This window comes from Variovorax sp. GW460-12-1-14-LB1 (assembly GCF_059423605.1).
The window spans coordinates 1-56,687 of the sequence record NZ_JBWKYF010000038.1; the positions used below are offsets into that span (position 1 = coordinate 1).

At 68.7% G+C, this 56,687-nt stretch carries 50 protein-coding genes; 28 read left to right on the forward strand and 22 right to left on the reverse strand.

The window, feature by feature from the left end; translation table 11 throughout:
- The coding region (locus tag AC07Y4_RS19320; RefSeq protein WP_495274923.1) for a lipocalin family protein at positions 1 to 658 on the forward strand (658 nt) is incomplete at its 5' end.
- On the opposite strand, the gene AC07Y4_RS19325 is transcribed toward AC07Y4_RS19320, so the two are convergent.
- From AC07Y4_RS19325 to AC07Y4_RS19340, 4 genes are read right to left on the reverse strand one after another with little or no spacing between them, the layout of a single operon-like run.
- Positions 604 to 1,266, reverse strand: coding sequence for an HAD family hydrolase (locus AC07Y4_RS19325; protein WP_354345492.1), 663 nt, complete (start codon positions 1,264 to 1,266; stop codon positions 604 to 606). The genes AC07Y4_RS19320 and AC07Y4_RS19325 overlap by 55 nt on opposite strands.
- 12 nt (positions 1,267 to 1,278) lie before the next feature.
- A complete protein-coding gene (locus tag AC07Y4_RS19330; protein WP_095743724.1) occupies positions 1,279 to 2,319 on the reverse strand; it encodes an ABC transporter ATP-binding protein in 1,041 nt (346 codons plus the stop codon).
- Positions 2,316 to 4,589, reverse strand: coding sequence for an ABC transporter permease (locus tag AC07Y4_RS19335; RefSeq protein WP_487848001.1), 2,274 nt, complete (start codon positions 4,587 to 4,589; stop codon positions 2,316 to 2,318). Before AC07Y4_RS19335 ends, AC07Y4_RS19330 begins: the two co-directional genes overlap by 4 nt.
- The gene (locus AC07Y4_RS19340; RefSeq protein WP_062472650.1) at positions 4,590 to 5,600 is read right to left on the reverse strand and encodes an ABC transporter substrate-binding protein; all 1,011 of its coding nucleotides are present in this window, start codon (positions 5,598 to 5,600) and stop codon (positions 4,590 to 4,592) included.
- Between the two features lie 143 nt (positions 5,601 to 5,743).
- On the opposite strand from AC07Y4_RS19340, the gene zwf reads away from it, so the two are divergent.
- On the forward strand, positions 5,744 to 7,216 hold the full coding sequence (gene zwf / locus AC07Y4_RS19345) for a glucose-6-phosphate dehydrogenase (RefSeq protein WP_062472648.1): 1,473 nt from the start codon (positions 5,744 to 5,746) through the stop codon (positions 7,214 to 7,216).
- Positions 7,217 to 7,241: 25 nt separating this feature from the next.
- On the opposite strand, the gene ygiD is transcribed toward zwf, so the two are convergent.
- From ygiD to AC07Y4_RS19390, 9 genes are all read right to left on the reverse strand, one after another.
- On the reverse strand, positions 7,242 to 8,147 hold the full coding sequence (ygiD, locus tag AC07Y4_RS19350) for a 4,5-DOPA-extradiol-dioxygenase (RefSeq protein ID WP_487848002.1): 906 nt from the start codon (positions 8,145 to 8,147) through the stop codon (positions 7,242 to 7,244).
- Positions 8,148 to 8,248: 101 nt separating this feature from the next.
- A complete protein-coding gene (locus tag AC07Y4_RS19355; protein WP_487848003.1) occupies positions 8,249 to 10,213 on the reverse strand; it encodes a glycosyltransferase family 2 protein in 1,965 nt (654 codons plus the stop codon).
- Positions 10,210 to 11,250 carry an ABC transporter ATP-binding protein gene (locus AC07Y4_RS19360; protein WP_487848004.1) on the reverse strand — a complete coding sequence of 347 codons (1,041 nt, stop codon included), beginning with the start codon at positions 11,248 to 11,250 and terminating at the stop codon, positions 10,210 to 10,212. The genes AC07Y4_RS19355 and AC07Y4_RS19360 overlap by 4 nt, the downstream gene beginning before the upstream one ends.
- A complete protein-coding gene (locus AC07Y4_RS19365; protein WP_487848005.1) occupies positions 11,247 to 12,317 on the reverse strand; it encodes an ABC transporter ATP-binding protein in 1,071 nt (356 codons plus the stop codon). The genes AC07Y4_RS19360 and AC07Y4_RS19365 overlap by 4 nt, the downstream gene beginning before the upstream one ends.
- A 20-nt stretch (positions 12,318 to 12,337) precedes the next feature.
- On the reverse strand, positions 12,338 to 13,249 hold the full coding sequence (locus AC07Y4_RS19370) for an ABC transporter permease (RefSeq protein ID WP_095948286.1): 912 nt from the start codon (positions 13,247 to 13,249) through the stop codon (positions 12,338 to 12,340).
- Positions 13,250 to 13,353: 104 nt separating this feature from the next.
- On the reverse strand, positions 13,354 to 14,934 hold the full coding sequence (locus tag AC07Y4_RS19375) for an ABC transporter substrate-binding protein (RefSeq protein WP_070060000.1): 1,581 nt from the start codon (positions 14,932 to 14,934) through the stop codon (positions 13,354 to 13,356).
- A gap of 31 nt (positions 14,935 to 14,965) precedes the next feature.
- A complete protein-coding gene (locus AC07Y4_RS19380) occupies positions 14,966 to 16,240 on the reverse strand; it encodes a M20 aminoacylase family protein (RefSeq protein ID WP_070060001.1) in 1,275 nt (424 codons plus the stop codon).
- Position 16,241: 1 nt separating this feature from the next.
- Positions 16,242 to 17,222, reverse strand: a complete 981-nt coding sequence (locus AC07Y4_RS19385; protein WP_056573001.1) for an ABC transporter permease — start codon at positions 17,220 to 17,222, stop codon at positions 16,242 to 16,244.
- Between the two features lie 184 nt (positions 17,223 to 17,406).
- Positions 17,407 to 18,630 carry a porin gene (locus AC07Y4_RS19390; RefSeq protein WP_070094987.1) on the reverse strand — a complete coding sequence of 408 codons (1,224 nt, stop codon included), beginning with the start codon at positions 18,628 to 18,630 and terminating at the stop codon, positions 17,407 to 17,409.
- 282 nt (positions 18,631 to 18,912) lie between these two features.
- Between AC07Y4_RS19390 and coq7 the strand changes: the two genes are divergently transcribed.
- Entirely contained in the window at positions 18,913 to 19,542 is a 630-nt protein-coding gene (gene coq7 / locus AC07Y4_RS19395) for a 2-polyprenyl-3-methyl-6-methoxy-1,4-benzoquinone monooxygenase (protein WP_139700940.1), read from the forward strand.
- Positions 19,543 to 19,570: 28 nt separating this feature from the next.
- On the opposite strand, the gene AC07Y4_RS19400 is transcribed toward coq7, so the two are convergent.
- Positions 19,571 to 20,020, reverse strand: a complete 450-nt coding sequence (locus AC07Y4_RS19400) for an OsmC family protein (protein ID WP_487848136.1) — start codon at positions 20,018 to 20,020, stop codon at positions 19,571 to 19,573.
- Positions 20,021 to 20,292: 272 nt separating this feature from the next.
- On the opposite strand from AC07Y4_RS19400, the gene AC07Y4_RS19405 reads away from it, so the two are divergent.
- A complete protein-coding gene (locus AC07Y4_RS19405) occupies positions 20,293 to 21,573 on the forward strand; it encodes a porin (protein WP_487848137.1) in 1,281 nt (426 codons plus the stop codon).
- Between the two features lie 110 nt (positions 21,574 to 21,683).
- Here AC07Y4_RS19405 and AC07Y4_RS19410 read toward each other — a convergent pair whose 3' ends face one another.
- Positions 21,684 to 22,814, reverse strand: a complete 1,131-nt coding sequence (locus AC07Y4_RS19410) for a site-specific integrase (RefSeq protein ID WP_487848006.1) — start codon at positions 22,812 to 22,814, stop codon at positions 21,684 to 21,686.
- A 73-nt stretch (positions 22,815 to 22,887) separates the two neighbouring features.
- On the opposite strand from AC07Y4_RS19410, the gene ilvA reads away from it, so the two are divergent.
- On the forward strand, positions 22,888 to 24,453 hold the full coding sequence (ilvA, locus tag AC07Y4_RS19415) for a threonine ammonia-lyase, biosynthetic (protein WP_240531311.1): 1,566 nt from the start codon (positions 22,888 to 22,890) through the stop codon (positions 24,451 to 24,453).
- Between the two features lie 33 nt (positions 24,454 to 24,486).
- Here ilvA and AC07Y4_RS19420 read toward each other — a convergent pair whose 3' ends face one another.
- Entirely contained in the window at positions 24,487 to 25,119 is a 633-nt protein-coding gene (locus AC07Y4_RS19420; protein WP_369644670.1) for a type II secretion system protein N, read from the reverse strand.
- Positions 25,120 to 25,169: 50 nt separating this feature from the next.
- Between AC07Y4_RS19420 and gspG the strand changes: the two genes are divergently transcribed.
- The 19 genes from gspG to AC07Y4_RS19515 all read left to right on the forward strand — a co-directional run bounded on the left by gspG (position 25,170) and on the right by AC07Y4_RS19515 (position 48,057).
- Entirely contained in the window at positions 25,170 to 25,610 is a 441-nt protein-coding gene (gene gspG, locus AC07Y4_RS19425) for a type II secretion system major pseudopilin GspG (RefSeq protein WP_056573020.1), read from the forward strand.
- Positions 25,585 to 26,091, forward strand: coding sequence for a prepilin-type N-terminal cleavage/methylation domain-containing protein (locus AC07Y4_RS19430; protein WP_070060010.1), 507 nt, complete (start codon positions 25,585 to 25,587; stop codon positions 26,089 to 26,091). Before gspG ends, AC07Y4_RS19430 begins: the two co-directional genes overlap by 26 nt.
- On the forward strand, positions 26,088 to 26,468 hold the full coding sequence (gspI, locus tag AC07Y4_RS19435) for a type II secretion system minor pseudopilin GspI (RefSeq protein WP_070060011.1): 381 nt from the start codon (positions 26,088 to 26,090) through the stop codon (positions 26,466 to 26,468). Before AC07Y4_RS19430 ends, gspI begins: the two co-directional genes overlap by 4 nt.
- Positions 26,468 to 27,148 carry a PulJ/GspJ family protein gene (locus AC07Y4_RS19440; protein WP_159273966.1) on the forward strand — a complete coding sequence of 227 codons (681 nt, stop codon included), beginning with the start codon at positions 26,468 to 26,470 and terminating at the stop codon, positions 27,146 to 27,148. The genes gspI and AC07Y4_RS19440 overlap by 1 nt, the downstream gene beginning before the upstream one ends.
- Entirely contained in the window at positions 27,145 to 28,191 is a 1,047-nt protein-coding gene (gene gspK, locus AC07Y4_RS19445; protein ID WP_487848007.1) for a type II secretion system minor pseudopilin GspK, read from the forward strand. Before AC07Y4_RS19440 ends, gspK begins: the two co-directional genes overlap by 4 nt.
- A gap of 131 nt (positions 28,192 to 28,322) precedes the next feature.
- Positions 28,323 to 29,534 (forward strand): type II secretion system protein GspL, encoded by a 1,212-nt coding sequence (gene gspL / locus AC07Y4_RS19450; RefSeq protein WP_159278469.1) that lies wholly within the window; start codon positions 28,323 to 28,325, stop codon positions 29,532 to 29,534.
- Positions 29,531 to 30,082, forward strand: a complete 552-nt coding sequence (locus AC07Y4_RS19455) for a type II secretion system protein M (protein WP_062472615.1) — start codon at positions 29,531 to 29,533, stop codon at positions 30,080 to 30,082. Before gspL ends, AC07Y4_RS19455 begins: the two co-directional genes overlap by 4 nt.
- Positions 30,083 to 30,104: 22 nt before the next feature.
- The gene (gene gspN, locus AC07Y4_RS19460) at positions 30,105 to 30,908 is read left to right on the forward strand and encodes a type II secretion system protein N (RefSeq protein ID WP_095948276.1); all 804 of its coding nucleotides are present in this window, start codon (positions 30,105 to 30,107) and stop codon (positions 30,906 to 30,908) included.
- Positions 30,909 to 30,915: 7 nt separating this feature from the next.
- A complete protein-coding gene (gene gspD / locus AC07Y4_RS19465) occupies positions 30,916 to 33,249 on the forward strand; it encodes a type II secretion system secretin GspD (RefSeq protein WP_495274924.1) in 2,334 nt (777 codons plus the stop codon).
- A 27-nt stretch (positions 33,250 to 33,276) separates the two neighbouring features.
- Entirely contained in the window at positions 33,277 to 34,668 is a 1,392-nt protein-coding gene (locus AC07Y4_RS19470; RefSeq protein WP_095948274.1) for a GspE/PulE family protein, read from the forward strand.
- Between the two features lie 9 nt (positions 34,669 to 34,677).
- Positions 34,678 to 35,916: a type II secretion system inner membrane protein GspF gene (gene gspF, locus AC07Y4_RS19475; protein ID WP_487848009.1), complete on the forward strand. Its 1,239-nt coding sequence runs from the start codon at positions 34,678 to 34,680 to the stop codon at positions 35,914 to 35,916.
- Between the two features lie 21 nt (positions 35,917 to 35,937).
- Positions 35,938 to 36,837 (forward strand): 5'-nucleotidase, encoded by a 900-nt coding sequence (locus AC07Y4_RS19480; RefSeq protein WP_070060017.1) that lies wholly within the window; start codon positions 35,938 to 35,940, stop codon positions 36,835 to 36,837.
- A gap of 503 nt (positions 36,838 to 37,340) precedes the next feature.
- Positions 37,341 to 39,398, forward strand: a complete 2,058-nt coding sequence (locus tag AC07Y4_RS19485) for a LamG-like jellyroll fold domain-containing protein (RefSeq protein ID WP_487848010.1) — start codon at positions 37,341 to 37,343, stop codon at positions 39,396 to 39,398.
- Positions 39,399 to 39,448: 50 nt separating this feature from the next.
- Entirely contained in the window at positions 39,449 to 39,625 is a 177-nt protein-coding gene (locus AC07Y4_RS19490; RefSeq protein WP_185993741.1) for a hypothetical protein, read from the forward strand.
- A gap of 32 nt (positions 39,626 to 39,657) precedes the next feature.
- Positions 39,658 to 41,877 (forward strand): phosphocholine-specific phospholipase C, encoded by a 2,220-nt coding sequence (locus tag AC07Y4_RS19495; RefSeq protein ID WP_369644678.1) that lies wholly within the window; start codon positions 39,658 to 39,660, stop codon positions 41,875 to 41,877.
- Positions 41,878 to 41,892: 15 nt separating this feature from the next.
- A complete protein-coding gene (locus AC07Y4_RS19500) occupies positions 41,893 to 44,136 on the forward strand; it encodes a phosphocholine-specific phospholipase C (RefSeq protein WP_495274925.1) in 2,244 nt (747 codons plus the stop codon).
- 48 nt (positions 44,137 to 44,184) lie between these two features.
- The gene (locus tag AC07Y4_RS19505; protein WP_447772652.1) at positions 44,185 to 45,087 is read left to right on the forward strand and encodes a LysR substrate-binding domain-containing protein; all 903 of its coding nucleotides are present in this window, start codon (positions 44,185 to 44,187) and stop codon (positions 45,085 to 45,087) included.
- Between the two features lie 118 nt (positions 45,088 to 45,205).
- The gene (locus AC07Y4_RS19510) at positions 45,206 to 46,621 is read left to right on the forward strand and encodes a nucleobase:cation symporter-2 family protein (protein WP_487848012.1); all 1,416 of its coding nucleotides are present in this window, start codon (positions 45,206 to 45,208) and stop codon (positions 46,619 to 46,621) included.
- Positions 46,618 to 48,057 carry an 8-oxoguanine deaminase gene (locus tag AC07Y4_RS19515; RefSeq protein ID WP_487848013.1) on the forward strand — a complete coding sequence of 480 codons (1,440 nt, stop codon included), beginning with the start codon at positions 46,618 to 46,620 and terminating at the stop codon, positions 48,055 to 48,057. Before AC07Y4_RS19510 ends, AC07Y4_RS19515 begins: the two co-directional genes overlap by 4 nt.
- A 21-nt stretch (positions 48,058 to 48,078) precedes the next feature.
- Here the strand turns inward: AC07Y4_RS19515 and AC07Y4_RS19520 are convergent, their stop codons facing one another.
- Genes AC07Y4_RS19520 through AC07Y4_RS19530 form a run of 3 tightly spaced genes read right to left on the reverse strand, consistent with a single transcriptional unit; the run spans position 48,079 to position 50,298 of the window.
- Positions 48,079 to 49,377, reverse strand: a complete 1,299-nt coding sequence (locus AC07Y4_RS19520) for a c-type cytochrome (protein ID WP_487848014.1) — start codon at positions 49,375 to 49,377, stop codon at positions 48,079 to 48,081.
- Between the two features lie 7 nt (positions 49,378 to 49,384).
- Positions 49,385 to 50,110, reverse strand: a complete 726-nt coding sequence (locus AC07Y4_RS19525; protein WP_307638396.1) for a c-type cytochrome — start codon at positions 50,108 to 50,110, stop codon at positions 49,385 to 49,387.
- Positions 50,110 to 50,298, reverse strand: a complete 189-nt coding sequence (locus AC07Y4_RS19530; protein ID WP_056573062.1) for a DUF2970 domain-containing protein — start codon at positions 50,296 to 50,298, stop codon at positions 50,110 to 50,112. Before AC07Y4_RS19530 ends, AC07Y4_RS19525 begins: the two co-directional genes overlap by 1 nt.
- A gap of 99 nt (positions 50,299 to 50,397) precedes the next feature.
- Here AC07Y4_RS19530 and AC07Y4_RS19535 point away from each other — a divergent pair, with 99 nt between their 5' ends.
- Positions 50,398 to 51,816, forward strand: a complete 1,419-nt coding sequence (locus AC07Y4_RS19535; RefSeq protein ID WP_487848015.1) for an aminotransferase-like domain-containing protein — start codon at positions 50,398 to 50,400, stop codon at positions 51,814 to 51,816.
- Between the two features lie 47 nt (positions 51,817 to 51,863).
- Here AC07Y4_RS19535 and AC07Y4_RS19540 read toward each other — a convergent pair whose 3' ends face one another.
- Both AC07Y4_RS19540 and AC07Y4_RS19545 read right to left on the reverse strand, forming a co-directional pair.
- A complete protein-coding gene (locus AC07Y4_RS19540; RefSeq protein WP_487848016.1) occupies positions 51,864 to 53,387 on the reverse strand; it encodes a tripartite tricarboxylate transporter permease in 1,524 nt (507 codons plus the stop codon).
- Between the two features lie 10 nt (positions 53,388 to 53,397).
- On the reverse strand, positions 53,398 to 53,820 hold the full coding sequence (locus AC07Y4_RS19545; protein WP_354345540.1) for a tripartite tricarboxylate transporter TctB family protein: 423 nt from the start codon (positions 53,818 to 53,820) through the stop codon (positions 53,398 to 53,400).
- Positions 53,821 to 54,044: 224 nt separating this feature from the next.
- Here AC07Y4_RS19545 and AC07Y4_RS19550 point away from each other — a divergent pair, with 224 nt between their 5' ends.
- The gene (locus AC07Y4_RS19550) at positions 54,045 to 54,431 is read left to right on the forward strand and encodes an energy transducer TonB (protein WP_487848017.1); all 387 of its coding nucleotides are present in this window, start codon (positions 54,045 to 54,047) and stop codon (positions 54,429 to 54,431) included.
- Positions 54,432 to 54,477: 46 nt separating this feature from the next.
- Positions 54,478 to 54,843 (forward strand): Imm1 family immunity protein, encoded by a 366-nt coding sequence (locus tag AC07Y4_RS19555; RefSeq protein ID WP_487848018.1) that lies wholly within the window; start codon positions 54,478 to 54,480, stop codon positions 54,841 to 54,843.
- Positions 54,844 to 54,864: 21 nt separating this feature from the next.
- Here AC07Y4_RS19555 and AC07Y4_RS19560 read toward each other — a convergent pair whose 3' ends face one another.
- A complete protein-coding gene (locus tag AC07Y4_RS19560) occupies positions 54,865 to 56,133 on the reverse strand; it encodes an MFS transporter (RefSeq protein WP_095948262.1) in 1,269 nt (422 codons plus the stop codon).
- Between the two features lie 98 nt (positions 56,134 to 56,231).
- On the opposite strand from AC07Y4_RS19560, the gene AC07Y4_RS19565 reads away from it, so the two are divergent.
- Positions 56,232 to 56,684, forward strand: a complete 453-nt coding sequence (locus tag AC07Y4_RS19565) for a GNAT family N-acetyltransferase (RefSeq protein ID WP_487848019.1) — start codon at positions 56,232 to 56,234, stop codon at positions 56,682 to 56,684.
- Positions 56,685 to 56,687 lie beyond the last annotated feature (3 nt).

Consider the following 56,687-nt stretch of genomic DNA (forward strand, 5'->3'; position numbering starts at 1 on the left):
CCCACGCCCCGCGACCGCCGCCGGTCGCGGCTTCGACGACCGCCGCACCAGCCACGCGATCGGCACCATGGCCACCGCCTTCGTCGTGGGCGGCGTGGCCACCTGGTACGCACTGGGCGCCGCACGCACGGCCCGTGCCCGGCCCGCCGGTCCGGCCGACGGCGCCCCGCTGATGCGCGCGCCGCTGCAGGTGGTGGCGCCGGTCGACCTGCACCGCTACGCCGGCGTCTGGCACGAACAGGCGCGGCTGCCCAACCGGTTCCAGAAACAGTGTGCCGGCCCGGTGAGCGCCGAGTACACGCCGCAGCCCGACGGCACCGTGCAGGTGCGCAACCGCTGCGTGCGCGACGACGGCAACTTCGACGAGGCCATCGGCAGTGCGCGCGTGGTGCCCGTGGCCGGCCAGCCCGGCGCAGGACGGCTGCAGGTGCGTTTCGCCCCCGCCTGGATGGGCTGGCTGCCGCTGGTGTGGGGCGACTACTGGATCCTGAAGCTCGACCGCGACTACCAGGTGGCGCTGGTCGGCACGCCCGACCGTGAGTACCTTTGGGTGCTGTCGCGCGCGCCGCGCCTGGAGGACGAGGCGCTGCAGGCCGAGCTGGACTACGCCCGCAGCCTGGGGTTCGACACCGACAAGGTGGTGCTCACCGGCAGGTAGCGCTGCAGTTGCGCCGGCAGCTTGTCGGGCGCGGTGCAATGGATGGCGTGCCAGCCGAAGGCGCGGGCCATTTCGACGTTGGCGGCCGAGTCGTCGATGAACACCGTCTGCTCGGGGTCGAGGCCGTGGCGCATGGCCAGCAGCTCGTAGATCTCGCGCTCGGGCTTGAGGAACTTCACGTCGCCCGAGAACACGCCGCCGTCGAAGCGCCGCATGAAGGCGTGCCGGCGCTCGAGGGCGCGGGCGAACGGCACGGGCATGTTCGACAGGTAGTACAGCCGCAGCGGCTCGCCGGCATCGCGCTGGGCGAGCAGCTCTTCGAGCATCGCGACCGTGACGTCGATCGGCGCCAGCCGCTCCCCCAGGCCGTCGAGCATGGCGTGCAGCGACTCGGCGGGCAGCGCCAGCCGCGCCGACATGCGGGCGATGGCATCGTCCAGCGTGCGGGTGCCGCAGTCGAAGCCGGTCCAGTCGTCGTGATGGAAAAGGGCCCGGCCCAAGGCCGCGGCGGCGGCGTCAGTGGGGGCGTGAGAGGGGAGATGGGCCTGGACCAGCCGTGCCGGCTCCCAGGCGAACAGCACGGCGCCAAGATCGAAAACCACGTTCATGGCGCCATTGTTTCATGCGCCGGGCACCACGCTCACGCCATGGGTTCCGAGCGACAGGGTGGTCTGCGTGCCGGCCGCCAGCGGGCGCGACAGATCGGTCGAGACCACGAAGACCGGCCCCAGCGGGGTGTCGAAGCCGTATTCGTAGAAGCTGCCCAGGTACGCCGACTTGCGCAGCGTGGCCGGCAGGCCGTCGAGCGCGCCGATGTCCCAGGCCTCGGGCCGCACCGCCACCTTCACCGTGCCGGGCGCCACTGCGTAGCGCGGCTGCAGGCGCAGCGGGCCGAGCGTGACGCTGCCGTCGGCCTGCGCCACGGCCGGGAACACCATCGCCTCGCCCATGAAGCCGGCGACGAACTCGCTCTCGGGCCGGCCGTACAGCTGCTCGGGCGTGCCGCGCTGGGCGATCACGCCGTGGTCCATCACGATGATCTGGTCGCTCACGGCCAGCGCCTCGCTCTGGTCGTGCGTCACGTAGGCCACCGTGAGCTTCAAGCGCTGCTGCAGCGACCGGATTTCCTCGCGCATCTCGCGCCGCAGGCGGGCGTCGAGGTTGGACAGCGGCTCGTCGAACAGCAGCACCGCCGGTTCGAGCACCAGCGCGCGCGCCAGGGCCACGCGCTGCTGCTGGCCGCCCGACAGCTCGCTGGGCAGGCGCTCGTCGAAGCCGACCAGGCCCACGCCCCGGAGCGCCTCGCGCGCCCGCGCCGTGGCTTCGTCCTTCTTCACGCCGCTCATGCGCAGGCCGTAGCCCACGTTCTCGATCACGTTCATGTGCGGGAACAGCGCGTAGCTCTGGAACATCATGCTCACGTTGCGCTCGCCCGGCCCGAGCGTGGTGACGTCGCGCCCGCCCATGAAGATCGAGCCCGAGGTGGGCGATTCGAGCCCCGCGATCATGCGCAGCGTGGTCGTCTTGCCGCAGCCCGAGGGGCCGAGGATGGTGGTGAGCGTGCCCACGGGCACCTCGAAGCTGATGCCCTTGACGGCCATCGGGCCGTTCTTGTCCGTGCCGTAGCGCTTGGTGACGTTGCGGAATTCGATACCGTTCATGCGGAGAGGCTTTCCATTTTGTGATGCCCTTGGTGGTTGGGCGTGGCCCCGCGTCTTCCCAGCTTGCGCTCTCCGACCACGAACTGCACCAGCGCAATGGCCAGCGACATCAGCACCATGAGCACCGTGCAGTAGGCGAGCGCGATGCCGTAGTCGCCGTTGCCGACGCGGCCGATGATGTAGGTGGTGGCCAGTTCGTTCTCGGCCGTGACCAGGAAGATCACCGCGCTCACCGTCGTCATGGCGCGCACGAAGCTGTAGACCAGCGCGGCCACCAGCGCCGGCTTGAGCAGCGGCAGCACCACCTTGAACAGCGTCTGCGACGTGGATGCGCGCAGCATCAGCGAGGCCTCGTCGAGCGAGCGGTCGAGTTGCTTGAAGGCCGCCGTGCCGGCCCGCACGCCCACCGGCAGATTGCGGAACATGAAGCACAGCACGATGATGAGCCCCGTGCCCGTGAGCTCGAACGGCGGCACGTTGAAGGCCAGGATGTAGCTCACGCCCAGCACCGTGCCCGGGATCGCAAAGGCCAACAGCGCGCCGAACTCGAAGGCGCCCTGCCCCTTGAACTCGTTGCGCGCCAGCAGCCAGGCAATGAGCAGGCCCAGCGCCGCGGTGATCGGCGCCGAGATGCCGGCCAGTTTCAGCGTGGTGATCAGCGAGTTCCACGCCGTGCCGGCCCACACCAGCCCGAACTGGCCCCACTCCAGCGCGAAGGCGCTCTTGAAGTGGTTGAGCGTGAAGCTGTAGTCGCGCCCCCAGGTCTGCACGAAGCCGCCCGCGAAGGCGAACAGGTAGACCACGGCGGTGAAGGCGATCCACGGCAGCGCGATGCACTGGATGGTGCGGCGCACGCCGTCGGGCAGCGCCATCGCGATGCCGGCATCGCCCTTGCCGCTCACGGTCGTGTAGTTCTGCTTGCCCAAGAGGCCGCGCTGCAGCGCGAACACGCCGAGCGCGAACAGCGTGAGCACCCAGGCCAGCGACGCGGCACGGCCCTGGTCGTACTGCGCGCCGACGATGGCGAAGAAGATGTCGGTCGACAGCACCGAGAACTGGCCGCCCACCACCACCGGGTTGCCGAAGTCGGCAATGCTCTCGATGAAGCCGACCAGGAAGGCGTTGGCCAGCCCGGGCTTGAGCAGCGGCAGCGTCACGGTGAAGAAGGCGCGGCGGCGGTCGGCGCGCAGCATCTGCGCGGCTTCTTCCAGGCTGGGCGCGATGCCCTGCACCACGCCGCGCATGATCATGAAGGCGATGGGCGTGAAGGCGAACAGCTGCGCCACCAGCACGCCCGGCATGCCGTAGAACCAGCGCGTGGGCTCGATGCCGAACACGTTTTCGAGCACCTGGTTGACGATGCCCGCGCGGCCGAACAGCAAGATGAGGCCCAGGCCGACCACGAACGGCGGCGTGATGATCGGCAGCAGCGCCAGCACCCGCAGTGCGCCCTGCCCGCGCTGGCTGCCGCGCTCGGCCATCAGCGCCATCAGCGTGCCCAGGAAGGTGGTGCCGGCCGCGGTGAGCAGCGCCAGCACCAGCGTGTTCCAGGCCACGCCGCAGCGCACGCCACCCGCCAGGCAACCCAGGCCCCAGATGCGCTCGGTGAACACGCGCGCCGCGAAGGCCGCGATCGACCACTGCCCGTCTTCGTTGAAGAAGGCGCCCGACAGTGCACGGCTCACCGGGTAGGCGATGAACAGCGCCATCAGCACGCCGCAGCCGACCACCGAGGCAGACACGAACAGGTCGCCCTTGAACAGGCCGAGCCGCGCCATGCCGAAGGCCGCCAGCAGCACCAGCGCCGTGAGCGCCACGAAGCCGCCCGCGCCGATGCCGAACTGGTTGACGGCCAGTTCGCCGAACTGGGTGTTGAGCGCCGCGACGCTCCAGCCGCGCGCGCCGATGGTGAAGCCCGCCACGGCCAGGCCGATGGCGCCGATCGCGCCACCCACCAGCAGCCAGCGCCCCTGCGCCTTGCCGGCCGGCAGGGCCGCACCGACGGCGCACAGCAGCAACCCGGCCAGCCCGATGAAGAGCCAGCTGCGGCCCTGCGTGGCCGCCTGCATCAGGCCGTTGGCGCCTTCCGCCTGCCCGAAGACCTGCGGAACGGCTTCGTACCAGGTCGCATCCTGGATCGCATACCAGGGCAGCACGAGATAAGCCGCCAGGCCCAGCGCGACCCAGGCCCAGATCCATCGCCGCGCGCGCCGGGCGGCGGCCAGGGACGCCGGGTTGGCCGGCGCGCCTTCGTTGGAACGCGCCTGCACTTAGCGCGGCAGCGAGTTGACGTCTTTTTCCCAGCGCGCGATCAGGCGGCGGCGCTCGGCGCTGGCGCCGTACTTGGCGTAGTCGTAGTTGATGAACTTGATCTTCTTGAAGTCAGGAATGCGCGGGTCGAGCTTGGCGCTCGCGTTGCTGGGCAGCTGGAACTGCTTGTTGGCGGCGCCCAGTTCCTGCGCGGCGGGCGTGAGCGCCCATTCGTAGAACTTCTTGGCGGCGTCGAGGTTGCGCGCGCCCTTGATGACGCTCATGGAGCCGATCTCGGCGCCGGTGCCGTCGCTGGGCGTGATGGTTTCGACCGGGAAGCCCTGCATCTTCTCGCCCGGGCCGTCGTGCACAAAGCTGATGGAGATCGCGGTTTCGCCGCGCGCCACCGCCTTGATCGGGCCGGTGCCCGAGCGGGTGTACTGGCCGACGTTCTTGTGCAGCGCCTTGAGGTAGTCGAAGGCCTTGTCCTCGCCCATGAGCTGCACCAGCGTGGCGATCATGGTGTAGGCCGTGCCGCTCGATGCGGGGTTGGCCACCTGGATGTCGCCCTTGTACTCGGGCTTGAGCAGGTCGGCCCAGGTCTTGGGCACGGGCAGCTTCTTCTTGGCCAGCAACTCGGGGTTGTAGCCGAAGCCCAGCGGGCCCGAGTAGATGCCCACGGTCTTGTAGCCCGACTGCTTGGCCTGCTGCTGGGCCCAGGGATGCAGCTGCGTGAGCGTGGGCGACTTGTACTCGAGCGTGAGCCCCTGCTCGGCCGCCTGCAGGTGCGGGTCGCCCGTGCCGCCGAACCAGACGTCGGTCTTGGGGTTGTCCTTCTCGGCGATGAGCTGGGCCAGCGCCTCGCCCGAGCCCTTGAGCGCCATGTTGATGCGCACGCCCGTGGTGCGGGCGTAGACGGTGGAGATCACGTTGCACCACTCGGCCTGCACCGAGCAGATGACGTTGACGGTCTGCGCCGACGCGGCGGCCGACAGACCCAGCAGCGCGGCTGCCGTGAAAAGCTTCTTCATTGGTATTCCCCTGCCTCGGCAATAAAAAAAGGCCTCGCGGCCATGGGACAGCGTAGCTTTAGTACAGGTGTGCCGAATCGGTACAAGTACCATCGCGACTGGCACGTTGCCTGCTCGGCATTCAGACAAAGGAAAGTTTTCTCATGAGCTTCGATCTCGTTCTGTTCGGCGGTACTGGCGACCTTGCGTGGCGCAAGCTGATGCCCGCGCTGTTCCAGGCCTTCAGGCACGGCAGCCTGCCGCAGGACGGGCGCATCGTCGGCGTGGCGCGCGACGACCTGTCGGACGACCAGTACCGCGAGCTGATCCAGTCGCGCTTCAGCGCCGTCGAAGGCGCCAAGCGCCCCTCCCCCGAGGAGTTCAAGAAGTTCGCCTCCATGCTGCACTACCTGCGCATGGACCTGTCCAAGCCCGCCGACTACGCCAGCCTGGCCGACCTGCTCAAGCAGCGCGACGCCAAGACGGTCGTGATGTACGTGGCCACGGCGCCCGCGCTCTTCACGCAGGTGGTCGAGCAGATCGCCGCCGCCGGGCTCAACGGCCCGCGCACCCGCGTCGTGCTCGAAAAGCCGCTGGGCCACGACCTGGCCTCCAACCGCGCGATCAACGCCGCGGTGGGCAAGGTGCTCGAGGAGAAGCAGGTCTTTCGCATCGACCACTACCTGGGCAAGCCCTCGGTGCAGAACCTGTTCGCGATGCGCTTCGGCAATGCCCTCTTCGAGCCCATCTGGCGCCGCGAGCACATCGCCAACATCCAGATCACCATGGCCGAGGACCTGGGCGTGGAAAAGCGCGGCGCCTTCTACGACCAGACCGGCGCGCTGCGCGACATGGTGCAGAACCACGCGCTGCAGCTGCTGTGCGCCGTGGCCATGGAGCCGCCCATCAACGCGCACGCCGACGCCATCCGCGACGAGAAGCTCAAGGTGCTGCGCGCCCTCAAGCCCTGGACGCCCGAGAGCCTGGGCCTGCACGCGGTGCGCGGCCAGTACACGGCCGGCACGGCCTACGGCGAGCGGGTGCAAGGCTACCGCGACGAGCCGGGCGTGAACCCCGACAGCCGCACCGAGACCTTCGTGGCGCTGCGCACCGAGATCGCCAACTGGCGCTGGGCCGGCGTGCCCTTCTACATCCGCACCGGCAAGCGGCTGGCCTCGCGCGACGCGCGCATCGAGGTCAACTTCCGCCCCACGCCGCACGCCATCTACCGCGCACCCGCAGGCAACGTGAACAAGCTGGTGATCAACCTGCAACCGAAAGACGGCCTGGAACTGCACATGCTCGCGCAGGCGCAGGACAACCGCCAGCGCGGCGGCAACGGCCACGCCAGCGCCGCGCAACTGGCGCCGGTGCAGCTCGACCTGGACTTCGACAAGCGCTTCGGCGCCGAGCGCGTGGGTGCCTACGAGCGCCTGCTGCTGGACGTGATCGACGGGCGCCTCAACCTGTTCGTGCGCAGCGACGAGCAGGAAGAAGCCTGGCGCTGGGTCGAGCCGCTCATCGATTCGTGGGAATCCGACGGCGGCCCGCGCCCCTATGCGGCCGGCACCTGGGGCCCCAGCGCGTCGAGCGCCATGATCGCGCGCGACGGCTTCGCCTGGGGTGAGGAGCAGTAACGCAGCAAGGCTGCGCGGCCTTCGTTCAGCCGAACTGAAGGCAGCGCATGCTGAGCGTGCCCGACTGGAAGCCTTCGTAGACCGTCTTCGCACGCTCGCCCGGCGCCGCAGCGCCCAGGGCGTACAGGAAGGGAAAGTAGTGGTCCGGCGTGGCCACGGCGGTCGACGCCCCCTCGAGCTTCTCGTAGCCGATCAGCGCGCGGTCGTCCCGGCCGGCCAGCGCGGCCTTCACCGCCTCGTCGAACGACTGCGCCCACGGGCGGCTCGCCTTGAGCCCGTCGGGCGTGCCGCGGTCGGTGGCGCGCAGGTTATGCACCACGTTGCCGCTGCCCATCACGAGCACGCCCTGGTCGCGCAAGGCCGCCAGGTCGCGCCCCACCGCATGGTGGAACGCCGCCGGCTTGTCGTAGTCGATGCTGAGCTGGAAGACCGGCACGTCGGCCTTCGGGCACAGGTGCTTCAGCACGGTCCAGGTGCCGTGGTCCAGTCCCCACTGCTCAGTCGCGATCACCGGCGCCTGTTTGACGGCGCCGATCGCCTCGCGTGCCAGTGCAGGATGGCCCGGTGCCGGGTACTCGATGTCGAACAGCGCCTGCGGAAAGCCGCCGAAGTCGTGGATCGTCTTGGGCCGCGTCTGCACCGTGACCCCGGTCGCGCCCTGGCTGAGCCAGTGCGCCGACACGCTGAGGATCGCCGTGGGGCGCGGCAGCTCGCGGCCCCAGGCGGCGAGGCGGCGCGTGAAGGCGTTGTCCGCCAGCGCGTTCATCGGCGACCCGTGGCCGATGAAGATGACGGGCATGCGGCGCGCCGGTGCTGCGCCAGCCGCGTGCGCGATCTCGGTCATCGACGCCAGCGCGGCGGTGGCGCCCAGCGCCGAGCCCATGAGAAAGCCGCGGCGGCTGAGCAGGCGGGTCATCGGGGTGGAGGTCATCGTGTCAGGGGGTGTGGATTCGGGGCCAACCCGGGACTGTGCAACAGAGTGACGGCAGGGAAAGTGCGTTTACGCACACTGCCCGGCGCAAGGGCCATGGTTCACGGCACGAATGCACGCAGGCGCTCGCCCAGCGGCGCCAGGAAATCGCGCAGCAAGGGCTCGCGCATCAGCGTGTCGAGGTAGCCTGGCGCCAGTCGCCCGTTCTCCGCATACACCGCCAGCACGCGCAGGCTCTCGCCGCGCAGCACGGTGGTCGCGTGGACGTCGCCCTGCTGCGCGCAGGCGCCCGCCATGTCGCGCAGCAGCGCCGTGGCATCGTCGGCATCGGGCGCCCATTGCTGGCCGTAGAGCCGGGCCAGCCGCTGCGTCTCGGCGGACGGCACGTCGGGGAAGACCTGGGGCAGCAGACGCTCTCGCACACGGGTCAACGCCGTCACATCGGTTTCCACGAGTCCCGCAGCGTGGCGGGTCGTCAGTTGGCTGAGACTGATGCCGAGATTGGCCAGCCGCGCACCGCCGCGCACCAGTTCCAGCAGCAGGCCGAGCCATGCGAACCGGCCGAGCGTGGCATCGAAGCCCAGCCCGCGTTGCTGGATGCGCGGCAACGACAGCATCAGGCCGCCCATCAACAGCGGTTGTTCGTGCGGCAGATGCGCCAACAGCGCGGCCAGGATCTGGTCGTGCATCTCCGGCAGACGCTGCATCGGCGGCGGCTCCGCTTCGCCATCGCGGGTGTACCAGGCACCGACCGCGCCGATCTCCGGCGACGCGCGCAGGAACGCGGACTGCACCTGCAGGCGCTCGGGCGCACAGCGCACAGTCGGCGCCCACAGCGCCAGCGCGTCGCCGCGCGCCTGCATCAACCCCCATTGCGCGGCCGCCGCCCAGCCCATCGGGACGGGCGCCTGCAACAGCAGCAGCCCGGCCAGCCGCGGATCGGCGGCCATGCGCGCGCGAATCACGTCGACGGTGGCATCGGTGGAGCCGTCGTCCACCACGATGATCTGGTGCGGTGCGAGGCTCTGCTCGGCGATCGATGCCAAGGCCTCCGCGACGTTCGCCTCTTCGTCCCGCGTCACCATCAGGACGGACACCTGCGAGGCAGGCTCAGCCGTATTCCGTGCCTGCTGTCCCACCCATCGCTGCCGGGCCGCCGAAAGATAACGCTGCATCGCCCCCGCCAGCACCTCATGCTGCGGCGGCAAGGACTGCAGCGCCCGCGGCCCGGCGATCTCCAGTGCGCGCCGACGCGGCGCATCGGCCACCAGCGCACGCACACGCTCGATCAGCTCGTCCTTCGTGCACCCGTCGACCGCGTCGCGCAGCACCTGCGGAATCTCGGAATGCGGATACAGCTCCGACACCACGGCCTTGCGATGCCGCAGCAGGATCGACAGGCGCGGCAGCTCCACCGTGCTGGAGTGGTCGGCCTTGCGCATGTTCAGCCCGACCTTGGCGCGCGGCAGCAAGGCGTCGCGCTGCGCTGGCGTCCAGGCCTTTCCAAAAGGGTAGGCCACCCGCAGTCCAGCGGCAGTCAACGCCTCCAGCACCTGCAGCCGCCGGGGCGTCGTCTCACCGAAGAAGATGACGTCGATGTCCTGCTGTGCGTCGTCCAGCACTTCGGACGCCGGCACCAGCGGCGTGGCCAGTGGCTCGAAGCCCGGGCCCACGTAGTCGGATCGATGGATGCCCAGCGCCGGGTGGTGCACCATGTTCTCGAGGCTGTACTCCCACACGTGAGCGCGCTGCAGCAACCGTCGATAACCGGGCATCTCCGCGAGCAACGTGGGCAGGGCCGGCTCGAAGTTGACGACGATCGCGTTCGGCGGCAGCTCGTCGTCCGAGGGCAGGCTCAGGCCCATCGCGAAGAAGAAGAGGTTGATGTCGTCGTTGTCGACACCCGGCCCCGGCGCGATGCTTGTGGTGTAGCCGAGGCGTTCGCAGGCGAGGCGAAAGCCCTCCATCACCTCCCGCACGTTCTCGTTGCCCAGCGAGCAGAAGCGCAGGTGCGGCCGGTACGGAAAGTCCGCCGGCCAGCCCTGCGGGCTGCCGCCTTCACTCACACACGGCCTTCCTCCACCGCATGACAGGCCACCTGCACGCCCTTCAGGCTCAACAGCGACGGTCGCTCCGTCGAGCAGCGCGCATTCGCATGCGGGCAGCGCGGATGAAAGGCGCAACCGGTCGGCGGGTTCAGCGGGTTCGGCACTTCGCCCTGCACCGGCGTGCGTGCGCGGCCGGTGTGCTTCATTTGCGGGATCGCGTCGAGCAGCATGCGGGTGTACGGATGCTGCGGCTCGGCGAAGAGCTTCTGCTTGTCCGCCACCTCGACCAGCCGGCCCAGGTACATCACGCCGACCTGGTCGGCCACGTGGCGCACCACGGCGAGGTTGTGCGAGATGAACAGGTACGTCAGGCCCTGCTCGCGCTGCAGGTCCTTCATGATGTTGAGCACCTGCGCCTGCACGCTCACGTCGAGCGCCGAGGTGGGCTCGTCGCACACCAGGAACTCGGGCTGCGTGGCGAGCGCGCGCGCGATGGAGATGCGCTGGCGCTGGCCGCCCGAGAACTGGTGCGGGTACTTGCTCATGTCCAGCGGCGAAAGGCCGACCGACTGCAGCAGCTCGCCCACGCGCTGGCGAAGCGCGTCCTTGTCGCTCAGGATGCCGTGCTCGCGCAGCGGCTCGCCGATGATGTCCTCGACGATCCAGCGCGGGTTGAGGCTCGCGTAGGGGTCCTGGAAGATCATCTGGATGCGGCGGCGCAGCTGCCGGCCTTCGGGCGTCTTGAACGCGGCGTGCGCGTCCTGCCCGTCGAACTGCAGGCCGCCGCGCGTGGGCGCATACAGGCCCACCAGCAGGCGCGCCACGGTGCTTTTGCCGCAGCCCGATTCGCCGACCAGCGCGAGCGTCTTGCCGCGCTCGATGGAAAAGCTCACGCCGTCCACTGCATGCAGCAGCACGCGCGGCTTGCGTTCGAGCACGCGGTTGAGCCAGGGCGGCGACACGTCGAAGGTGCGCGCGAGGTCATGCGCGACCACGAGCGGCTCGCTGGTCTTTGTCGCCACAGCGTCCTTGCGGGGTTCGATCACGGCGCTCATCGGGTCACCTCCGCCAGGGGTTCGGCCGCCTCGGGCGCGGCGCGCTCGCCGGCCGCCAGGGCGTCGTGGTGCTGCGCGGCGATCTCGGCCTGGCCCGCATGCGGGTCGGCGGCGTCGTGCAGCCAGCAGGAGGCGCGCGTGGCGCCCGCATGCATCAGCTCGGGCCGCTCGGTCAGGCAGCGCGCGAAGGTGCGCGGGCAGCGCGGGTTGTAGGCGCAACCGGTCGGAATGGCATTGAGCCGCGGCATGGCGCCGTCGATCTGGTTGAGCCGCTCGCGGTCGCTCGTCATGTCGGGGATCGACGCCATCAGGCCCGAGGTGTAGGGGTGCGCGGGCTGGTGGATCACCTCGTGCACCGGGCCGATCTCGGCGATGCGGCCCGCATACATCACGGCCACGCGGTCGCAGGTCTCGGCGATCACGCCCATGTCGTGCGTGATGAGCATCACCGCCGCGCCGCGTTCCTTGCAGACCTGCTTGAGCAGCTGGATGATCTGCGCCTGGATCGACACGTCGAGCGCGGTGGTCGGCTCGTCGGCCACGATGAGCTTGGGTTCGGCCGCGAGCGCCAGGGCGATCACGACGCGCTGGCGCATGCCACCCGAGAACTGGTGCGGGAAGTGGTCGATGCGCTGTTCGGCGGCGGGAATGCCGGTGTCCTGCAGCAGGCCGATGGCGCGCTTGCGCGCTTCCGATTCGGTCACGGGCAAGTGGGTGCGGATGGTCTCGATGAGCTGGCGGCCCACGGTGTACAGCGGGTTCAGCGAGGTCAGCGGATCTTGAAAGATCGCGCCGATCTTGCGGCCGCGGATGGGGCGCATCGCATCGAAACCGAGGTTGTCGATGCGCTGGCCCTCGAGCAGGATCTCGCCGCCGGCCACGCGGCCCGGCGGTTCGAGCAGGCCGATGATGGCCGCGCCGGTGAGCGACTTGCCCGCACCCGATTCACCCACCACGCCGAGGATTTCACCGGGCGCGATGTCGAAGGAAATGCGGTCGAGCGCGCGCAGCGTGCCGCGGCGGTTCGGAAATTCGACGATGAGGTCTTTGACCTGGAGCAGCGTCATGAGGCGTTCTCCTTTTCTGTTCAGCGCAAGCGCGGATTGAGCGCGTCGCGCAGCCAGTCGCCGAGCAGGTTCACGCTGAGTGCGATCAGCACCAGCATCAGGCCCGGGAACACCGTGATCCACCATTCACCTGAGAACAGGTACTGGTTGCCGATGCTGATGAGCGTGCCCAGCGAAGGCGAGGTCGGCGGCACGCCGACGCCCAGGAACGAGAGCGTGGCCTCGGTGATGATCGCGGTCGCGACCTGGATGGTGGCCAGCACCATCACCGGCCCCATCACGTTGGGCAGCACGTGGCGCAGCATGATGCGCAGCGGCGCCACACCGGTGACGCGCGCGGCCTGCACGTATTCCTTGTTGCGCTCCACCAGCGTGGAGCCGCGCACGGTGCGCGCGTACTGCACCCAGCCCGTGAGCGAGATCGAAATGATCAGCACGCCGAAGGCCAGCGACTCGTGCGCGCCCGGAAAGAGCGCGCGGCCGACGCCGGCGATGAGCAGCGCCACGAGGATGGGCGGGAACGACAGCATCACGTCGCACACGCGCATGAGGAAGGAGTCGAGCCAGCCGCCGAAGAAGCCGGCCAGCAGGCCGAGCACCACGCCGACGACGACCGACAGCACCACCGACACCACGCCGACGATCAGCGAGATGCGGGCGCCGTAGATCACGGCCGAAAGAATGTCGCGGCCCTGGTCGTCGGTGCCGAGGATGTATTTGGTGGAGCCTTCGGCGCTCCACGCCGGCGGCAGGCGGGCGTCGCCGAGTTCGAGGGTGGCGAGGTCGAAGGGGTTGTGCGGCGACACCCATCCGGCGAACACCGAACAGAAGACGCACACCAGCGCAATGACGGCGGCGGCGATCGCCACCGGCGAGGTGCGGAAGCTGTAGCCGACATCGCTGTCGAGCCAGCGAGCAAGGGTTTTTTTCATCGCCGGGCCGCGTGGGGGTTATTTTTCATCGTGAGGCAAAAAAGAATGGGCCCGCAAGAAGCGGGCCCATGGTCGGGCCGCTCAGGCAGCGGCCCACGGTCGACTTACTTGATGCTCATCCACTTGAAGTACATGAAGTTGTCGGCCAGTTGCACCAGCTCGACCTTCTTGCTCACGCCCCAGGCCAGCGACTGCTGATGCAGCGGCAGGTGGCCGATGTCGTCGGTGTGGACCTTGAAGGCTTCCTTGATCATCTCGTTGCGCTTGGCCTTGTCCGACTCGGACTGGATCTTCTTGGTCAGCTCGTCCAGCTTCGGGTTGCAGTAGGCGCCCAGGTTGAACTGGCCCGTGCCCTTGTCGTCGGGACACGAGGTGAGCGAGCTCAGCGCGTTGTGCGAGTCGTAGGTGGTCGGGGTCCAGCCCAGCATGTAGAAGCTGGTGTCGCGGCGCAGGATCTTCGGGAAGTAGGTGCCCTTGGTCTCGGCCACGAGGTTGATCTTGACGCCGATCTTCGCGAGGTTGGCGGCCACGCTCTGGCAGATCTGGCCGTCGTTCACGTAGCGGTCGTTCGGGCAGTTCATCGAGACTTCGAAGCCGTTGGGGTAGCCGGCTTCGGTCAGCAGCTTCTTGGCGGCATCGACGTCGAAAGGCAAGCGCTTGTCCTGGTCGGCGGTCCAGCCGTTGATGCCCGGGCCGACGAGCAGCGCGGTGGGCTTGGAGGCGCCGCGCATCACGGTGCGCTGGATGCCGGCGATGTCGATGGCCTGGTAGAAGGCCTGTCGCACGCGCTTGTCCTTGAACGGGTTCTTGCCCTTCACGTTCGAGTACTGCAGTTCGTCGCGTTTCTGGTCCATGCCCAGGAAGATGGTGCGCATCTCGGGGCCGGTGATGACGCGGGCGTTGGGCGCGGCGTTGATGCGCGCGATGTCCTGCACGGGCACGGGCTCCATCACGTCGACTTCGCCGGAGACCAGCGCGGCCACGCGGGTCGCGGGGTTGGCGATGGGCGTGAACACGATCTCCTGCGCGTTGCCGTCGATCTTGCCCCAGTAGGTGCCGTTGCGCGTGAACACGGTGCGCACGTTGGGCTGGCGTTCGCGCACGCGGAACGGGCCGGTGCCGTTGGCCTTGAACGAAGCGGTGTTCTCGATGCCCTTGCGGCGGTCGACCGGCTTGGTGGCCTGGTTTTCCTCGCACCACTTCTTGCTCATGATCATGGTGAGCGAGATCACGTCGGGCAGGATCGGGAAGGGGCCGTTGGTTTCGATTTCGACGGCGAGGTCGCCGACCTTGCGCACGGCCTTGATCTCGCTGAGCGTGGCCTTCATGTCAGAGCCGTCGCCCTGCGCACGCGCGAAGCTGAACACCACGTCGTCGGCGCTGAACGGCGTGCCGTCATGGAACACCACGCCCTTGCGCAGCTCGAAGCGCCACACGTTCGGCGAGGTCTGCTTCCAGCTCGTGGCCAGCAGCGGTGCCAGGCTCAGGTCCTTGTTGCGGCCCACGAGAGTTTCATAGACGTTGGCGGTGACGCTCAGTTGCAGCGACTCGTTGAGCGAGTGCGGGTCGAGCGACAGGGCGTCGCCCTGGTTCGCGATGCGGATGGTCTGCGCGCTGGCGACCATGCTGACGGCGCCCAGGGCGCACAGGACAGCGACCGCAGCCGCTTGCTTCTTGAAACTCATGGGAACACTCCTCGGGTTGAAATCGAACACATCACGGCGCCGCGGTGGCGGCGGCTTTCCCTGGCTGCAGGCTGCGGGTAGCAGCCAGCGGCATGCCCTGCTCGATCAGGCCCGCATGCAATGCGGCGCCTAGCGGCAGGATCTCGTCGTTGAAGTCGTAGCGGCTGTTGTGCAGGAAGGCGCCGCTGCGGGCGTCCTGGCCGATGCGCAGATAGGCACCGGCCTTCTTCTGCAGCATGAAGGAAAAATCTTCGGCGCCCATGCTGGGCTCCAGGTTGCGGTCGACGTTCTTCGCGCCGACCAACGCCTGCGCCACGTCGGCCGCGAACATCGCTTCGGGCGCGGTGTTGATCGTGGCCGGGTAGATGCGTTCGTACTTGATCGTCGCGGTCGCGCCAAAGCCGGTGGCAATGGCCGTGCACAGCTCGCTCAGTCGCTGCTCGACCTGCGCCTGCACGCGCGCGCTGAAGGTGCGCACGGTGCCGACCAGCGTGGCCTCGCCCGGGATCACGCTCATCGCGCCGAGGTCGCCGGCCTGCACGGCGCAGATGCTGACGACGGCCGCGTCGATGGGGCGCACGCTGCGCGACACGATGGTCTGCGCGGCGGTGATGATGTGCGCGGCCACCACGACGGGGTCGATGGTCTGGTAGGCATGCGCGCCGTGGCCGCCCTTGCCCTTGATCTCGATCGTCACGCGATCGGCCGCGGCCATCATCGCGCCGCGGTTGATGCCGACGGTGCCCGCCGGCATCGCGGGCCAGTTGTGCATCGCATAGACAGCGTTCACCGGGAAGCGGTCGAACAGGCCGTCTTCAATCATCACGCGCGCACCGGCCAAGCCTTCTTCGCCGGGCTGGAAGATCAGCACGGCGGTGCCGTCGAAGTCGCGCGTCTCGGCCAGGTAGCGCGCGGCGCCGACCAGCATGGCGGTGTGGCCGTCGTGGCCGCAGCCGTGCATCAGGCCGTCGTTGGCGGAGCGCCAGCCGAAGTCGTTGTCCTCGCGCATGGGCAGCGCGTCCATGTCGGCGCGCAGGCCGATCATGCGGCCGCTGGCCGTCGACTTGCCGCGGATGACGCCGACGACACCGGTCTTGCCGATGCCCTCGTGGATCTCGTCTACGCCGCAGGCGCGCAGCGCTTCGCGCACGCGGCCCGCCGTGTAGACCTCTTCGAAGCCGAGCTCGGGGTGGGCATGCAGGTCGCGGCGAAAGGCCGTGATCTCGGGATAGAAGCTGGCGATGTGCGCGAAGGCCCGGCCGGAGGCCTGCAGGCGCGGCGTTGCGGCAGCGGTTGCGACACTCACCTCAATGGCCTCCCGCCTTGCCCACGCGCAGCCGGGGATCGACCACGAAGTACAACAGGTCGACCACGAGGTTGATCACCACGAAGATCAGTGCGATCAGGCACAGGTAGGCGGCCATCACCGGAATGTCCGCGAAGGTCACGGCTTGGATGAAGAGCAGCCCCATGCCGGGCCACTGGAACACCGACTCCGTGATGATGGCAAAGGCGATCAGGCCACCGAGCTGCAGGCCGGTGATGGTCATGACCGGTACCAGCGTGTTCTTGAGCGCGTGGCCGAAATGGATCGCGCGGTTCGACAGGCCCCGTGCGCGCGCGAACTTGATGTAGTCGGTGCGCAGCACCTCGAGCATCTCGGCGCGCACCAGCCGCATGATCAGCGTGAGCTGGAAGATCGCCAGCGTCACCGCCGGCAGGATGATGTGGTGCCAGCCGTCGGCCTTGAACAGGCCGCTGGTCCACCAGCCGAACTGCACCGTGTCGCCACGCCCGAAGCTCGGGAACCAGCCCAGCGTCACCGCGAAGACGAGGATCAGCAGGATGCCGATCAGGAAGGTGGGCAGCGACACGCCGAGCAGCGACACGGTCATGAACACCTGGCTCATGAAGGTGCCACGGCGCAGGGCGGTGTAGACGCCCATCGGGATGCCGACGAACAGGGCCAACGCCGCGGCCACGAGTGCGAGTTCGAGCGTGGCCGGGAAGCGCTCGCCGATCAGGCGCGACACCTTGGCGCCCTGGCGCAGGCTCAGCCCGAATTCGCCCTGTGCGGCGTTGACGAGGAAATGCCAGAACTGCACGAAGAAGGGTCGGTCGAGCCCCAATGCGGCGCGCATTTCACGGATCTGGTCGGGCTTGGCATCCTGCCCCAGCAGGAACACGACCGGGTCGCCGACATATTGAAAGAGGAGGAAGGCAATGAACGCAACCGCGATCATCACGATCACGGCCTGGATCAGGCGGCGCAGTACAAAGGCAGTCATTCAGCAACAAGAGTGATCGCGGCATGCTAGCAGTGCAAGCAGCGTGCCCGCACGGGGGTTCCCCGGGGGTGGAGGCGCAATTTTTACGAGTGAGAACAGGCGCGCGCCAAAAGAAAAAGCCACCCGGCTTGCGCCGGGTGGCTTTCAGTCTTTCGATTCGAAGCTGGCTTGCGCCAGCATCAAATTAGAAAGCGTGACGGATACCGAAGTCGTAGCCGGTCGAGTTCTTCGGGGTGAAGACACCGCTGTTGATGAAGGCCGGGCCGCCAACGGTCAGGGCTGCACCGTTCTTGTTGCTCACGCGAGCAACGGTAGCGTACAGAGCCGTGCGCTTCGACAGGTTGTGCACGTAGCCGATAGCCAGCTTGTTAGCCTTCGGGTCAGCGATACGCGGCTGGAACAGCACTTGCGGCTGGTTCAGGTCGTACTTGACGCTCGAGTACGAAGCGCGGATCAGGCCAGCACCGACGGGCACGGTCACGCCGAGCAGGTAGCCGGTCAGGTCGGTGTCAGGCGTAGCGCCGACGAAGGGGGTGACTTCGTAGTCGACCTTGTTCTTGACGCGCGACACTTCACCGAACAGCTTCACGGGACCGAAGTCGTACGAAGCGCCCAGGTTCAGCGTGTTGACCTTGTTGGTCACGCCAGCGTAGAACTGGTCACCCGAGGTGCTGCTGCCATAGGCCAGCGCAACGTCCAGAGGACCGTTGGCGTAGCCGAAGCGGCCACCGACGTAACGACCGGTGCGCGAGTTGTTCGCGACGTTAGGCGTAGCGGTACCAGGGCTGAACTTGTCCTTCTCGTGGAAGCCGTACTGCACTTGGCCGTAGAAGCCGCCCAGGTTCGGGGGCAGGAAGTAGCCGATGGTGTTGCTGGCGCGAACGTAGTTCGGGTTGCCACCAAAGCCACCCGAACCGCCGGTGGTGTTGAAACCGCTGGCCGTCGAGATCAGGTTGGTGCCAACGCCGTTGGTGCCGAACGGATCGAACACGGTGTCGTTCCAGAACGTCGGGGTGTAATCACGGCCCAGACGAACTTCACCGAAACCACCCGACAGGCTCACGGTCGAGCGACGAGCGAACGTCGAAACGCCAGTTGCGCCGTCGTCGTTGGTGATCGGGGCTTCGAGCCAGAAGCTGGCTGCCAGGCCACCACCCAGGTCTTCCGTACCACGGAAGCCCAGACGGCTGGAGTTGTAACCCGAGTTAGCCAGAGCCGTGCGGCTGACCTTGACGCTGCCACGGTTCAGGTAGAACGGGTTCAGGAAGGTGGCGCCGTTCAGGTCACGCGAGGTGGACGAGTAGCCGCTGATCGACGCGTCGACCACACCAAACAGCGTGACGGACGACTGAGCCGAGGCAACACCGGCAACAGCCAGGGCAGCCAGAGCAACTAGAGATTTTTTCATTGCAAGTTTCTCCAAGGTTAAACATAGGGCTCCGGTGCGAAGGGCTCACCGTGACTGGCACTTTTGTGCTCCCACCGGACCCCGGGCCAACCTCCTTTTGGGAAGTTGATGCTATTGCACCAGAGCCGCTGCGGCAGGGCAAAACAAATCGCCCTAAATCTTGGAAGCCCCGCGTGTTTCGTTGCAGTCGTGCAACAAAGGACTTAGACGGGTGGTTTTGCCACGATATGAAACGAAATGTGCTGTCCTTGCATCGCCGGACAGGTGCGTTCAAATAGACCCATGACCGCCCTGCTCGACCCCGCCCTCACAGCCGCCGATGCGGCTTTGCGCACGCTTTTTGCCCGATCTCACGCCACCCGGGCGCTTCCGCCCGCGATCCAGCCGCAAGGTGAATTGAGCGAATCGGAGCGCCGCGAGGCCGGTGCGCTGATGCGCGTGAACCATGTCGGCGAAGTCTGTGCCCAGGCGCTGTACACCGCCCAGGCCGCCGTGGCGCGGGACCCGGCGTTGCGCGCGCACTTCCTGGAAGCCGCGCATGAAGAAACCGATCACCTGGCCTGGACCCGGCAGCGGTTGGACGACCTGGGCGCCCGCCCGTCCCTCCTGAATCCACTCTGGTATGCAGGCGCCTTCGGTCTTGGCCTGATTGCCGGACGCCTGGGCGATCCCCTGAGCCTCGGCTTTGTCGCCGAAACCGAACGGCAGGTGGAAGCACACCTTGAAAGCCACCTGGACCGGCTGCCGCCGACCGATCACGCGTCCCGCGCCGTGGTCGAGCAGATGAAGGTTGACGAAGCCCGCCATGCCACGCAGGCCGTCGACGCGGGCGCAGCGGAACTGCCGGCCCCGGCCAAGGCCCTGATGCGCCTGGCATCGCGGGTCATGACGACCGTCGCCCACCGAATCTAGGGCCTTCGGTCGCCATCCAACGGGGTTTTCAGGTCTCGATCAGATCGAAGCTGGTCGTGATTTCCGCCGTCTTCGCCAACATGATGCTGGCGGAGCAGTAGGTTTCGTGGCTGAGAGCGATCGCCCGCTCCACGGCGATGGCCGGAATGCCCTTGCCCGCCACGGTGAAGTGCATGTGGATCTTGGTGAAGACCTTGGGGTCCTTTTCAGCGCGCTCGCTGGTCAGCTTGACACTGCAGCGCTCGACACGATGGCGCCCCCTCTTCAATATGAGCACCACGTCGTAGGCCGTGCAACCACCCGTGCCAGCGAGCACGGTTTCCATCGGCCGCGCGGCCAGGTTCTGGCCGCCGTTCTCGGGCTTGGCCGCATCCGGGGCGCCGTCCATCATCAGGACATGGCCGCTGCCGGTCTCGGCCACGAAGCCCATGGCCGATCGGGTGCCTGCGTCACCGGTCCAACTTACTGTGCATTCCATGGTGTTCAGCTCCAATTGGGATGAATTCGTGCGGAAAAATGCGCACCAAACATCAACTTGTGTGTGGGAAAAGCATCGCCTGCTTGTTGCATCGCAACAAAGGGTGGGTATACTCTATTTCATTGCTGCGCACTTCATGGTGTGCACCCAGTTGTCTCCTCCACCCTTCCAATTGGTGGATTTAGCCCCGAGTCGCAAGACTCGGGGCTTTTTTCTTTGTGCGTCCCGACGGCGGCGCCACTCTAGCCGTCCGCCCCGGAAGGGCAGCTGCTCTGGCTGCCCTGGCTGTTGCCGGTGTTGCCTCGGCTCAGTCGTCCGTCACGCTGTTTGGTGTGGTCGACGCGTCGATCAGCGGCTACTCGTCCACCTCGCGGGACCTGGGCAATGGCGTCACGTACGACAGGCTGGGCTTCCCCGTCTACAACCCGTTCTACCTGAACCGCGGCAGCATCAAGGCAAGCCGCCGCGAACTGGCCCACTCGGGCTACAACTCCAGCCGCCTGGGCTTCCGTGGCACGGAAGACCTCGGTGGTGGCCTGGCCGCCAGCTTCTGGCTCGAGGCCCCGATCAGCAACGACGACGGCCAGACAGGCGTCTCGACATTCACACGCCGTTCGACCGTGAGCCTGTCGGGCGGGTTCGGTGAAGTCCGCCTCGGCCGCGACTACACCCCGACGTTCTGGAACGACACCGTGTTCGACCCGTTCGGCACCAATGGCGTCGGCTCCAACCTGGTCAACACAGCCAATGGCGCATTCGGCGGCTTCACCGGCTATGCCGACGGCAAGAAGCTTCCCGATGCCCTCAAGAACGTTCCGCAGCTCCCCGATGCTGGTGGCAGCAACTACGTTCGCGCCGGCAACAGCATCGGCTACTTCCTGCCGCCGAACCTGGGTGGTTTCTACGGCCAGGTGATGTACGGCTTCCACGAGAAGACCAAGTACAGCCCCGGCACCGCAACGCCCCTCACGGAAAACGCATCGCGCACCGGTCGCTATGTCGGTGGCCGCTTCGGCTACGCCAACGGCCCGCTGGACGTTGCGCTGGCTTATGGCAGCAGCACCGTTGGTGACCAGTTCTACGTCGGCACGACCACCAAGGTCAACACGCTGAACCTGGGCGCTTCGTACGACTTCGGTCCCGTGAAGCTGTTCGGTGAACTGTCGCGCGCCAAGAACAAGGTTGACTACGAAGTCGAACCGTACCTCGGCGGCCGTCCGGACATCGACCTGACCGGCTACCTGCTCGGCGTGACCGTGCCGGTCGGCGCTGGCCTGATCCGCGCTTCGTACTCGAGCGTCAAGTACGACGAGAACCTGGTTGCCCGCAACCCGTGGGAAGTGCTGCCCGCCGACAAGAAGGCCAACAAACTGGCCATCGGCTACGTGCACAACCTGTCGAAGCGCACTGCCCTGTACGCCACCGTTGCTCGCGTGAGCAACAAGAACGGCGCATCGCTGACCGTCGGCGGCCCGAGCTTCCAAGGCACCGGCAACGGTTTCACGCCGAAGACCTCGACGGGCTACGACTTCGGCATCCGTCACGCCTTCTGATCGTTCACTGTCGATTCCGTTCACTGTCGATTCACATGCTGGCCCACGCCAGTTTGAATCTGCAAACGCTCAAGCCGCCCGGTTCAAGCCGGGCGGCTTTTTGTCCCTCCTCAATTCACCCGGCCACGCCTGCTCTGCAGCAGCCCCACATTCATTTCTCCGCTCAACACCGATGCGTAGAAACGCTCGACCATGTTGACACTCGTTCGTGCATTGCGTGCCAGCGTCAGCATGTCGATCCCCTGCCCATACAGGAGCCGCAACGTGATGGCCGTATGGCGCAAGCAATACAGCGTCCTCGACTGACCCAGCGGTCCTTTCTCGAGACCGGTCTTTTCGAGCACCCAGTGAAAGAAGAAATTGAGAACCGCCAGCGCGTGCTCGCGGTTCTTCAGGTGCGGCATGAAGATGTAGTCTTCCGCCCCGCCGAAGCCATGCGTCTCGCGGTACGCGAGCAGACACTCATAGACACGAACGGCAGGTCGCAGGCTCACGATGGGCTGGCTGTGCCGCTTGGTCTCCGGCAGGTTCATCCGCAGGTAGACATGCTTGCCTCGCACCACCTCGATGTGCTTGTGTTTCATGAGCTTGATGTCGCTGGGGCGCACGAAGGTGTTGACCATCCAGCGGATCAGCCACGGCAGCTCGTCGGGCATGACGAGCAATTCGCGTGCGATCCAGAAACGTTCGCCGGCCGTCAACCGGTCCAGCACCGGATGCGAATGGCCGCGCAAGCTGCGCGCCGCTGCGATCAGTGCACGGTACTCCGCCACGCTGAAACTGCCGCGCGGCTGGCTGCGCACCTTGACCTTCGGGAACACGGGGGCCTCGCGCAATGCACCGACGTGCACGCCATGCATGACCACCTTGCGCAACAACACGAGGTACTGCGCGATCGTCGTGCTCGTAAAGCCTTGTTCGCCGAGGTGATCGATCAGGCGCTGCACGTCTGCGGTCGCGAACACAGCCACCGGCACATCGCCCAGCAACGGAACGATGTGCGCACGCAATCTGTTGCCCATGACCTGCCATGTGGGCCGTCCGATTTCGCCGCGTTGCACGCGCGCGGCCTCGGCCTGCATCAGTCCCTTCGAAAGGTCACTGACAGAAACTGATAACAAATTCTGCCCAACTGTTAGCGAATTAGCGGGCGTATGAATCGCGGGATAGGTGCGCGCAAAAAAACCGGAATCATTTGCAGCAGGAGCCTTGCGGAATAGGTTTATGACATTTGTGTCCATGCCATTCCCCGCATGCAATACCGATGCCTCTTATGATTGATGGTTAGCAAATGAAAACTCCCTGGAAAAGATCTTGCGCAATGCACCCGTTACTGCGGCGTTAACGCCCGCCGACTATCTCAGAAAAATCCTCAATGCGCGGGTCTACGACGTGGCTGTCGAGTCCGCTCTGGAGAAGGCGCGCGCGCTCAGCGAGCGGCTCGGCAATACCGTGTTGCTCAAGCGCGAGGACCAGCAGCCCGTATTCAGTTTCAAACTGCGCGGCGCCTATAACAAGATGGCGCACCTCAGCAAAGCGCAATTGGCGAGCGGTGTGATTTGCGCATCGGCCGGCAATCACGCGCAAGGCGTTGCGCTCGGCGCGCGCAAGCTCGGCACGCGCGCCGTGATCGTGATGCCCGTGACCACACCGCAATTGAAGATCGATGCAGTGCGTGGTTTCGGCGGCGAGATCGTGCTGCACGGTGACAGCTATTCCGACGCCTACCTGCATGCGCTCGAATTGCAGACGCAGCAGAACCTCACCTTCGTCCACCCCTTCGACGACCCCGACGTCATCGCGGGCCAGGGCACCATCGCGATGGAAATCCTGCGCCAGCACCAGGGCCCGCTCGACGCGGTGTTCGTGGCGATCGGCGGCGGTGGCCTCATCTCCGGCGTGGCCAACTACATCAAGGCCGTTCGGCCCGAGATCAAGGTGATCGGCGTCCAGATGAACGACTCGGACGCGATGATGCAATCGGTCGCCGCGCACCAGCGCGTGAACCTGCCCGACGTCGGCCTGTTCTCCGATGGCACGGCCGTCAAGCTGGTCGGCGAGGAAACCTTCCGCATCGCGCAGAACCTGGTCGACGGCTACATCTCGGTCGACACCGACGCCGTGTGCGCCGCCATCAAGGACGTGTTCGTCGACACGCGCAGCATCGTCGAGCCGGCCGGCGCGCTGGCCGTGGCGGCAATCAAGCAGTACGCGGCCGAGCATGGCCGGCAAGGCGAGACTTACGCGGCGATTCTGTGCGGCGCCAACATGAACTTCGACCGGCTGCGCTTCGTGGCCGAGCGGGCCGAGGTCGGCGAGGAACGCGAGGCGCTGTTCGCCGTGACCATCCCCGAAGAGCGTGGCAGCTTCCGTCGCTTTTGCGAACTCATCAGCCAGCTGCCGGCCGGCGGCGCGCCGCGCAACGTGACCGAGTTCAACTACCGCATCAGCGATGCCGCCAAGGCCCACGTGTTCGTCGGCCTCACGACCTCGGCGCGTGGCGAGTCGGCCACCATCGCGAAGGTCTTCATCGAACACGGTTTCGACGCGCTCGACCTCACGCACGACGAGCTCGCCAAGGAGCACCTGCGCCATCTGGTGGGCGGCCGCACGGGGCTGGCGCACGACGAGCGCCTGCTGCGCTTCGTGTTCCCCGAACGTCCGGGTGCGCTGCTCAAGTTCCTGAGCCTGATGCGGCCGAACTGGAACATCAGCCTGTTCCACTACCGCAACCAGGGCGCCGACTACGGACGCATCCTCGTGGGCCTGCAGGTGCCGGCCGAAGAGTCGGCGGCCTTCGACAGCTTCCTCGAAACGCTGGGCTATCCCTGCGTCGAGGAAACGGCCAACCCGGCCTACCGCCTGTTCCTCCAGGCCTGAAGAAAAGAAGAGAAGAGAAAGAGACCGCCGCGCTTACTGCGCGGGGGTCTGCGCCTGCGGCGGTGGCTCCATCGCGGCGCCCGCCGTGGCGGGAAGTTGCTGCTGCTGCGGCGGCGGCATCACCATCGTCGGCATCGTGGCCGGCAACGGCCCGGCTGGCGCAGCTGACTGCACCGACGACAGACCGGCAGGCGGCGTCGGAAGCCCCATGCTCAGCGGCGCACGCACCGGCAGCTGCAGCGTGAACGCCGCGGGCCCGTCGCGCTGGGCACCGAGAGTCGCCGCGCGCACGCCCACCGACTGCAGCACATAGCTCTCGCCGACCTTCGAGCCGACGCGGAACGGCCGCGGCGGCTTGCCGTCGATCGAGATCAGCGCCGCCCCCTGGTTCGACGGGTCCGCCACCACGCCCGACAGCGCGAAGCGGCTCGCGGCCTCCGGCGCCACGGGGGCGTTTGACGTCACCGTGACCACGCCCAGCAACCGGGCCACCGCCTCGGCATCGGCCGCGACCGGTGCGCGCGGCATCGTGGCCGCAGCGGCCACGGCGTCGGCCGGCGAGGCCAGCCGCAGCGCCCAGAACACCGCGGCGCCCGCGGCCAACGCCCAAAGCCCCGTCGTTGCAAGTGGGGCATGCCAGCGGGCTGCGGAGTAAGGACTTGTCATGGCCGCGGATTATCATGCAGCGCGCTTACCGCCTCATGTCCCCGCAAGCTATGAACAAACTCCTTCGTTCCGTCTCCCGCACCGCACAACGCGGCTTCACGCTGATCGAACTCATGGTGGTGCTTGTCATCATCGGCGTGCTCGCTGCGCTGATCGTGCCGAACGTGATCGAGCGCGCCGACGACGCCCGCGTCACCGCCGCCCGCACCGACATCAACAACCTGATGCAGGCGCTCAAGCTTTACCGCCTCGACAACCAGCGCTACCCGACCGCCGAGCAGGGCCTGCAGTCGCTGCTGACCCGCCCCACCGCGGGCCCGGCCGCGCCCAACTGGAAGCCCTACGTCGAGAAGCTGCCCAACGACCCCTGGGGCCATCCGTACCAGTACATGAACCCCGGCATCAAGGGCGAAATCGACGTGCTCTCCTTCGGCGCCGACGGACAGAGCGGCGGCGAGGGCAAGAATGCCGACATCGGCAGCTGGCAGTAAGCGCATCGCCCCCGGCCGCGTGGTGCTGCCACCGCCTCGCGCAGCGCGCGGCTTCACGCTGCTGGAGCTGATCGTGGTGATCGCGATCATCGCCATTGCGACCGCCAGCGTGAGCTTCGCGATGCGCGACACCAACGCCGCCGCGCTCGACCGCGAGGCCGACCGCCTCGCCGCCCTGCTCGAATCGGCCCGCGCCCAGTCGCGCGCCAGCGGCGTCATGGTGCGCTGGCGCCTCGTCGAAGGCGGCGGCTTCGTGTTCGACGGCCTGCCCGCCGACGCACTGCCCACCGGCTGGACCCACGCAGGCATCACGGCCCAGCCCATGCTGGGCGGCGACACGCCGGTGGCGGCGCTGCAGCTCGGGCCCGACCCCATCATTCCGGCGCAACAGGTCATGTTGCACAGCGACGGCCCGCCCGCGCGCGTGCTGCGCGTCGCGACCGACGGGCTGCGGCCCTTCACCGTGTTCGCCGTGCCATGACGCAACGGCTGCGGCGCGCCGGCTCCAGCCACGGCTTCACGCTGGTCGAGGTGCTGATCGCGCTGGGCATCGTCGCGCTCGCGCTGGCGGCCGGCTCGCAGGCCACGATGTCGCTCACGCGCAATGCGCAGCGCCAGTCCGACCTCGTCCTGGCCGGCCTGTGTGCCGAAAACGAACTCGCCAAGGCGCGCCTGTCGCGGCAGATGCCGGCCGTCGGCGACTCGGGCTCCATCTGCCTGCAGGCCGGCCTCACCTTCCTGGTGACGACCACGACGGTGCCCACGCTCAACCCAAATTTCCGGCGCGTCGACGTGCAGGTGCGCGACGAAGGCAGCGCACCGCTGCTGCGCGTGTCGACCGTGGTGGGGCGCGTCTGATGACGAAGCCTTCACGCGCACGCGGCTTCACGTTGATCGAGCTGCTGGTCGCCATCGCCGTGATGGCGCTGCTCGCGCTCGTGAGCTGGCGCGGCCTGGACAGCATGTCGCGCGCCACCACGCAGAACCAGCAGCGCGCCGACGCGGTGCTCACGCTGCAGGCCACGCTCGCGCAGTGGAGCGCCGACCTCGACGCCATCACCCTGCTCGCGCAGACCCGCCCGATCGACTGGGACGGCCGCGTGCTGCGCATGACGCGCCGCGGCAGCGACACCAGCACGCCGACCGTGCAGGTCGTCGCCTGGACGCTGCGCCCCGGCGCCGACGGCACGCGCTGGCGGCGCTGGCAGTCGGCGCCTTTCGCCACGCGTGGCGAATGGGTGCAGGCCTGGAACCTCGCGGCGGCGTGGGCCCAAGATGGCGCCGCGCCCACCGGCGGTGCCACCGATGTGGCGTTGATGCCGGTCAACAGCTGGCAACTCGCGTATTTCCGCAACAACGCCTGGGTGCCGGCGGAACCGCTGCCCGTCGCGGCGGCGAATCCGTCCAACCCGGCCGGCGCGCTCATCGCCATGCCCGACGGCGTGCGGCTGGTGCTGACCCTGCCGCCCGGCGACGGGCTCTCGGGCACGCTCACGCGCGACTGGGTGCGCCCGACGCTCGGGGGGCCGCGCTCATGACCTCGCCGCAACGCCATCGCGTGGCCAGCACGCGCCGCCAGCGCGGCGCCGCGCTGCTCGCCGCGATGCTGACCGTGATGCTGGTCGCCACCTTTTCCGCCGCCGCGCTCTGGCAGCAATGGCGCTCGGCCGAGGTCGAAGGCGCCGAGCGCGCGCGCGTGCAGGCGGCCTGGGTGCTGATCGGCGCGCTCGACTGGTCGCGCCTGATCCTCGGCGAAGACGGCCGCGCCGGCGGCCCCGACCACCTCGGCGAACCGTGGGCCGTGCCGCTCGAAGAGGCCCGCCTCACCAGCTTCCTGTCGGCTGAGAAGAACGTGGCCAGCGACAACCTCGAAGGCCTGCCCGACGCGTTCCTGTCGGGCCGCATCGTCGACGCGCAGTCCAAGCTCAACGTGCTGTCGCTGGTGGACGCCGGCAAGCCGGTGCCAGCCAGCGTCGCCACCTTCACGCGCCTCTTCAACCTGCTCGGCCTGCCGGCCGGCGAGCTGACCCAGATGACCGCGCGGCTCGCGAGCGCGCTGCACACCGGCAGCACCGACGCCGCCTCAGGCGGTAGCGGCGGTGGCAGCAGCAGCGGCGGTGGCGATGCCAGCGCCGACACCGGCGCCGCCCCGCTGATGCCGCAGGAGGTCGCGCAGCTGGTGTGGCTCGGCCTCTCGCCCGCCACAGCCGCCGCGCTCGAGCCCTACGTGACGATCCTGCCGGAGCGCACCACGCTCAACCTCAACACGGCCAGCGCCGAAGCCATCAGCGCGAGCGTCGAATCGCTGGGCATCGCCAGCGCGCGCCAGCTGGTGGAGCGGCGCACCCGCTCCTTCTTCAAGAACATCGAGGAAGCCAACGCCGGCCTGCCCAGCGGCGGCTCGCGCTTCAACGCGGCCCAACACGGCGTGGGCACCCAGTATTTCGAGGTGTATGGCCGGCTGCGGCTGGACCGCACCTGGGTCGAAGAGCATTCACTGCTCTTTCGCAAGGGCCTGGCCGTGACCACCGTCTGGCGCACCCGTGGCGCGGGCGCCACCATGCCCCCGGCAAAACCCTGACGCCGCTTTCCTTTTCTCTGACCAAAACACCGTCAAACGCACGTAGTCTCTGCAAGATATGCTATTCAAACAATAGCAACAACTTGTAAGCCACCCTCCTACAATCACCGGCTTTTCCGACACCCCCCGACATGACCCCGCTGCTGCTCCTTGCCCCCCTCCCTCCGGCCGATGCCGCGGGCGAGTACGACTGGGCCCAGGCCGGTGAGGACGGCATCGCCCTGCGCGACCAGGGCCGCGCGCTGCTGACGCTGCTGCCGTCGGGCCCCGAGGTCACGCTCGGCATTCCGTCCTCGGCGCTCTCATGGCACCGCGTGACCTTGCCCAAGGGCAGCATGGGCAGCACCTCGAAGCTGCGCGCCGTGCTCGACGGCCTGCTCGAAGAGCACCTGCTCGACGACCCGGAAGCCCTGCACTTCGCGCTCGCACCCGACGCCAAGGCCGGCGAGCCGGTGTGGGTCGCGGCCTGCAACCGCATCTGGCTGCGCAGCGTCGTGCAGGGGCTCGAAGCCGCCGGCCGGCGCGTCGTGCGCATCGTTCCCGAATTCACGCCGCAGCCGGCCGACGCGCCGCCGCTGCTGCAGGTCACGGGCGAGCCCGAGGCGCCGCAGCTCACGGTCTGCGACGGCGACGGCGTGGTCTCGCTGCCGCTGGCCGGCGCGGGCCTGGCCCTGTCGAACGGCCTGCCGCTGGACACCGCCGTCATCACCACCGAACCCGCCGTCGCCGAAGCCGCCGAGCACCTGCTGCAGCGCCGCGTGCCGATCGTGCAGGCGCCGCAGCGCTGGTTGCACGCCACGCGCACGCCCTGGGAGCTCGCGCAGTTCGACCTCGCCGTGACGGGCCGCGCGCGCGCCGGCAAGAAGTTCGCCTCGGTGCTTCAAACCCTGCGCTTCGCTCCCGAATGGCGCGCCGCGCGCTGGGGCGTCGTGGTGCTGCTGCTGACCCAGCTCATCGGCCTGAACGCCTGGGCCTGGAAGGAGCGCAACGCGCTCGAGTCCAAGCGCCAGGCCACGCGCGCCATCCTGACGCAGACCTTCCCCTCGGTGAAGATCGTGGTCGACGCGCCGCTGCAGATGGGCCGCGAGGTCGCCGCGCTGCAGCAGGCCGTGGGCGACGTGGCACCGAGCGATTTCGAACCCATGGTCGGCGCCATCGCCACCGCCCTGCCGCCCGGGCGCTCCCCGAGCGCCATCGACTTCAGCGCCGGCCAGCTGCGCCTGCGCGGCCTCGGGCTGCAGCCGCAGGAGGTCACGCAGATCACCGCCGCGCTGTCGCCGCGCGGCTACCAGGTGCGCACCGAAGGCGATCTGCTGCTGGTACAGGCCGAGGCCAACCGATGAACTTCAGCGAACAACTCAAGGCCCGCTGGGCCGTCCTCGGGATGCGCGAGCGCCGCCTCGTCATCGGCGCCGTCGCGCTGGTGGCACTGGCCTTGCTCTGGTGGATCGCGCTCGCCCCCGCGCTGCGCACGCTGGCCGCGGCCCCGGCCGAACACGCACGGCTCGACGCCCAGCTCCAGCAGATGGCCACCTTGCAGAACCGCGCGAAGGCGCTGCAGTCGCAACCGCGCCTGGCGCGCGACGACGCCCTGCGCGCGCTCGAAAGCTCGGTGCGCGACGGCCTGGGCGTCACGAACGCCCAGCTCATGACGGCCGGTGGCGATGGCGCCGCCACCGTCACGCTGCGCGGCGCGCCCGCCCAGAACCTGGCCCAATGGCTCGCACAGGCGCGCGGCAACGCCCACGCCGTGCCGCGCGAAGTGCACCTGACGCGCGCGCCCATCGCACCGCCGCCGCCGGGCGCCAAGCCTGCGCCCGCCACGCCCGACCAACCTCCGCAACCCCGCTGGGACGGCACGCTCGTGATGGCGCTGCCCGCCCCGCGCTGAAGCCCCCCACGCACCGCACGGCATGGCGAGACGTCCTTCGGCCCCCGACCTCCAGCCGCGCCGCGGCAGCTGGCGCTGGGCCGTGCTCGGCGCCGCCACCGGCCTGCTGGTCGCGGTCGTGCTGTTCGCGCCGGCACGCTGGCTCGCCTCGGCGCTGTCGGGCTGGACGCAAGGCCGCCTGCTGCTGGTCAACCCGCGCGGCACGGTCTGGAACGGCACCGCCGCCGTCGTGTTCGCCAGCGGCGCGGGCGGCACGCAGGCCGTCTCGCTGCCCGGCCTGCTGAACTGGCGCATGTGGCCGAACTGGCGCGGCCTCTCGGCACGCCTTGATCTTTCCTGCTGCGCGGCGCAGCCCCTTGGTCTTCAGGCCAGCCCGCGCGCCAACGGCCTGCAGCTCGCCTGGCAGGACGCCCGCTCGCGCTGGCCCGCCACGCTGCTCACCGGCCTGGGCGCGCCCTGGAACACGCTCAAGCTCGAAGGCGCGCTGGACCTCAACACCCGCGCTTTCGCCATGCAGTGGGACGGCCCCGCCTTGCGCATCGAGGGCCAGGCCACGCTCGACGCCACCGATGTGTCATCCGCCCTGTCGACCTTGCGGCCGATGGGCAGCTACCGCCTGTCGCTCGAGGGCGGCACGCGCCCCACGCTGCTGTTGAGCACGCGCGAAGGCAGCCTCGAACTGAACGGCAGCGGCGACTGGAGCGGCACCGCCTTGCGCTTCAACGGCGAAGCCAGCGCGGCACCGGGCCGCGAAGACGCACTTTCCAATTTGTTGAACATCATCGGGCGGCGCGACGGTGCGCGCTCGATCATCACCCTGGGTTGATCCGACCATGAAGAAGCCTCTGTCCTCGTCCGGCGCCCGCCCCGGCCTCGTCGCGCTCGCGGTACGCCTGCTGATCGCGGCGTCGTTCGTGCCGGTGCTGCCGCCCGCCTACGCGCAGACCGGCGACGCCCCGCGGCGCAGCGAACCGATCACGCTGAACTTTGCCGCCGCCGACATCGAGGCCGTGGCCCGCACCATGGCCGTGGTCACCGGGCGCGACGTGGTGGTCGACCCGCGCGTCAAGGGCACCATGAACCTGGTCACCGACCGCCCGCTGGCGCCGGCCGCTGCGTTCAACCAGTTTGCCGCCGCGCTGCGCCTGCAGGGCTTCGCGGTGGTGGAAGCCGACGGCCTGTACAAGGTGGTGCCCGAGGCCGACGCCAAGCTGCAGACCAGCACCGTCAACACCTCCATCGGCGGCGCCAGCGCGGCCGCGGGCAACCAGATCGTCACGCAGATCTTCCGCCTGAACTACGAGTCGGCCAACAGCCTGCTGCCGGTGCTGCGCCCGCTGATCCCGCCGAACAACACCATCAACGTGAACCCGGGCAACAACTCGCTCGTGATCACCGACTACGCCGACAACATGCGCCGGCTGGCGCGCATCATCGCGTCGCTCGACGTGCCCAACGCGTCCGACATCGAAGTCATCCAGCTCAAGCACTCGGTCGCCACCGACATGGTGCCGCTGGTCACGCGGCTGGTCGAAGGCGGCGGTGCGGGTGCGCCGGGCGCGGCCGCACCGGGCGGGGCCGACGCCTCGTTCCGCACCACGCTGATGGCCGACCCGCGCAGCAACTCGCTGATCCTTCGCGCTGCCAACCCCGCGCGCGCGCAGCTCGTGCGCACGCTGGTCGAGAAGCTCGACCGTGCGCCAGCCGAAAGCAGCAACGGCGCGGCCGGCAACATCTACGTGGTCTACCTGAAGAACGCCGACGCGGTGCGCCTGGCGGCCACGCTGCGCGCCGCGATGGCCGCGAGCCAGCAGCAGTCGCAGGTGCCGGGCGCGCCCGGCGCCGCGGGCAGCGCCGGTTCGTCGGTGCCGCCGGCCAGCATGCCGATGACACAGGCCAGCTTCGGCGGCAACAACGCCCAGGGCGGCGGTTCGGCCGCCGCCAACGCGCCGCTGAACAACGCCAACCAGCCGTCCACCGGCGGCCAGATCCAGGCCGACCCGAGCACCAACTCGCTCATCATCACCGCGCCCGAGCCGCAGTACCGCCAGATGCGCGCCGTGATCGACAAGCTCGACGGCCGCCGCGCGCAGGTGATGATCGAGGCGCTCATCGTCGAAGTCAGCGCCAAGAAGGCCGCCAACTTCGGCGTGCAGTGGCAAAGCGCGCTGGGCAACAACGCCGTCATCGGCACCAACTCCAGCCTGGCCAGCGCCAACATCCTGGCGCTGACGCAGGCCCTGGCCACGCGCGACGTGGCCAACGTGCGGCCCTCCACCGGCCTGAACCTGGGCATCGCCGGCAAGATCGGCGGCCAGTACATCCTGGGCGCCATCGCCAACTTCTTCAACAGCGACGGCGACGCCAACGTGCTGTCCACGCCCAACCTGCTGACGCTGGACAACGAAGAAGCCAAGATCGTCATCGGCCAGAACGTGCCCTTCGTGACCGGCCAGTACGCCAGCACCTCGGGCTCGGTCGGCATCAACCCGTTCACCACGGTGGAGCGCAAGGACGTGGGCCTCACGCTGCGCGTGCGCCCGACCATCAACGAGAACGGCACCGTGAAGATGACCATCTTCCAGGAGACCTCCACGGTCGACCAGAACACGGCCAAGGACCCCAACGGCCCGACCACCAACAAGCGCTCCATCGAGTCCAGCGTGCTGGTGGAAGACGGCGGCCTCGTGATGCTCGGCGGCCTGCTGTCGGACAACTACGGCAACACCGTCGAGAAGGTGCCCGTGGCCGGCGACATCCCCGTGCTCGGCAACCTGTTCAAGAACGAGGTGCGCACACGCGACAAGAGCAACCTCATGATGTTCCTGCGCCCCGCCGTGATGCGCGACGGTGCCTCCACCGAAGCCTTCGCCTACGACCGCTACGACGAGATCCGCGGCATGCAGCAGCGCACGCAGCCCAACACCGACAACATCATGCTGCGCGGCGTCGACTCGGCGCCCGTGCTGCCCGAGGCGCCGCTGGTGCGCATCAACCGCCTCAACAGCAGCGACAGCGGCAAGAAGAGCAGCGAGACCCGCATGGAGGGCACGCAGCTCATCCCGCCGCCGCGCCCCGCCACCGACAACCGCCGGCTCGCGCCCAGCCCGCTGCGCGGCGCGCTGCCGCCCACCGCCGACCCGACCAGCTCGCGCGAGCTGCCCTGAGCCCCGTCCCGCACACGCCCGCCACCCATGCGCTATCCCCTGCCCTACGCGTTCGCACGCAGCCAGCAACTGCTGCTCGAAGCCACGGACGACGGCCGCCACACGCTGTGGATGTCTTCCCATCCGGCACGCAGCGCGGTCGGTGAAGTGACCCGCAAGTACGGCGTGCAGGCCTTCGAGGTGCTCGACGACGGCCCGCTCGCGCAGCGCATCAGCGCCGCTTACGCCCAGGGCGAATCGAGCGCCGCCGCGGTGGTCAGCGAAGTGCAGAACGACGCCGACCTCTCGCGCATGATGCAGGAGCTGCCCGCGGTCGAAGACCTGCTGGCCAGCGCCGGCGACGCGCCCATCATCCGCATGCTCAACGCGCTGCTCACGCAGGCCGCGCGCGACGGCGCCAGCGACATCCACATCGAGCCCTACGAACGCACGTCGTCGGTGCGCTTTCGCATCGACGGCACGCTGCGCGAGGTGGTGCAACCCAACCGCGCACTGCACGCCGCGCTGATCTCGCGCCTGAAGATCATGGCCGACCTCGACATCTCCGAGAAGCGACTGCCGCAGGACGGGCGCATCAGCCTGCGCATCGGCACGCGCGCGGTCGACGTGCGGGTGTCGACACTGCCCAGCGCGCACGGCGAACGCGCCGTGCTGCGCCTCTTGGACAAGAGCGAATCGAAGCTCACGCTCGAATCGGTCGGCATGCAGGGCGACTCGCTGGCGCGCTTCGAAAAGCTCATTGCGCAGCCGCACGGCATCATCCTCGTGACCGGCCCCACCGGCTCGGGCAAGACCACCACGCTGTACGCCGCGCTGGCCCGCCTCGACGCGAGCCGCAGCAACATCATGACGGTGGAAGACCCGATCGAGTACGAGCTGCCGGGCGTGGGCCAGACGCAGATCAACGCGAAGATCGAACTCACCTTCGCCAAGGCCCTGCGCGCCATCCTGCGGCAGGACCCCGACGTGATCATGATCGGCGAGATCCGCGACTTCGAGACCGCGCAGATCGCCATCCAGGCCTCGCTCACCGGCCACCTCGTGCTGGCCACGCTGCACACCAACGATTCGGTGAGTGCGGTCACGCGCCTGACCGACATGGGCGTGGAGCCCTTCCTCTTGAGCTCGTCGCTGCTCGGCGTGCTGGCCCAGCGCCTCGTGCGCAAGGTCTGCACGGCCTGCGGCGGCCCGGGCTGCGAGGTTTGCGGCCAGACCGGCTACCAGGGCCGCACCGGCATCTTCGAGCTGCTCGTGGCCGACGACGAGGTGCAGGCCCTCATCCATGGCAAGGCCGCCGAGAGCGCGCTGTTCGAAGCCGGCGCACGCGGCGGCCTGCGCTCCATGCGCGAAGACGGCGAACGGCTGGTGCAGGCCGGCATCACCTCGCGCGCCGAACTCTTGCGCGTCACCCGCGAGTAGCGACCCGCGATGCCCGCCTATTCCTTCGAAGCCATCGATGCCAGCGGCCAGTCGCGCGAAGGCGTGCTCGAGGCCGACACCGCGCGCGCCGCACGCGGCCTGCTGCGGGCGCAGGCGCTCATCCCGCTGTCGGTCAAGCCGGTCGGCGGTGGCGATGCGGCCGGCGGCAGCACAGGCAGCACGCTCACGCGCTGGCTCGGGGGCGGCAAGCGCGTCTTCAATTCGACGAACCTCGCCGTGTGGACACGCCAGCTCGCCGGCCTCATCTCGGCCGGCCTGCCGCTGGAACGCGCGCTCACGGCCCTCACCGACGAAGCCGAATCGGAACCGCAGCGCAACCTCGTCGCCTCGCTGCGCGCCGAAGTCAACGCGGGCTCGCCCTTTGCGCGCGCGCTGTCGGCGCATCCGCGCGAGTTCTCGCCCATCTACACCGCCGTGATCGGCGCCGGCGAGCAAAGCGGCAACCTCGGGCTCGTGCTCGAGCGCCTGGCCGACGACCTCGAAGAGCGCCAGGTGTTGCAGCAGAAGCTGATCGGCGCGGCGCTGTACCCGGCCATCGTCACGCTGGTGGCGATCGTGATCGTGATCTTCCTCGTGAGCTACGTGGTGCCGCAGGTGGCGCAGGTGTTCGCGGGCACCAAGCGCTCGCTGCCCTTCCTCACCACCGTGATGCTGTCGCTGAGCGCGGCCGTTCGCAACTACGGTTGGTGGATGCTGGGCGCCATCGTGCTCGCGGCCATCGGCGCGCGCATCGCGCTGGCGCAGGAGGCCTTCCGCCTCAAGTTCGATGCCGCCTGGCTCAAGCTGCCGCTGGTCGGCAAGCTCGCGCGCGGCTACAACGCGGCGCGCTTCGCCAGCACGCTCGCCATGCTGGCCACGGCCGGCGTGCCGATCCTGCGCGCGCTGCAGGCCGCCTCCGAAACGCTCGGCAACCGCGCCATGCGCGCAGACGCGCTCGATGCGCTGGTGCTCGTGCGCGAAGGTGCGCCGCTGGCCTCCGCGCTGGCGCAGAAAAAACGCTTTCCCGGGCTGGTGTCGATGTTCGCGCGTCTGGGCGAGCAGACCGGCACGCTGCCCGTGATGCTGCAGCGCGCCGCCAACCAGCTGGGCGCCGAAGTGCAGCGCCGCGCCATGCACCTGGCCACCATCCTGGAGCCGCTGCTCATCGTCGCCATGGGCGGCGTCGTGATGCTCATCGTGCTGGCCGTCATGCTGCCCATCATTCAGCTGAACCAGTTCGTCAAGTGACGACGGACGGGGAGCCCTCACATGCCCGTAACGCTCGAAGACAAACTCGTGGTCGCGATCTCCTCGCGGGCCCTGTTCAACCTCGAAGAAGAAAACAAGATCTTCGAGGCCGGCGACAACGAGGGCTACATGAAGCTGCAGCTCGACCGCATCGATGAACCGGCCGCGCCCGGCATCGCGTCGTCGCTGATCCGCAAGCTGCTGCGCTTCAACGAAGACGGCGTGCAGCGCGTCGAGGTGGTCATTCTTTCGCGCAACGACCCGGTGTCGGGGATGCGCATCTTCAAGTCAAGCGCCGCGGCCGACATCAAGCTGCAGCGCGGCGTGTTCACCCAAGGCCGCCCGCCCTTCGGCTACCTGCGCCCGCTGCGCGCGCACCTGTTCCTGTCGGTCAACGCGCAAGACGTGCGCGAGGCACTCGCCGCAGGCTTCCCCGCCGCACGCGTGCTGGTCGAATCGGTGAAGGCCAGCGACGCGTGGCCCAACGAAGTGCGCATCGCCTTCGACGGTGATGCCGTGCTGTTCAGCGACGAAGCCGAGCGCGTGTTCCAAGCCGAGGGCCTCGACGCCTTCCAGGCCCACGAACTCAGCAAGGCCGACCTGCCCCTTCCCGAAGGCCCATTCAAGCCGCTATTGATGGCGCTGCACCGCCTGCAGATGGCGGGCAATGCACAGATGCGCATCCGCACCGCGCTGGTCACGGCGCGCAGTGCACCGGCGCACGAGCGCGCGATCCGCACGCTCATGAAGTGGAACATCCGCGTCGACGAAGCGATGTTCCTCGGCGGCCTGCCCAAGGGCGAGTTCCTGCGCGAGTTCGAGCCCGACTTCTTCTTCGACGACCAGACCGGCCACGTCGATGCGGCCTCGCGGCATGTGCCTGCGGGGCATGTGTCGAGCGGCATCAGTAACGAGCCCTGAAAACCTCCTTGCGATCTGTTGGGTCGCATTGAGTGATGCTGTTCAGGGCGCGATCCCGCCGACGGGGCACCTTGCTCCGCGAATGTCCTCCGGCCTTCGGCCTCCCCCTTAATTTCGCTGCGCAAGGCACCCCATCGACGTGATCGATGGGCAGTGCAGTCGTTGATCGGCCGCACACCAGCAACGTGCCTCGTGCGCAGGGCACTGGGTGCTCCCCGCAGCGAAATCAAGGAGGAGGGGCGCAGCTCCGGGGGACATTCGCGGAGGGGAGTACCCGGTGTCCTGTGCACGCGCCCCAGCCCCTCTTTCGCGGTCTCCACGAAGCCGCAGACCAGCGCGTTGTCACACGCGTTTCGTCCCACTGTCATCGCTCGTTCACTGCCGAGTAACGGGTTCTCCCTAGTCTTGTCGCCTGTCCGGTGCGCAGTGCCTTCGTGGCACTTTTTTTTTGCGCCGGCCTTTCACCTCCCTCGACAGACAACAAGAACCGAACGGCTTTTTCGATGCGTCCGAACTCCCTCACGCACGCCGCGCCTCTCACGCGCTGGCTGTTGCCCCTTGCGATTTCCGCCGCGCTCGCGGCCTGCGGCGGTGGAGGCGGCGGTGGCGTTGCCTTTCCGCCGATCAGCGGCACCCCGACGCCGCCCCCGAGCAGCACGCCCAACGAAGGCAAGAGCGGCCCCAAGGCGCTGATCGTCGAGATCGACGGCCTCACGCATGCGGTCCTGCGCGACGCCATCGCACAGAAGAAGGTGCCGGCCTCGCTGCAATCGCTGCAGCTCGCTCCCGCATGGACCGGCGGCACCGACGGCGCGCTCAGCGAGCAGCCCGCCACCGATGGGCCCGGCTGGGCCACGCTGCTGACCGGCACCTGGGTGCCGCGCCATGCAGTGCGCGCCGACACCGCGGACCAACGCATCGACGCCAAGCTCGCGCCCTCGGTCTTCGCCTTCGCGAAACAGAAGAAGGACGCGGGCTACCTCACCGCATCGGTCACCGCCAACACGCTGTATCCGAACCTGCTGCTCGCAGAAACCGGCACGCTTGACACCGCCGTCGACTGCGCCGGTGCCGACGCCTGCGTGACTGCCAACACCACGCGCCTCATCGGCGCAGGCTACGACCTGCTCGTGGCGCAGTACAGCGCGCCCGCCGCCGCAGCCGCCAACGGCCTGCGCAGCGACAGCTACCAGCGCGCCGTCTCCGACACCGCAACGGCCGTAGGCCAGCTGCTCACGCGCATCGCGCAACGCACGGCCAACGATGCGAAGGAAGACTGGCTCGTGATCCTCACGACCGGCCACGGCCTCGATGCCTTCGGCGGCGTCACCAGCCTGAAGGACGTCGACAACAAGACCGTCTTCATCGCCAGCAACAAGACCCTGCCCGCACTGCCTGCCGTCGGCGCCGCCTCGCCGGCCGACGACACCGCGCTGCGCCAGTCGGCCGCCGCGACCGACATCGCACCCACGGTGCTGCGCCACCTCGGCGCACTGCCCGCGACCGCGGCCTACAACCTCAACGGCCAGGCCCTGCAGGCCACCACCGCCGTGCAGCAGCTCGCGGCCCGCACCAGCGCCGACCGCAGCAGCATCGAACTCTCGTGGACGCTCGCGGGCGACCTCGGCGGCCCGGTGCAGGTACTGCGCGACGGCAAGTCCATCGCCACGCTGCCGGCCGGCGCCACGCGCTACACCGACCCGGTCAAGGCTGCGGCCGACGGCCTCTACGCGTTCCAGTACACGGTCGCTGCCGGCGGCGCCAGCGTCTCGATCTCCGCGCAGATCGCCTACGTGAAGGTAGGCTTGGTCAACCTCTTCCCGCTCGACGCACTGCCCGCGCTGGACCTCAACGCCACCGCGACGCTCGCGCCCATGGCCGCGGATGCCGACAGTGGCTCGCTCGTGGCCGACGACAACTTCCTGCCGCCCTACCGCGTGCAGGCGTTGCGCGTGGACAGCCGCGTGAAGAACGCGAGCGGCATGGCCGGCTACAAGCTGCTGCAGACGCGCGACGTGACCACCGCCCCCGCCGTGGCCGCCTTCACCTTCGGCTTCTGGCTGCGCACCGACGCCACCTGCAGCCAGGGCGTGAGCAACGGCGCCTCGGTCATCGCCAACAAGAACTACGACACCGGCGACAACGCCGGCCTGGCGCTCGGCCTGTTCAGCAACTGCGAGCTGCGCTTCAACACCGGCACCGGCAGCGGCCGCGGCGAGATCAAGGGCAAGCACTTCCTGAGCGCGGGCCGCTGGGCCTACGTGGCGATGGTCGTCGACAAGGCCGGCAAGAACATGAGCGGCTATGTGTTCGACCCCGTGAAGGGCACGCAGACCGGCAGCGTCGCGCTCTCGAATGCGCTGGTCGCCGCGCTCGGCGGCCTCGGCAAGGGCATCGCCCTGAACGAAGACGCCACCGGCCTGTACTACCAGCGCTGGTCGGCCTCGCCGCGCGGCGCGATGGACTTCAACGACTTCGCGATCTGGAACCGCGCGCTCACCGCCGAAGAGCTCACGGCCATCTACACCTCGGGCCAGCCGCTGTCGGCGCTGGCGCCCTGATTACTCCGATCACCCCGATCTCCACGACATCACAAAGAGAGGATCACCCCATGCTGCTCCAAGCTTCCCTCCCCGCGCGCCTGCTGGCCGCCTTCCTCCTGGCCTGCACGCTGTCCGCCTGCGGCGGCAGCGACAACGGCGGCGGCGGCATTCCGCCCGTCATCACGCCGCAACCGCAGCCCCAGCCCGAGCCCGGCGTGAAGCCCGAAATGCGCTGCGCACCGTGACACGCGACGTCATGACATCCCACGACAAGACCATGAATTCACGCCGCAAATTCCTCACAGGCACCGCCACCACCGGCGCGGCCGCCCTCGCCCTCTCGGCCTTCCCGCCGAGCATCCGCCGCGCGCTGGCCATTCCCGCCAACAACAAGACCGGCACCATCAAGGACGTCGAGCACATCGTCATCCTGATGCAGGAGAACCGTTCGTTCGACCACTACTTCGGCACGCTCATGGGCGTGCGTGGTTTCGGCGACCGCTTCACCATTCCGTTGCCGGGCGGTCGCAACGTCTGGCAGCAGGCCGACGAAACGGGTGCGCCCGTGCTGCCCTACCACCTGGACCAGACCAAGGGCAACGCACAGCGCGTCGCCGGCACGCCGCACGACTGGAACGACGGCCAGAACGCCTGGGACGGCGGCCGCGCCTACCAGTGGGTCAGGTACAAGAAGACCGGCACCGCGCCGTACACCCAGGCCATGGGCTACCTTGAGCAGGCCGAGCTGCCCTACCAGTTCGCGCTGGCCAACGCCTTCACGCTGTGCGACGGCTACCACTGCAGCATGCACACGGGCACCAACTCGAACCGCATGTTCCACTGGACCGGCACCAACGGCCCCACGGGTGCGAACGTGGCCTCGGTCACCAACGAGTGGGACGACAGCTACACGCCGCCCTCGACCACCGGCTACGAGTGGAAGACCTTCCCCGAGCGCCTGCAGGCCGCCGGCGTCAGCTGGATCGTGTATGAAAACATGCGCGACAACTTCGGCGACAACCCGCTGGTCGGTTTCAAGCAGTACCGCCAGGCCAGCGAGGCCTCGGGCAAGCCGATCAAGAACACCGGCCCGGTGCCGGCCTACGACCCGGCCAGCGACGACGCCGGCAACCCGCTGTACAAGGGCATCGCCAACACGATGCCCGGCGCCAACGTGGACGAGTACCTGAACGCCTTCCGCAACGACGTGAAGAACGGCAAGCTGCCGCAGGTGTCGTGGATCATCGCGCCCGCCACCTACTCGGAGCACCCCGGACCGTCGAGCCCGGTGGAAGGCGGCTGGTACATCCAGGAAACGCTGGATGCGCTCACCGCCGTGCCCGAGGTGTGGAGCAAGACCGTGCTGCTCATCAACTTCGACGAGAACGACGGCTACTTCGACCACTACCCCTCGCCCGCCGCGCCCTCGCTCAACCCCGACGGCTCGCCCGCCGGCAAGACGACGCTGCCCGAGGCCGACATCGCCTTCGAGCGCTTCACGCATCCCAAGCCGCCGGGCACCACCAAACAGCCCGCGCCCGACGGCCGCGTCTACGGCCCCGGCGTGCGCGTGCCGATGTACGTGATCTCGCCCTGGAGCCGCGGCGGCTGGGTCAACTCGCAGGCCTTCGACCACACCTCGGTGATCCGCTTCATCGAGGCGCGCTTCGGCGTGAAGGAGCCGAACATCTCGCCGTTCCGCCGCGCGGTGTGCGGCGACCTGACGAGCGCCTTCAACTTCGCCACGCCCAACAACGAAGTGTTGCCGACGCTGGCCGGCCGCACGAGTCGCACGCAGGCGAACGACAAGCGCGCGGCGCAGGAAGCCCAGGCGCAGGTCCCCATGCCCGCCGATCCGCAGCTGCCGCGCCAGGCCGCCGGCACGCGCCCCTCGCGCGCCCTGCCCTACGAGCTGCACGTGAGCGCGCGCAACGACGCCACCAGCGGCAAGGTGCGGCTGCTGTTCGCCAACACCGGCAAGGCCGCCGCCGTGTTCCACGTGTACGACAAGCTCAACCTGGAACGCCTGCCGCGCCGCTACATGGTCGAGGCCGGCAAGACGCTGGACGACACCTGGAACGCGATGCTCGACAACACGGGCTTCTACGACCTGTGGGTGCTCGGCCCCAACGGCTTCCATCGCCATTTCCGCGGCGACCTGAACAGCCTGCGCGCCGGCGATGCGCCCAACCCCGAAGTGCGCGTGTGCTACGACATCGCCAACGGCAATGTCTACCTGCAGATGCTCAACGGCGGCCGCAACACCTGTAAGTTCACCGTGCGCCCCCGGGCCTACCGCACCGATGGCCCGTGGACCGCGACTGTGGCGGGCGGCACCTCGGCCGAGCAGCACTGGGACCTGGCCGCCAGCGGCGCCTGGTACGACTTCGAAGTGACCTGCGACGCCGACACCAGCTACTACCGCCGCTTCGCGGGCCGCGTGGAAACCGGCCGGCATTCGGTGAGCGACCCGGCCATGGGCACGGCCGCCGCCTGAGGCCAGGGCGACACCATGACCTCCCGCCGCAACTTCCTCACCGGCACCGCCACCACCGGTGCCGCCGCGCTCGCGCTCTCGGCCTTTCCGCCGAGCATCCGGCGCGCACTGGCCATTCCGGCCAACAACAAGACCGGCACGATCAAGGACGTCGAGCACGTCGTGATCCTGATGCAGGAGAACCGTTCGTTCGACCACTACTTCGGCACGCTGGCCGGCGTGCGTGGCTTCGGCGACCGCTTCCCCATTCCGTTGCCCAAGGGCCTCAACGTCTGGCAGCAAAGCGATGCCAACGGCAACGTGGTGCTGCCGTACCACTTCGACAGCCGCAAGGGCAACGCGCAGCGCGACGGCGGCACGCCGCACGACTGGGACGACAGCCAGCAGGCCTGGGGCGGCGGCCGCATGAACGAATGGGCGCGCTACAAGACGCCCAAGGCCATGGGCTACCACAAGCAGGCCGAGATTCCGTTCCAGTTCGCGCTGGCCGATGCCTTCACGTTGTGCGACGCGTACCACTGCGCGATGCACACCGGCACCGACGCGAACCGCTCGTTCCACATCACCGGCACCAACGGCCCGACCGCGCAGAACGTGGCCTTCGTCAGCAACGAGTGGGACTGGCTGGACGCCACCCCCAGCAAGGTCGACACCGGCTACACATGGAAGACCTACGCCGAGCGCCTCGAAGACGCCGGCGTGAGCTGGATCTGCTACCAGAACATGCCCGACGAGTGGGGCGACAACATGCTGGGCGCGTTCCGCCAGTTCCGCCGCGCCAACCGCGCGTCGCCCTACCCGGTGACCAGCGGCTACTACAAGGCGCCCTTTTCCGACACGGGCCAGAAGCTTCCCTTCCACGCCTACGACGCGGCCAGCGACAACCCGGGCAACCCGCTGTACAAGGGCATCGCCAACACCTTGCCCGGCGACAAGCCCGAGGACTACCTGGACGCGTTCCGGCGCGACATCAAGGCCGGCCGCCTGCCGCAGGTCAGCTGGATCAACGCGCCCTCGGCCTACTGCGAGCACCCGGCCCCGTCCAGCCCGGTGCAGGGCGCATGGTTCCTCCAGGAAATTCTCGATGCGCTCACCGCCGTGCCCGAGGTGTGGAGCAAGACCGTGCTGCTGGTCAACTTCGACGAGAACGACGGCTACTTCGACCACATGCCCTCGCCCTCGGCGCCTTCGCTCAACCCCGACAAGACGCCGGCCGGCAAGACCACGCTCGTCGCCGACGCCCTGAAGCCCGAGTACTTCACGCAGCCAGCGCCCGACGGCAGCACCTCGCAGCCGAAGCCCGACAACCGCGTGTTCGGCCCAGGCCCGCGCGTGCCGCTGTACGTGATCTCGCCCTGGAGCCGCGGCGGCTGGGTCAGCTCGCAGGCCTTCGACCACACCTCGGTGCTGCGCTTTCTCGAAACGCGCTTCGGCGTGAAGGAGCCCAACATCTCGCCGTTCCGACGCGCGGTGTGCGGCGACCTCACGAGCGCCTTCAACTTCGCCACGCCGAATACCGAGGCCCTGCCCACACTCGCGGGCAAACTGAGCCGGACCGACGCCGACAAGGTGCGCAACGACCAGCAGGCGCTGCCGCTGGTGCCTCTGCCGACCGATCCGCAGCTGCCGCGCCAGGCCACCGGCACGCGCCCGTCGCGCGCCCTGCCCTACGAGCTGCACACGAGCGCCAGGGCCGACACCCTCGCCGGCACCGTGAAGCTGGTCTTCTCGAACACCGGCAAGGCCGCCGCCGTGTTCCATGTGTACGACAAGCTCAACCTCGACCGCCTGCCGCGCCGCTACATGGTCGAGCCCGGCAAGACGCTCGACGACAGCTGGGCCGCGGCGACCGACAACAGCGGCTTCTACGACCTGTGGGTGCTCGGCCCCAACGGCTACCACCGCCACTTCAAGGGCGACCTCAACCGCCTGCGCGCCGGCGGCGTGGCCGCGCCCGAGGTGCGTGTCTGCTACGACATCGCCAACGGCAACGTCTACCTGCAGATGCGCAACGACGGCAAGGCCCCTTGCAAGTTCACGGTGCGCGCCAAGGCCTACCGCGACGACGGCCCGTGGAACGCGACGGTGAACGGCGGCGCCCAGGCCGAGCAGCACTGGGAGCTCGCCGCCAGCGGCCAGTGGTACGACTTCGCCGTCACCTGCGACAGCGACCCGGCCTTCTACCGCCGCATTGCCGGCCGCGTGGAAACCGGCAAGCACACGGTCAGCGATCCGGCGATGGGCTTGCCCGACCTCTGAAGACGTAGGCATGATCCCCCCGCGCCCGCCAGCGGCGCGGGGGAATTCATGCACGCCAAGGTCATCCGGTACTTCGTCGAAGTGGTTCGCGCGGGCTCGATCCGCAAGGCGGCCGAGCAGTTGCACGTGGTGCCCACGGCCGTCAACCGCCAGATCCTCAACCTCGAGGAAGAGCTGGGCGCACCGCTGTTCGAGCGCATCCACAACACGCTCAAGCTCACGCCCGTGGGCGAGATCGTGCTGGCGCATGCGCGCGGCACGCTGCGCGAGTTCGACCTCGTGCGCCAGCGCATCGAGGACGTGCGCGGCCTGCGCCAGGGCGAGGTCACGCTGGCCACCACGGCCGGTCTGGCCGACGCCTTCCTGCCGGCCGTGGTGCAGCGCTTTCGTGCCGCGCACCCCGGCATCCAGCTCAAGCTGCTCGGCCTGCCCATCGCGGCCGTGCTGCGCAGCGTGGCCGAAGGCGATGCCGACCTGGCGCTGGCCTACGACGTGCCCGGCACTGCCGGCTTTCGCACGCTGTTCAGCAGCGAGTGGCCGATCGGCGCGGTGGTGCCGCCGGGCCATCCGCTCACGGCGCACGCGACCGCGCTGCTGGCCGAGTGCGTGGGCTACCCGCTGATCCTGCCCGCGCCGTCGCTGTCGATCCGCCCGATCCTCGATGCCGCGTTCGAGCGCTCGGCCATCCGCGTGTCGCCGGTGGTCGAGACCACCTCCACCGCGCTGATGCGCCGGCTGGTGCGCGACGGCGGCGGCATCACGCTGCTCAATCGCCTGGACGTGGACGAGGAGCGCAACGACGGCACGCTCGTCTTCGTGCCGCTGCGCGACACCACGCTGGGCGCGCAGACGCTCACGCTCGAGACCCGCGCCGCGCAGGCGCCGAGCGCGGCGGCCGAGCTGTTCGCGAACCATGTCGTGGCCTGCCTGGACGACCTGCTGGCGCCCTGACATGCACCCTGGATGACCGTCCACTTTTTGTGCACAGGGCGCGTCATTTATTGACTTTGCATGTGCAAAGACATCGCTCCTAGACTGCCGCGCCGGTTCATCGGCAGGAAAGGTTCCCATGTTCTCGAACGATAAAAAGACCCCCGCAGGAGACGGCGAAGGGGTCGACCAGAAGCTTCCGCTCGCCCGTTGCGGCGCATTGAGCCTGCAGCACGTGCTCGTGATGTACGCGGGCACGGTGGCCGTGCCGCTCATCGTGGGCGGTGCACTCGGCCTCTCGAAGGCCGACATCGCCTTCCTCATCAACGCCGACCTGTTCGCCGCCGGCATCGCCACGCTGGTGCAGGCCATCGGCTTCTGGCGCTTCGGCATCCGCATGCCGGTGATGATGGGCGTGACCTTCGCGGCGGTCGGGCCGATGATCGCCATCGGCATGGACCCCTCGCTCGGCCTGCCCGCGATCTACGGCGCGACCATCGTGGCGGGCGTGTTCGGCATGCTCGTCGCGCCGCTCATGGGGCGCGTGCTGGGCGTGTTTCCGCCGCTGGTCACGGGCACGGTCATCACGCTGATCGGCGTGTCGCTCATGGGCGTGGCCATCAACTGGGCCGCCGGCGGCCAGCCCACCGCGACCCGCATGGTCGACGGCGTGGCGCACGCGGTGGCCAACCCGGCCTACGGCGAGCCCGTGAACCTGGCGATTGCCGCGGCCGTGCTGGCGGTGATCATCGCGATCACGCGCTTCGGCAAGGGCCTCATCGCCAACATCGCGGTGCTGCTGGGCATCGTGTTCGGCGTGGGCCTGTCGCTGGCGCTCGGGCGCATGCACTTCGACGGGCTCGAAGAAGCGAGCTGGATGGCCGTGACCACGCCCTTCCACTTCGGCCTGCCGCGCTTCGAGCTCACGGCCATCGCCTCGATGTGCATCGTGATGCTCATCACGCTGGTCGAATCGACCGGCATGTTCCTCGCGCTGGGCGAGATCACCGGCCGCAAGGTGACGACCGACGCGCTCACGCGCGGGCTGCGCGCCGACGGGCTGGGCACGGTCATCGGCGGCGTGTTCAACACCTTTCCGTACACCTCGTTCTCGCAGAACGTGGGGCTGGTCACGGTGACAGGCGTGCGCTCGCGCTACGTGGCGGCGGGCGGTGGCCTGATGCTGATCGCGCTGGCGCTCTTTCCGAAGATCGCGCACATCGTGGCCTCGGTGCCGCAGTTCGTGCTCGGCGGCGCGGGCATCGTGATGTTCGGCATGGTGGCGGCCACGGGCGTGCGCATCCTGGGCGCGATCGACTATGCGCAGAACCGCCATGCGCTGTACGTGATCGCCATTTCCATCGGGCTCGGATTGATCCCCACGCTGTCGCCCAATTTCTTCCAGCACTTCCCCGCCTGGACCCACCCGCTGACGCACAGCGGCATCGTGCTGGGCACGCTGGCCGCGGTGCTGCTCAATCTTTTCTACAACGGCGTGCTGTCGAAGGAACGCTCCTTCGCGATGGCGGCGCGCACTTCGCACGGCTCCGAATGACTTTTCAAAATCCACCTTCTTCCTCTTCGCCGCAGCGCCCGCCGCTGCTGATCGTCCGGCACGCCGACGTGCTCGTCACCATGGACGCCGCCCGGCGCGAGATCGCCGACGGCGCCGTGGTGATGAACGGCCCCGCCGTCGCCTGGGTGGGCGCCACGGCCGAGCTGCCGACGCCCTACCTCGACGCGCTGCGCAGCGGCCAGGCCGAGGCCATCGACATGCACGGCCATGTCGTGATGCCCGGACTGGTGAACACGCACCATCACATGTACCAGAGCCTCACGCGCGCCGTGCCCGAGGCACAGGATGCCGAGCTCTTCGGCTGGCTCACCCACCTGTACCTGCTGTGGGCGCGGCTCACGCCCGAGATGATCCGCGTGTCGACGCAGACCGCGATGGCCGAACTCATGCGCTCGGGCTGCACCACCACCAGCGACCACCTCTACCTGTTTCCGAACGGGTCACGGCTCGACGACTCGATCGAGGCGGCCGACGCCATGGGCATGCGCTTCCACGCGGCGCGCGGCAGCATGAGCGTGGGCCGCAGCGCCGGCGGCCTGCCGCCCGACGAGGTGGTGGAGACCGAAGCCGCGATCCTGCGCGACAGCGAGCGCCTCATCGACCGCTGGCACAACCCCGCGCGCCATTCGATGCGCCGCATCGTGCTGGCGCCCTGCTCGCCGTTCTCGGTGTCGCGCGACCTGATGCGGCTGTCGGCCGAGCTGGCGCGCGAACGCGGCGTGTCGCTGCACACGCACCTGGCCGAGAACGACAACGACGTGGCGTACTCGCGCGAGAAGTTCGGCATGACGCCGGCCGAGTACGCCGAAGACCTGGGCTGGGTCGGCCACGACGTGTGGCACGCGCACTGCGTGAAGCTCGACGACGCCGGCATCGCGCTCTTCGGGCGCACCGGCACCGGCGTGGCGCACTGCCCGTGCTCGAACATGCGGCTGGCCTCGGGCATCGCGCCCATCGGGGCCATGCGGCGCGCGGGCGTGCCCGTGGGCCTGGGCGTGGACGGCAGCGCGTCGAACGACGGCGCGCACATGCTGGGCGAGGCACGCCAGGCCATGCTGTTGCAGCGCGTGGGCTACGGCCCCGCCGCCATGACGGCGCGCGAGGCGCTGGAGATCGCCACGCTCGGCGGCGCCCGCGTGCTCGGGCGCGACGACATCGGTGCGCTGGCACCGGGCATGTCGGCCGACCTCGTGGCCTTCGACATGCGCGGCGTGGACCACGCGGGCGCCTGGCACGACCCGGTCGCGGCGCTGGTGTTCTGCACGCCGGTGGCGGCCGCGCTGAGCGTGATCGACGGCGTGGTCCGCATCCGCGACGGGCGCTTCACGGGCTTCGAGCTGGCGCCGCTGCTGGCGACGCACCGCGACCTGGCGCGCACGCTGTACGAGAGTGCGCGCCATCCGCACACCGCCTGAAAAAGCGGTGCGCCGTGCGCGTCAGCGGCGCATGGTGTCCAGCTGCGTGACCGGCGCGGCGTTGTTGCCCCACGACCCGCGGATGTAGGTGAGCACCTCGGCCACCTCGGTGGCGTCGAGCGCGTGCCCGAACGGCGGCATGCCGTAGGGGCGCGGGTTGCCGGCCGTGGCGGGCAGGAAGCCGCCGTGCGCGACCACCTGGATCAGGTTGGTGGGCCGCGCCATCGTCACCGCGCGGTTGCCCGCGAGCGGCGGGTAGGCGCCGGCCGCGCCCTGGCCCTGGTCGCCGTGGCAGTAGGCGCAGCGCTGGTCGTAGATCTTGGCGCCGCGCACCATCGCACCGGCGTCGCGTCGCACCGGCGCGGCGGGGGCCTTGGTTGCTTCGGGGGCGTCCTTTTTCACGGCCTCGGGCAGGTCCTTCAGGTAGATGGCCATCGCGCCCAGGTCGGCATCGCTCAGGTACTGCGTGCTGCGGAACACGACGTCGGCCATCGGGCCCATCACCGAGCCGCGCGGGGCGGTGCCGCTCTTGAGCAGCGCCACGACATCGGCCGCGGGCCAGTCGGCCACGCCCGCTTCGTGCGGATCGGCCAGCGAGGGCGCGTACCAGTTCTCCACCGCGATCAGGCCGCCCGAGAGCCCCAGCTTGGTTTCGGTCGCGCCCAGCGAGTTGCGGCTGCCGTGGCAGGCGATGCAGTGGCCCAGCCCACCCACGAGGTAGGCACCGCGGTTCCATTCGGCCGGCTTGTTCGCGTTCGCCACGAAGGGCTGCGGCTTGAACGAGAGCGCGCGCCACACCGCGAGCGCGGCCTGCGTGTCGTACGGAAAGCGCAGGCGGTGTGCCTTGTTTTCCGTGTCGGCTGGCGCCACGCTGCGCAGGTAGGCGTACAGGGCGTCGGAGTCTTCGCGCGTGACCTGCGTGAAGTTCGGGTACGGGAAGGCCGGGTACAGCAGGCGCCCGTCCTTGCTGCGGCCGTTGTGCATGGCGCGCCAGAAATGCGCGCTGCTCCAGCCGCCGATGCCGTGCGTCGCATCGGGCGTGAGGTTGGTCGCGTAGATGGTGCCGAACGGCGTTTCGAGCGGCACGCCGCCCGCGTAGGGCTGGCCGCCGCGCGTGGTGTGGCAGCCGGCGCAGTTGCCCGCCAGCGCGAGGTAGCGCCCGCGCTCGACGAGTTGCGGCGTGGCGTCGAAGGCTTCGGCGCGCTCGGGCAGCGGGTCTTCGCCGCGCAGGTTCAGCGCCAGCACGACGCCGGCCAACACGGCCGCCAGGGTGACCAGGCCCAGCAGGGCCCAGCCGAAATGTCTCAATCGCGCGGTCATCGGGTTCTCAGGGTTTCGCCGCGGTGGGCATGCCGCCGCAGGTGACGGGCAGCGGTGCGGGCAGCGAGGCCGCCGGGCGGGTGTCGGCCGGCATCGGCTGCACGGCCAGCCAGCTGGCCACGGCGTTGATGTCGGCGGTGGTCATGCGCTGACCGATCTGCGCCATGCAGTCGGGCGCGGGCGCATGGCGCTCCTTGGTGAGCCAGGCGCCGAGCTGCGACGACACATACAGCCGCGGCAGGCCCAGCAGGCCCGGAATGGCCGGCTGCACGCCCGTGAGCGCGGCGCCGTGGCACTGCACGCAGGCCGGGATCTGGCGCGCGGCGTCGCCCTCGAGCGCCAGTTGCCGGCCGCGCCGCAGCTGCTCGGGCGAGGCGTCGCTCTGCGGCGAGACCGCCGCGTACGGCAACGACAGGTTGGCGAAGTAGTCGGCCATCTCGCGCAGGTAGTCGTCCGACAGGTGCTGGACCATGTAGGTCATGTCGCTGTTGAAACGGCGCCCGTCGCGAAAACTCACAAGCTGGTTGAACAGGTAGCCCGCCGGCTTGCCCGCCAGGCGCGGGAAGAAGCCGGCGTTGGTGGTGGCGCCCTCGCGCCCGTGGCAGGCGATGCAGGCGGCCACGCGCTGCTCGATGGTGTCGGGCACGGTGGTGGTGGCAGCCTGCGCCGCAACCGGGGCAAGCGGCAGCAGCAGCGCCAGGGCCAGCGCTGCCCGGTGGAGCACGGCCTTCATCACGTGCCTGCCGCGAAATGCGCCAGGGCCAGCAGGCCCGCGATCAGCAGCAGGGCCATGCACAGCCCCACGCCGATCAGCGGCAGGATGCCCAGCTGGGCGGTCCGCTTGTCGGCGTCGGCCCGGCGGCCGCCCAGCCCGATGAAGCTCCAGAGTACGGCGCGCACCGCGCGCATCAGATTGAACATGGGTCCACTGTCGCGCAAACGGGGCAAAAAAAACAGATGCAGATCCAGCTCGATTCACCATATCAGATTAGAGTCCCCGCGAATGACAACGGCCCACCGATGAAGCGTTATGAAGCCCTGGCCTCGGACATCGAGGCCTCGATCCGCAACGGCACCCTCAAGACCGGCGACCGCCTGCCCTCCGTGCGCCACACGGGCAGCAGCCGCGGCGTGAGCGCCTCCACCGTGTTCCAAGCCTACTACCTGCTGGAGGCGCGCGGGCTGGTGCGCGCGCGCGACCGCTCGGGCTACTACGTGGCCGGCGGCGGCCTGCGCGACGCGCCGCCCGAGACCACCCTCACCTCGCGCCCCGCCGAAGGCCCGCGCGCGCTCGAGGTGAGCGACCAGGTGTTCGACATCCTCGAAGCCAGCATGTCGCGCCAGGTCGTGCCCTTCGGCTCGGCCTTTCCGAGCCCGCTGCTGTTTCCGCTGGCGCGGCTGGGCCAGTTCATGGCGGCCAGCGCCAAGGCGCTCGACCCGTGGCGCACCGTGGACGACCTCACGCCCGGCAGCGCCGCCCTGCGCCGACAGATCGCGCTGCGCTACCTGGCCGACGGCCTGCCGGTGCCGGCCGAGGAGATCGTCGTCACTAACGGCGCGCTCGAAGCGCTCAACCTGTGCCTCTCGGCCGTGACGCGGCCGGGCGACGCGGTGATCGTCGAGTCGCCCACCTTCTATGCCGCGCTGCAGGCGCTCGAGCGCATGGGCCTGCGCGCCATCGAGGTGCCGACGCACCCGGGCGAAGGCATCGACCTCGACGCGCTGGCGCAGGCCATCGCCGCGCACAAGCCGACCGCCTGCTGGCTCATGACCACCTTCCAGAACCCGCTGGGCAGCCTGATGCCCGATGCGAAGAAGAAGGCGCTGGTCGAACTGCTCGCGCGCCACGAACTGCCGCTCATCGAGGACGACGTGTACGCCGAGCTCTACTTCGGCGAGCGCCGCCCGCCGCCGGCCAAGGCCTTCGACACGCAGGGGCTGGTGCTGCACTGCTCGTCGTTCTCGAAAAGCCTCGCGCCCGGCTACCGCATCGGCTGGGCCTCGGCCGGGCGCTTCGCGCGCAAGGTGGCGCGCCAGAAGCTCACGACCACGCTCAGCACCTCGGTGCCCGCGCAGCTGGCGCTGGCCGACTACCTCGAGAAGGGCGGCTTCGACAAGCACCTGCGCAAGCTGCGCCAGACGCTGGCGATGCAGCAGGCCAGCTTCACGCAGGCCGTGGGCCATTACTTTCCGGCGGGCACGCGCGCCACGCGGCCACTGGGCGGGTACTTCCTGTGGGTCGAATTGCCGGCGCAGGTGGATGCGCTGGAGATCCATCGCCTGGCGCTGGAGCGCGGCATCAGCGTCGCGCCAGGGCCGATCTTCTCGGCCACGCGTGCGTTCTCGAACTGCTTGCGGCTGAACTACGGCCACGCGTGGGACGCGCACAGCGAGCAGGCCCTGCAGACGCTCGGGCGGCTCGTGGCAGAAGCGAGCTGAAACGACAACGCCCGCCGAAGGGGCGGGCGTTGTTCGGGCCTGTCGACCTACTCTTGCGGTTCCAGCGCGACCGGCGCCGGCGCCCCGTTCTTCTTGCGCGCCTGCAGCACGAACGCCACCAGCTGCCACACCACGAAGACCGCGATCAGCCCCAGCAGCGTGCCGCTGATGGGCCGCGACACGAAGGTGCCGAAGCTGCCGCGGCTGAGCAGCATCGCGCGGCGGAAGTTCTCCTCGAGCATCGGCCCGAGGATGAAGCCCAGCATGAGCGGTGCGGCGTCGAGCTCCAGCCGCATGAACATGTAGCCCATGAAGCCGAACGCGGCGGTGATGAACACGTCCTGCAGGTTGTTGTTCACGCTGTAGGTGCCGATGCAGCAGAAGAACAAAATCGACGGGAACAGCACGCTGTACGGGATCTTGAACACCGAGAGCCAGTAGCGCACCAGCGGCACATTCAGCACCAGCAGGAACACGTTGCCGATCCACATGCTGGCCACCAGGCCCCAGAACAGTTCGGGGTGGCTGGCGATCATGTTCGGGCCCGGCTGGATGCCCTTGATGATGAAGGCCGCCAGCATCAGCGCCATGACCGCGTTCTCGGGAATGCCGATGCTCATGAGCGGAATGAAGCTCGTGCGCGCCGCCGCCTCGTCGGCCGCCGCCTGGCCGGCCACGCCCTCGATGCAACCGGTGCCGATCTCGTGCTTGTACTTGCTGACCTTCTTGTCCAGCGCGTAGGCCGCGAACTGCGCAATGGTCGGGCCGCCGCCGGGCAGGATGCCCAGGATGGAGCCGACCACGCTGCCGCGCAAGGCGCTCGGAATGATCCGCTTGAACTCCGCCCAGGTCGGGATGAGGTTGATCTTGCCGTTGAAGGGCGAGCGCTCCTCGCGCGAGTCGAGGTTCTTGGTGATCTCGGCGATGCCGAAGCAGCCCAGCGCAATGCTCACGATGCCCACGCCGTCGGTCAGGAACGGCATGTCCATCGTGAAGCGCGCCATGCCGCTGTTCACGTCGGTGCCGATGGTGCCCAGCAGCACGCCGATCATGCACATCGCCAGCCCGTTCAGCAGGCTGCCGGTGGTCACGAAGCTCACGCACACGAAGCCCACCAGCATCATCGCGACGTAGTCCGCCGGGCCGAACAGGAAGGCCACTTCGCCCAGCGTCGGCGCCAGGAACGACAGCACCAGGATCGCGACCGTGCCGCCGATGAAGCTGGAGAAACCCGCCGTGAAAAGCGCCAGGCCCGTCTTTCCCTTGAGCGTCATCGCGTAGCCGTCGATGCAGGCCACGATGCTGCTGGCGTGCGGGATCTTCATCGTGATCGCGCTCACGCTGTCGCCGTACTGCGCGCCGTAGTAGATGCCGGCCAGCATGATCAGCGCGCCGGTGGTGGGAATCGAATACGTCAGCGGCAGCAGCAGGCTGATGGTGGCCAGCGGCCCCAGGCCCGGCAGCAGGCCGACCAGCGTGCCCACCGTGCAGCCGATGGCGCAGTACATCAGGTTGTGGAGTGTCAGGGCGTGCGAGAAACCGAACGCCAGGTTGTTCAGGACTTCCGTCATGGTCGTGGCCTCAGAAAAGCGGCAGGTTCAGGCCGAGCAGCTTCTGCAGCGCCAGCGCCATGGCGATCAGGCCCGCCGAGATCTTCACGTTGCGCAGCCACGAGTTGGAACTGCCCGCGAAGGCCGAACAGAACACCATGAAGACGATGCCCGCGATCATGTTCACGTACATCGAGATCAGCGCGAACCCGCACAGGCTCGACAGGATGAGTCCGATGTTCTTGAAGTTCAGGTCCAGCGTCACCGGCGCCACCACGAACGACCGGACCACGGTGGCCACGCCGATCAGCAGCAGCAGGCTGCTCACCATCACGGGGAACAGGCCCGGCCCCGCCCGGCTGAAGTCGCCGATGGGATAGCGCAGCGCGGTCAGGCCGAAGGCCAGCGCGATCGCCATGAGGAACAGACCTCTGACAAGGTTTCTATTTTTCATTCATACGCTCACGGAGTGTTGTGATTCGAATGCGCCCGCGACCGGTGAAACCGGTGCGGGCGTGTCTCCGTCCGGAGGGAGTCGCCGGACGGATCGATGCTCTTTTTGCAAGCTGATCGGAATCTGACGACGCCGCGAGGGGAACTACGTACCGGGCGCGAAGGCGGCAAACGCGCCCGGGTCACAATGCGCGGGGCCTCCTTGCGAAGGATTGCGGAACACCAATGAAGACACCACGCCACGCTCCCCGACACGCGCTCCTGGCGGGCGCTGTTGCCGCCTTGCTGACGGCCTGCGCAGCACCACCGCCGCCGGCGCCTGGCGAGTGGTCACCGCAGCCACCCAACCCGAACGCGCCCTACCCGGCCGAATCGCGCCTGAATGGCGAACAGGGCATGGTGCTGCTGCGCGTGCGCACCACGCCGGACGGCCTGCCGGCCAGCGTCGAGGTGAAGCAATCGAGCGGCCACACACGGCTGGACCGCTCGGCCGTCGAGACCGTCCGCACGTGGCGTTTCAAGCCGACGCCGGACGACGGCACGGTGGTGTGGCGGGAAGTGCCGATCCGGTTCTTCATCACGTCGCCGCCGCAGCAGCCGACGATGAATTAGAAACGCCCGTCCGGACGCAAGGCACGAGATGCCGCACGTGATTCAGATGACGCTCGACGAGCGTTTGCTGGACATTTCGGCGCCGGCCCCGTGGGCCCGTGCGCTCGATCTGATCCAGTCGACCTCCCGGTTCGAGTTGTGGGTCTCCGTGCCCGACGGCCCGTCGATGTGCATGCTGCGAAACGGCGAGAACGCATGGCTGATGTACCTCCGAGAGCCGGGTGACAGCGGCTTCAGGTCGTCGGGCGACCCACACCGGCCCGGCCTGGGAGTCTTCACGTTGAGCAACGGACAGGTCGACGAGTACCCGCTCGCGTGGTGCATCGACGTCGCACACTGCCGCCAGGCCCTCGTCGATTTCCGCGACCGCAACGGCGCGCGGCCCGAGTCGATCACGTGGTGCGACAGCTAGGCGGCGCGATCTTTCGCGGCCTCAGGCCGCCACCGCCACCCCACCCCGTCGCATCCGGCGCACCCTGAATAGCAGGAACGCCGCGATGCTCACGTTCACCAGGTTCCAGCCGATGCCGTTCAAAAAGGCCGCGTGGTAGCTGCCCGTCAGGTCGAACACCTTGCCCGACATCCAGCCGCCCAGCGCCATGCCGAACAGCGTGAACATCAGCACCGTGCCCACGCGCGCGCCGGCTTCCTTGGGCGGAAAGTGCTCGCGCACGATGATCGCGTACGAGGGCACGATGCCGCCCTGGAACAGGCCGAACAGCGCCGAGATCACGTACAGCGGCACCAGCCCGTCGAAGGGCAGGAACAGCAGCAGCGCCACGCACTGCAGCACGCCGCCCAGCATCAGCGTGCGCAGCCCGCCGATGCGGTCGCAGATGGCGCCCGACACCAGCCGGCTCACGATGCCGAAACCCAGCATCAGCGACAGCATCATCGCGCCCTGCGCCGGGCCGTAGCCCAGGTCGCCGCAATAAGCCACGATGTGCACCTGCGGCATCGCCATCGCCACGCAGCAGGCCACGCCCGCCACGCACAGCAGGCCCTGCGCCGTGCCCATGCTCAGGCCGAAGGGCCGTGTCATGTCGCGCACCAGGGTGCTGCCCGCCACCTGCGACACCGGCGCCACCTCGGCCAGTGCCGGTGGCCGTGCGCGGAAGAACAGCGCGAGCAGCGCCATCGTCACGCCGCAGAAGATGCCCATGCCGATGTAGGTCTGGCGCCAGCCCACCTGCTCGACGAAGTGCTGCGCGATGGGCGGCCAAACCGCGCCCGCCAGGTAGTTGCCGCTGGCGCACACCGCCACCGCAATGCCGCGCCGCTTGACGAACCACAGCGAGGTGTCGGCCACCAGCGGCGCAAAGGCCACCGAGCTGCCGAGCAGGCCGACCAGCAGCGCCTGCGCGACGGTGAAGGACACGATGCCTTCCGACAGGCCCGTGGCGATGTAGCCGGCGGCCAGGAAGACCGAGCCCATCAGCAGCGGCTTCATCACGCCGATGCGGTCGGCCAGCTTGCCCATGAGCACGCCGCCGAAACCGAAGCCCAGCATCAGCAGCGTGTAGGGCATGGAGGCATCGGCGCGCGCCACGCCGAACTCGGCCTGCACGGCGGGCAGCATGACCGACACCACGTACATGCCGCTGCTGCCGACCGTCATGACCAGCAGCGTGAGCGCCAGGCGCACCATGGCGTAGCGCGAGTCGGGCTGGTGGACGATGGTTGTCTCTGGGGTCGTCTTCATTCTTCTTGTCTCCACGCGTGCATCGGGTGGCGCACGTCGTGTGGCATTCTCGCGGAAGGCCGCGCCGCCTGCTGCGTGCGCCCTCGAGCATCCGACGCATGCCAATTACCTACAGACAAGCCATTCCCGAAGACACGCCCGCGTGCCTCGACCTGCGAGGCCGCACGCGAGAGAACGCCTTCTCCGTCGACGAGCTGAAGGCGCTCGGCATCACCTTGGAGAGCTGGCAAGCCGGCATCGCCGACGGCTCCCTGCCCGGCTACGTGGCCCTCGCCGATGGCGTGCTGGCCGGCTACTGCTTCGGCGAGCGGGACACCGGCGAGATCGGCGTGCTGGCGCTGCTGCCTGCGTACGAAGGCCAGGGCATCGGCAAGGCGCTGCTCACGCTGATGGTCGAAGAGTTCAAGAGGCTGGGCTTCCAGCGGCTCTTCCTGGGTTGCTCGCCCGATCCGCAGGTGCGCTCGCACGGCTTCTACCGGCACCTGGGCTGGAAGCCCACGGGGGCCTTCGATGCAGCGGGCGATGAAGTGCTGGCGTACGTCCCGTCCTGAGAC

Excerpts from the sequence above, each read along its gene's own strand:
- AC07Y4_RS19325 (WP_354345492.1), bottom strand. The coding sequence starts at position 1,266 with ATGAACGTGGTTTTCGATCTTGGCGCCGTGCTGTTCGCCTGGGAGCCG.
- AC07Y4_RS19330 (WP_095743724.1), bottom strand. The coding sequence starts at position 2,319 with ATGAACGGTATCGAATTCCGCAACGTCACCAAGCGCTACGGCACGGAC.
- AC07Y4_RS19340 (WP_062472650.1), bottom strand. The coding sequence starts at position 5,600 with ATGAAGAAGCTTTTCACGGCAGCCGCGCTGCTGGGTCTGTCGGCCGCC.
- zwf (WP_062472648.1), top strand. The coding sequence starts at position 5,744 with ATGAGCTTCGATCTCGTTCTGTTCGGCGGTACTGGCGACCTTGCGTGG.
- ygiD (WP_487848002.1), bottom strand. The coding sequence starts at position 8,147 with ATGACCTCCACCCCGATGACCCGCCTGCTCAGCCGCCGCGGCTTTCTC.
- AC07Y4_RS19360 (WP_487848004.1), bottom strand. The coding sequence starts at position 11,250 with ATGAGCGCCGTGATCGAACCCCGCAAGGACGCTGTGGCGACAAAGACC.
- AC07Y4_RS19365 (WP_487848005.1), bottom strand. The coding sequence starts at position 12,317 with ATGACGCTGCTCCAGGTCAAAGACCTCATCGTCGAATTTCCGAACCGC.
- AC07Y4_RS19370 (WP_095948286.1), bottom strand. The coding sequence starts at position 13,249 with ATGAAAAAAACCCTTGCTCGCTGGCTCGACAGCGATGTCGGCTACAGC.
- AC07Y4_RS19375 (WP_070060000.1), bottom strand. The coding sequence starts at position 14,934 with ATGAGTTTCAAGAAGCAAGCGGCTGCGGTCGCTGTCCTGTGCGCCCTG.
- AC07Y4_RS19385 (WP_056573001.1), bottom strand. The coding sequence starts at position 17,222 with ATGACTGCCTTTGTACTGCGCCGCCTGATCCAGGCCGTGATCGTGATG.
- AC07Y4_RS19390 (WP_070094987.1), bottom strand. The coding sequence starts at position 18,630 with ATGAAAAAATCTCTAGTTGCTCTGGCTGCCCTGGCTGTTGCCGGTGTT.
- coq7 (WP_139700940.1), top strand. The coding sequence starts at position 18,913 with ATGACCGCCCTGCTCGACCCCGCCCTCACAGCCGCCGATGCGGCTTTG.
- AC07Y4_RS19400 (WP_487848136.1), bottom strand. The coding sequence starts at position 20,020 with ATGGAATGCACAGTAAGTTGGACCGGTGACGCAGGCACCCGATCGGCC.
- AC07Y4_RS19410 (WP_487848006.1), bottom strand. The coding sequence starts at position 22,814 with ATGGACACAAATGTCATAAACCTATTCCGCAAGGCTCCTGCTGCAAAT.
- AC07Y4_RS19420 (WP_369644670.1), bottom strand. The coding sequence starts at position 25,119 with ATGACAAGTCCTTACTCCGCAGCCCGCTGGCATGCCCCACTTGCAACG.
- gspG (WP_056573020.1), top strand. The coding sequence starts at position 25,170 with ATGAACAAACTCCTTCGTTCCGTCTCCCGCACCGCACAACGCGGCTTC.
- AC07Y4_RS19430 (WP_070060010.1), top strand. The coding sequence starts at position 25,585 with ATGCCGACATCGGCAGCTGGCAGTAAGCGCATCGCCCCCGGCCGCGTG.
- gspI (WP_070060011.1), top strand. The coding sequence starts at position 26,088 with ATGACGCAACGGCTGCGGCGCGCCGGCTCCAGCCACGGCTTCACGCTG.
- AC07Y4_RS19440 (WP_159273966.1), top strand. The coding sequence starts at position 26,468 with ATGACGAAGCCTTCACGCGCACGCGGCTTCACGTTGATCGAGCTGCTG.
- gspK (WP_487848007.1), top strand. The coding sequence starts at position 27,145 with ATGACCTCGCCGCAACGCCATCGCGTGGCCAGCACGCGCCGCCAGCGC.
- gspL (WP_159278469.1), top strand. The coding sequence starts at position 28,323 with ATGACCCCGCTGCTGCTCCTTGCCCCCCTCCCTCCGGCCGATGCCGCG.
- AC07Y4_RS19455 (WP_062472615.1), top strand. The coding sequence starts at position 29,531 with ATGAACTTCAGCGAACAACTCAAGGCCCGCTGGGCCGTCCTCGGGATG.
- gspN (WP_095948276.1), top strand. The coding sequence starts at position 30,105 with ATGGCGAGACGTCCTTCGGCCCCCGACCTCCAGCCGCGCCGCGGCAGC.
- gspD (WP_495274924.1), top strand. The coding sequence starts at position 30,916 with ATGAAGAAGCCTCTGTCCTCGTCCGGCGCCCGCCCCGGCCTCGTCGCG.
- AC07Y4_RS19470 (WP_095948274.1), top strand. The coding sequence starts at position 33,277 with ATGCGCTATCCCCTGCCCTACGCGTTCGCACGCAGCCAGCAACTGCTG.
- gspF (WP_487848009.1), top strand. The coding sequence starts at position 34,678 with ATGCCCGCCTATTCCTTCGAAGCCATCGATGCCAGCGGCCAGTCGCGC.
- AC07Y4_RS19480 (WP_070060017.1), top strand. The coding sequence starts at position 35,938 with ATGCCCGTAACGCTCGAAGACAAACTCGTGGTCGCGATCTCCTCGCGG.
- AC07Y4_RS19485 (WP_487848010.1), top strand. The coding sequence starts at position 37,341 with ATGCGTCCGAACTCCCTCACGCACGCCGCGCCTCTCACGCGCTGGCTG.
- AC07Y4_RS19490 (WP_185993741.1), top strand. The coding sequence starts at position 39,449 with ATGCTGCTCCAAGCTTCCCTCCCCGCGCGCCTGCTGGCCGCCTTCCTC.
- AC07Y4_RS19495 (WP_369644678.1), top strand. The coding sequence starts at position 39,658 with ATGAATTCACGCCGCAAATTCCTCACAGGCACCGCCACCACCGGCGCG.
- AC07Y4_RS19500 (WP_495274925.1), top strand. The coding sequence starts at position 41,893 with ATGACCTCCCGCCGCAACTTCCTCACCGGCACCGCCACCACCGGTGCC.
- AC07Y4_RS19505 (WP_447772652.1), top strand. The coding sequence starts at position 44,185 with ATGCACGCCAAGGTCATCCGGTACTTCGTCGAAGTGGTTCGCGCGGGC.
- AC07Y4_RS19510 (WP_487848012.1), top strand. The coding sequence starts at position 45,206 with ATGTTCTCGAACGATAAAAAGACCCCCGCAGGAGACGGCGAAGGGGTC.
- AC07Y4_RS19515 (WP_487848013.1), top strand. The coding sequence starts at position 46,618 with ATGACTTTTCAAAATCCACCTTCTTCCTCTTCGCCGCAGCGCCCGCCG.
- AC07Y4_RS19520 (WP_487848014.1), bottom strand. The coding sequence starts at position 49,377 with ATGACCGCGCGATTGAGACATTTCGGCTGGGCCCTGCTGGGCCTGGTC.
- AC07Y4_RS19525 (WP_307638396.1), bottom strand. The coding sequence starts at position 50,110 with ATGAAGGCCGTGCTCCACCGGGCAGCGCTGGCCCTGGCGCTGCTGCTG.
- AC07Y4_RS19530 (WP_056573062.1), bottom strand. The coding sequence starts at position 50,298 with ATGTTCAATCTGATGCGCGCGGTGCGCGCCGTACTCTGGAGCTTCATC.
- AC07Y4_RS19535 (WP_487848015.1), top strand. The coding sequence starts at position 50,398 with ATGAAGCGTTATGAAGCCCTGGCCTCGGACATCGAGGCCTCGATCCGC.
- AC07Y4_RS19540 (WP_487848016.1), bottom strand. The coding sequence starts at position 53,387 with ATGACGGAAGTCCTGAACAACCTGGCGTTCGGTTTCTCGCACGCCCTG.
- AC07Y4_RS19545 (WP_354345540.1), bottom strand. The coding sequence starts at position 53,820 with ATGAAAAATAGAAACCTTGTCAGAGGTCTGTTCCTCATGGCGATCGCG.
- AC07Y4_RS19550 (WP_487848017.1), top strand. The coding sequence starts at position 54,045 with ATGAAGACACCACGCCACGCTCCCCGACACGCGCTCCTGGCGGGCGCT.
- AC07Y4_RS19555 (WP_487848018.1), top strand. The coding sequence starts at position 54,478 with ATGACGCTCGACGAGCGTTTGCTGGACATTTCGGCGCCGGCCCCGTGG.
- AC07Y4_RS19560 (WP_095948262.1), bottom strand. The coding sequence starts at position 56,133 with ATGAAGACGACCCCAGAGACAACCATCGTCCACCAGCCCGACTCGCGC.
- AC07Y4_RS19565 (WP_487848019.1), top strand. The coding sequence starts at position 56,232 with ATGCCAATTACCTACAGACAAGCCATTCCCGAAGACACGCCCGCGTGC.